This window comes from Bradyrhizobium sp. UFLA05-112, from assembly GCF_053572325.1.
In genome coordinates, this window is the sequence record NZ_JBANBK010000002.1 from 168,534 (window position 1) to 222,639 (window position 54,106).

General features: G+C 64.3%; 60 protein-coding genes (2 of these 60 only partly in view). 36 read left to right on the forward strand and 24 right to left on the reverse strand.

Going from position 1 to position 54,106, the window contains the following annotated elements:
- Positions 1–1,349, reverse strand: the 5' portion of a protein-coding gene (locus SO180_RS02040) for an efflux RND transporter periplasmic adaptor subunit (RefSeq protein ID WP_449377172.1). It extends 82 nt beyond the left edge of the window; 1,349 of the gene's 1,431 nt are visible here — the first part of the coding sequence; its start codon is at positions 1,347–1,349; the stop codon falls past the left edge of the window.
- A gap of 659 nt (positions 1,350–2,008) precedes the next feature.
- Between SO180_RS02040 and SO180_RS02045 the strand changes: the two genes are divergently transcribed.
- From SO180_RS02045 to SO180_RS02070, 6 genes are all read left to right on the forward strand, one after another.
- Positions 2,009–2,710 carry a response regulator transcription factor gene (locus SO180_RS02045; RefSeq protein WP_449377173.1) on the forward strand — a complete coding sequence of 234 codons (702 nt, stop codon included), beginning with the start codon at positions 2,009–2,011 and terminating at the stop codon, positions 2,708–2,710.
- Positions 2,711–2,820: 110 nt separating this feature from the next.
- On the forward strand, positions 2,821–3,204 hold the full coding sequence (locus SO180_RS02050; protein WP_449377174.1) for a curlin subunit CsgB: 384 nt from the start codon (positions 2,821–2,823) through the stop codon (positions 3,202–3,204).
- Between the two features lie 123 nt (positions 3,205–3,327).
- Positions 3,328–3,720: a curlin gene (locus SO180_RS02055; RefSeq protein WP_449377175.1), complete on the forward strand. Its 393-nt coding sequence runs from the start codon at positions 3,328–3,330 to the stop codon at positions 3,718–3,720.
- A 45-nt stretch (positions 3,721–3,765) separates the two neighbouring features.
- Positions 3,766–4,176, forward strand: a complete 411-nt coding sequence (locus SO180_RS02060; RefSeq protein WP_449377176.1) for a curlin — start codon at positions 3,766–3,768, stop codon at positions 4,174–4,176.
- A gap of 132 nt (positions 4,177–4,308) precedes the next feature.
- Positions 4,309–4,668 carry a curlin gene (locus tag SO180_RS02065; RefSeq protein WP_449377177.1) on the forward strand — a complete coding sequence of 120 codons (360 nt, stop codon included), beginning with the start codon at positions 4,309–4,311 and terminating at the stop codon, positions 4,666–4,668.
- A gap of 17 nt (positions 4,669–4,685) precedes the next feature.
- Complete coding sequence (locus tag SO180_RS02070) at positions 4,686–4,985, forward strand: hypothetical protein (protein WP_449377178.1); 300 nt, start codon at positions 4,686–4,688, stop codon at positions 4,983–4,985.
- 16 nt (positions 4,986–5,001) lie between these two features.
- On the opposite strand, the gene SO180_RS02075 is transcribed toward SO180_RS02070, so the two are convergent.
- Positions 5,002–5,160, reverse strand: coding sequence for a SecDF P1 head subdomain-containing protein (locus SO180_RS02075; RefSeq protein ID WP_449377179.1), 159 nt, complete (start codon positions 5,158–5,160; stop codon positions 5,002–5,004).
- 349 nt (positions 5,161–5,509) lie between these two features.
- On the opposite strand from SO180_RS02075, the gene SO180_RS02080 reads away from it, so the two are divergent.
- Together SO180_RS02080 and SO180_RS02085 are read left to right on the forward strand one after the other, a co-directional pair.
- Entirely contained in the window at positions 5,510–7,417 is a 1,908-nt protein-coding gene (locus SO180_RS02080; protein WP_449377180.1) for an acyl-CoA synthetase, read from the forward strand.
- A gap of 175 nt (positions 7,418–7,592) precedes the next feature.
- Positions 7,593–8,090 carry a YcxB family protein gene (locus SO180_RS02085; RefSeq protein WP_449377181.1) on the forward strand — a complete coding sequence of 166 codons (498 nt, stop codon included), beginning with the start codon at positions 7,593–7,595 and terminating at the stop codon, positions 8,088–8,090.
- A gap of 14 nt (positions 8,091–8,104) precedes the next feature.
- Here the strand turns inward: SO180_RS02085 and SO180_RS02090 are convergent, their stop codons facing one another.
- Together SO180_RS02090 and purB are read right to left on the reverse strand one after the other, a co-directional pair.
- A complete protein-coding gene (locus SO180_RS02090; protein WP_449377182.1) occupies positions 8,105–9,277 on the reverse strand; it encodes a M20 aminoacylase family protein in 1,173 nt (390 codons plus the stop codon).
- 171 nt (positions 9,278–9,448) lie between these two features.
- Positions 9,449–10,756: an adenylosuccinate lyase gene (purB, locus tag SO180_RS02095; protein WP_449377183.1), complete on the reverse strand. Its 1,308-nt coding sequence runs from the start codon at positions 10,754–10,756 to the stop codon at positions 9,449–9,451.
- Positions 10,757–11,277: 521 nt separating this feature from the next.
- On the opposite strand from purB, the gene SO180_RS02100 reads away from it, so the two are divergent.
- Positions 11,278–11,862 carry a TetR/AcrR family transcriptional regulator gene (locus tag SO180_RS02100; protein ID WP_449377184.1) on the forward strand — a complete coding sequence of 195 codons (585 nt, stop codon included), beginning with the start codon at positions 11,278–11,280 and terminating at the stop codon, positions 11,860–11,862.
- A gap of 47 nt (positions 11,863–11,909) precedes the next feature.
- On the opposite strand, the gene SO180_RS02105 is transcribed toward SO180_RS02100, so the two are convergent.
- The 3 genes from SO180_RS02105 to SO180_RS02115 all read right to left on the reverse strand — a co-directional run bounded on the left by SO180_RS02105 (position 11,910) and on the right by SO180_RS02115 (position 14,346).
- Positions 11,910–12,215: a hypothetical protein gene (locus tag SO180_RS02105; RefSeq protein ID WP_449377185.1), complete on the reverse strand. Its 306-nt coding sequence runs from the start codon at positions 12,213–12,215 to the stop codon at positions 11,910–11,912.
- A 93-nt stretch (positions 12,216–12,308) separates the two neighbouring features.
- Positions 12,309–12,962, reverse strand: coding sequence for a response regulator (locus SO180_RS02110; protein WP_449377186.1), 654 nt, complete (start codon positions 12,960–12,962; stop codon positions 12,309–12,311).
- A 7-nt stretch (positions 12,963–12,969) separates the two neighbouring features.
- Positions 12,970–14,346 (reverse strand): sensor histidine kinase, encoded by a 1,377-nt coding sequence (locus SO180_RS02115; protein WP_449377187.1) that lies wholly within the window; start codon positions 14,344–14,346, stop codon positions 12,970–12,972.
- A gap of 188 nt (positions 14,347–14,534) precedes the next feature.
- Between SO180_RS02115 and SO180_RS02120 the strand changes: the two genes are divergently transcribed.
- The 5 genes from SO180_RS02120 (at position 14,535) to SO180_RS02140 (ending at position 18,872) form a co-directional block, all read left to right on the forward strand.
- Complete coding sequence (locus tag SO180_RS02120) at positions 14,535–15,311, forward strand: MotA/TolQ/ExbB proton channel family protein (protein WP_449377188.1); 777 nt, start codon at positions 14,535–14,537, stop codon at positions 15,309–15,311.
- Positions 15,301–15,972, forward strand: a complete 672-nt coding sequence (locus SO180_RS02125) for a hypothetical protein (protein WP_449377189.1) — start codon at positions 15,301–15,303, stop codon at positions 15,970–15,972. The genes SO180_RS02120 and SO180_RS02125 overlap by 11 nt, the downstream gene beginning before the upstream one ends.
- Positions 15,965–16,573, forward strand: a complete 609-nt coding sequence (locus SO180_RS02130) for a hypothetical protein (protein WP_449377190.1) — start codon at positions 15,965–15,967, stop codon at positions 16,571–16,573. Before SO180_RS02125 ends, SO180_RS02130 begins: the two co-directional genes overlap by 8 nt.
- A gap of 115 nt (positions 16,574–16,688) precedes the next feature.
- Complete coding sequence (locus SO180_RS02135; RefSeq protein ID WP_449377191.1) at positions 16,689–17,429, forward strand: metallophosphoesterase family protein; 741 nt, start codon at positions 16,689–16,691, stop codon at positions 17,427–17,429.
- Positions 17,430–17,432: 3 nt separating this feature from the next.
- Complete coding sequence (locus SO180_RS02140; RefSeq protein WP_449377192.1) at positions 17,433–18,872, forward strand: serine/threonine protein kinase; 1,440 nt, start codon at positions 17,433–17,435, stop codon at positions 18,870–18,872.
- A gap of 100 nt (positions 18,873–18,972) precedes the next feature.
- Here the strand turns inward: SO180_RS02140 and SO180_RS02145 are convergent, their stop codons facing one another.
- The 3 genes from SO180_RS02145 to rpe all read right to left on the reverse strand — a co-directional run bounded on the left by SO180_RS02145 (position 18,973) and on the right by rpe (position 20,364).
- On the reverse strand, positions 18,973–19,164 hold the full coding sequence (locus SO180_RS02145) for a hypothetical protein (RefSeq protein ID WP_449377193.1): 192 nt from the start codon (positions 19,162–19,164) through the stop codon (positions 18,973–18,975).
- A 203-nt stretch (positions 19,165–19,367) separates the two neighbouring features.
- On the reverse strand, positions 19,368–19,514 hold the full coding sequence (locus SO180_RS02150) for a hypothetical protein (RefSeq protein WP_449377194.1): 147 nt from the start codon (positions 19,512–19,514) through the stop codon (positions 19,368–19,370).
- A 148-nt stretch (positions 19,515–19,662) separates the two neighbouring features.
- Positions 19,663–20,364: a ribulose-phosphate 3-epimerase gene (gene rpe, locus SO180_RS02155; protein WP_449377195.1), complete on the reverse strand. Its 702-nt coding sequence runs from the start codon at positions 20,362–20,364 to the stop codon at positions 19,663–19,665.
- A 256-nt stretch (positions 20,365–20,620) separates the two neighbouring features.
- Here rpe and SO180_RS02160 point away from each other — a divergent pair, with 256 nt between their 5' ends.
- Entirely contained in the window at positions 20,621–21,463 is an 843-nt protein-coding gene (locus SO180_RS02160; RefSeq protein WP_449377196.1) for an EF-hand domain-containing protein, read from the forward strand.
- A gap of 146 nt (positions 21,464–21,609) precedes the next feature.
- On the opposite strand, the gene SO180_RS02165 is transcribed toward SO180_RS02160, so the two are convergent.
- Both SO180_RS02165 and SO180_RS02170 read right to left on the reverse strand, forming a co-directional pair.
- Positions 21,610–22,605, reverse strand: coding sequence for a P1 family peptidase (locus SO180_RS02165; RefSeq protein WP_449377197.1), 996 nt, complete (start codon positions 22,603–22,605; stop codon positions 21,610–21,612).
- Positions 22,606–22,667: 62 nt separating this feature from the next.
- Positions 22,668–25,502, reverse strand: a complete 2,835-nt coding sequence (locus SO180_RS02170) for a PAS domain S-box protein (RefSeq protein ID WP_449377198.1) — start codon at positions 25,500–25,502, stop codon at positions 22,668–22,670.
- Between the two features lie 237 nt (positions 25,503–25,739).
- On the opposite strand from SO180_RS02170, the gene SO180_RS02175 reads away from it, so the two are divergent.
- Positions 25,740–26,117 carry a response regulator gene (locus SO180_RS02175; protein WP_449377199.1) on the forward strand — a complete coding sequence of 126 codons (378 nt, stop codon included), beginning with the start codon at positions 25,740–25,742 and terminating at the stop codon, positions 26,115–26,117.
- A 78-nt stretch (positions 26,118–26,195) separates the two neighbouring features.
- On the opposite strand, the gene SO180_RS02180 is transcribed toward SO180_RS02175, so the two are convergent.
- The 5 genes from SO180_RS02180 to SO180_RS02200 form a co-directional block, all read right to left on the reverse strand.
- The gene (locus SO180_RS02180; RefSeq protein ID WP_449377200.1) at positions 26,196–27,314 is read right to left on the reverse strand and encodes a branched-chain amino acid ABC transporter substrate-binding protein; all 1,119 of its coding nucleotides are present in this window, start codon (positions 27,312–27,314) and stop codon (positions 26,196–26,198) included.
- Positions 27,315–27,466: 152 nt separating this feature from the next.
- A complete protein-coding gene (locus SO180_RS02185) occupies positions 27,467–28,207 on the reverse strand; it encodes an ABC transporter ATP-binding protein (protein WP_027525334.1) in 741 nt (246 codons plus the stop codon).
- Positions 28,204–29,037 carry an ABC transporter ATP-binding protein gene (locus SO180_RS02190; RefSeq protein ID WP_449377201.1) on the reverse strand — a complete coding sequence of 278 codons (834 nt, stop codon included), beginning with the start codon at positions 29,035–29,037 and terminating at the stop codon, positions 28,204–28,206. The genes SO180_RS02185 and SO180_RS02190 overlap by 4 nt, the downstream gene beginning before the upstream one ends.
- Positions 29,034–30,362 carry a high-affinity branched-chain amino acid ABC transporter permease LivM gene (gene livM, locus SO180_RS02195; protein WP_449377202.1) on the reverse strand — a complete coding sequence of 443 codons (1,329 nt, stop codon included), beginning with the start codon at positions 30,360–30,362 and terminating at the stop codon, positions 29,034–29,036. The genes SO180_RS02190 and livM overlap by 4 nt, the downstream gene beginning before the upstream one ends.
- A 12-nt stretch (positions 30,363–30,374) precedes the next feature.
- Positions 30,375–31,292: an ABC transporter permease subunit gene (locus SO180_RS02200; RefSeq protein WP_449377203.1), complete on the reverse strand. Its 918-nt coding sequence runs from the start codon at positions 31,290–31,292 to the stop codon at positions 30,375–30,377.
- Positions 31,293–31,557: 265 nt separating this feature from the next.
- Here SO180_RS02200 and SO180_RS02205 point away from each other — a divergent pair, with 265 nt between their 5' ends.
- Both SO180_RS02205 and SO180_RS02210 read left to right on the forward strand, forming a co-directional pair.
- The gene (locus SO180_RS02205; protein WP_254111720.1) at positions 31,558–31,719 is read left to right on the forward strand and encodes a hypothetical protein; all 162 of its coding nucleotides are present in this window, start codon (positions 31,558–31,560) and stop codon (positions 31,717–31,719) included.
- 226 nt (positions 31,720–31,945) lie between these two features.
- Positions 31,946–32,464 (forward strand): hypothetical protein, encoded by a 519-nt coding sequence (locus tag SO180_RS02210; RefSeq protein WP_449377204.1) that lies wholly within the window; start codon positions 31,946–31,948, stop codon positions 32,462–32,464.
- Here SO180_RS02210 and SO180_RS02215 read toward each other — a convergent pair.
- The 3 genes from SO180_RS02215 to SO180_RS02225 form a co-directional block, all read right to left on the reverse strand.
- Positions 32,426–32,818, reverse strand: a complete 393-nt coding sequence (locus tag SO180_RS02215; RefSeq protein WP_449377205.1) for a carboxymuconolactone decarboxylase family protein — start codon at positions 32,816–32,818, stop codon at positions 32,426–32,428. The two genes, SO180_RS02210 and SO180_RS02215, sit on opposite strands and share 39 nt — an antisense overlap.
- A gap of 164 nt (positions 32,819–32,982) precedes the next feature.
- Positions 32,983–33,765: a 3-oxoadipate enol-lactonase gene (gene pcaD, locus SO180_RS02220; RefSeq protein WP_449377206.1), complete on the reverse strand. Its 783-nt coding sequence runs from the start codon at positions 33,763–33,765 to the stop codon at positions 32,983–32,985.
- Between the two features lie 75 nt (positions 33,766–33,840).
- Positions 33,841–35,196 (reverse strand): 3-carboxy-cis,cis-muconate cycloisomerase, encoded by a 1,356-nt coding sequence (locus SO180_RS02225; RefSeq protein ID WP_449377207.1) that lies wholly within the window; start codon positions 35,194–35,196, stop codon positions 33,841–33,843.
- 169 nt (positions 35,197–35,365) lie between these two features.
- On the opposite strand from SO180_RS02225, the gene SO180_RS02230 reads away from it, so the two are divergent.
- The 9 genes from SO180_RS02230 to SO180_RS02270 all read left to right on the forward strand — a co-directional run bounded on the left by SO180_RS02230 (position 35,366) and on the right by SO180_RS02270 (position 42,835).
- Positions 35,366–35,812 carry an SRPBCC family protein gene (locus tag SO180_RS02230; protein ID WP_449377208.1) on the forward strand — a complete coding sequence of 149 codons (447 nt, stop codon included), beginning with the start codon at positions 35,366–35,368 and terminating at the stop codon, positions 35,810–35,812.
- Positions 35,813–35,945: 133 nt separating this feature from the next.
- Positions 35,946–36,431, forward strand: a complete 486-nt coding sequence (locus tag SO180_RS02235) for a (2Fe-2S)-binding protein (RefSeq protein ID WP_449377209.1) — start codon at positions 35,946–35,948, stop codon at positions 36,429–36,431.
- A gap of 39 nt (positions 36,432–36,470) precedes the next feature.
- On the forward strand, positions 36,471–37,277 hold the full coding sequence (locus SO180_RS02240) for an FAD binding domain-containing protein (protein WP_449377210.1): 807 nt from the start codon (positions 36,471–36,473) through the stop codon (positions 37,275–37,277).
- A 92-nt stretch (positions 37,278–37,369) separates the two neighbouring features.
- Positions 37,370–38,278 (forward strand): AAA family ATPase, encoded by a 909-nt coding sequence (locus SO180_RS02245; protein WP_449377211.1) that lies wholly within the window; start codon positions 37,370–37,372, stop codon positions 38,276–38,278.
- A gap of 112 nt (positions 38,279–38,390) precedes the next feature.
- A complete protein-coding gene (locus SO180_RS02250; protein WP_449377212.1) occupies positions 38,391–39,593 on the forward strand; it encodes a vWA domain-containing protein in 1,203 nt (400 codons plus the stop codon).
- Positions 39,594–39,603: 10 nt separating this feature from the next.
- Positions 39,604–39,927, forward strand: coding sequence for an XdhC family protein (locus SO180_RS02255; protein ID WP_027525321.1), 324 nt, complete (start codon positions 39,604–39,606; stop codon positions 39,925–39,927).
- A 2-nt stretch (positions 39,928–39,929) separates the two neighbouring features.
- Positions 39,930–40,631, forward strand: coding sequence for an XdhC family protein (locus SO180_RS02260; RefSeq protein WP_449377213.1), 702 nt, complete (start codon positions 39,930–39,932; stop codon positions 40,629–40,631).
- Positions 40,628–42,232 carry an NTP transferase domain-containing protein gene (locus SO180_RS02265; protein ID WP_449377214.1) on the forward strand — a complete coding sequence of 535 codons (1,605 nt, stop codon included), beginning with the start codon at positions 40,628–40,630 and terminating at the stop codon, positions 42,230–42,232. Before SO180_RS02260 ends, SO180_RS02265 begins: the two co-directional genes overlap by 4 nt.
- A gap of 213 nt (positions 42,233–42,445) precedes the next feature.
- On the forward strand, positions 42,446–42,835 hold the full coding sequence (locus SO180_RS02270; RefSeq protein ID WP_449377215.1) for a DUF4189 domain-containing protein: 390 nt from the start codon (positions 42,446–42,448) through the stop codon (positions 42,833–42,835).
- A 36-nt stretch (positions 42,836–42,871) separates the two neighbouring features.
- Here SO180_RS02270 and SO180_RS02275 read toward each other — a convergent pair whose 3' ends face one another.
- Complete coding sequence (locus tag SO180_RS02275; protein ID WP_449377216.1) at positions 42,872–44,668, reverse strand: CYTH and CHAD domain-containing protein; 1,797 nt, start codon at positions 44,666–44,668, stop codon at positions 42,872–42,874.
- 215 nt (positions 44,669–44,883) lie between these two features.
- Here SO180_RS02275 and SO180_RS02280 point away from each other — a divergent pair, with 215 nt between their 5' ends.
- Complete coding sequence (locus SO180_RS02280) at positions 44,884–45,294, forward strand: DUF2000 family protein (protein WP_449377217.1); 411 nt, start codon at positions 44,884–44,886, stop codon at positions 45,292–45,294.
- A 180-nt stretch (positions 45,295–45,474) separates the two neighbouring features.
- Positions 45,475–46,500, forward strand: a complete 1,026-nt coding sequence (adhP, locus tag SO180_RS02285; protein ID WP_449377218.1) for an alcohol dehydrogenase AdhP — start codon at positions 45,475–45,477, stop codon at positions 46,498–46,500.
- A 20-nt stretch (positions 46,501–46,520) separates the two neighbouring features.
- Here adhP and SO180_RS02290 read toward each other — a convergent pair whose 3' ends face one another.
- Genes SO180_RS02290 through SO180_RS02300 form a run of 3 tightly spaced genes read right to left on the reverse strand, consistent with a single transcriptional unit; the run spans position 46,521 to position 47,755 of the window.
- Positions 46,521–46,934 (reverse strand): GFA family protein, encoded by a 414-nt coding sequence (locus SO180_RS02290; RefSeq protein WP_449377219.1) that lies wholly within the window; start codon positions 46,932–46,934, stop codon positions 46,521–46,523.
- Positions 46,935–46,949: 15 nt separating this feature from the next.
- Entirely contained in the window at positions 46,950–47,423 is a 474-nt protein-coding gene (locus tag SO180_RS02295) for an SRPBCC family protein (RefSeq protein WP_449377220.1), read from the reverse strand.
- Positions 47,420–47,755, reverse strand: a complete 336-nt coding sequence (locus SO180_RS02300; RefSeq protein ID WP_449377221.1) for an ArsR/SmtB family transcription factor — start codon at positions 47,753–47,755, stop codon at positions 47,420–47,422. Before SO180_RS02300 ends, SO180_RS02295 begins: the two co-directional genes overlap by 4 nt.
- Before the next feature lie 110 nt (positions 47,756–47,865).
- Between SO180_RS02300 and SO180_RS02305 the strand changes: the two genes are divergently transcribed.
- From SO180_RS02305 to SO180_RS02335, 7 genes are all read left to right on the forward strand, one after another.
- On the forward strand, positions 47,866–48,558 hold the full coding sequence (locus SO180_RS02305; protein ID WP_449377222.1) for a TetR/AcrR family transcriptional regulator: 693 nt from the start codon (positions 47,866–47,868) through the stop codon (positions 48,556–48,558).
- The gene (locus tag SO180_RS02310) at positions 48,555–49,505 is read left to right on the forward strand and encodes an HlyD family secretion protein (protein ID WP_449377223.1); all 951 of its coding nucleotides are present in this window, start codon (positions 48,555–48,557) and stop codon (positions 49,503–49,505) included. The genes SO180_RS02305 and SO180_RS02310 overlap by 4 nt, the downstream gene beginning before the upstream one ends.
- Positions 49,502–50,440, forward strand: coding sequence for an ABC transporter ATP-binding protein (locus SO180_RS02315; RefSeq protein ID WP_449377224.1), 939 nt, complete (start codon positions 49,502–49,504; stop codon positions 50,438–50,440). The genes SO180_RS02310 and SO180_RS02315 overlap by 4 nt, the downstream gene beginning before the upstream one ends.
- Before the next feature lie 12 nt (positions 50,441–50,452).
- Complete coding sequence (locus SO180_RS02320; RefSeq protein WP_449377225.1) at positions 50,453–51,616, forward strand: ABC transporter permease; 1,164 nt, start codon at positions 50,453–50,455, stop codon at positions 51,614–51,616.
- A 31-nt stretch (positions 51,617–51,647) separates the two neighbouring features.
- Positions 51,648–52,955: an adenylate/guanylate cyclase domain-containing protein gene (locus SO180_RS02325; protein WP_449377226.1), complete on the forward strand. Its 1,308-nt coding sequence runs from the start codon at positions 51,648–51,650 to the stop codon at positions 52,953–52,955.
- A gap of 170 nt (positions 52,956–53,125) precedes the next feature.
- Positions 53,126–53,857 carry a GntR family transcriptional regulator gene (locus SO180_RS02330; protein ID WP_449377227.1) on the forward strand — a complete coding sequence of 244 codons (732 nt, stop codon included), beginning with the start codon at positions 53,126–53,128 and terminating at the stop codon, positions 53,855–53,857.
- Positions 53,858–53,907: 50 nt separating this feature from the next.
- Positions 53,908–54,106: the start of an MFS transporter gene (locus tag SO180_RS02335; RefSeq protein ID WP_449377228.1), read on the forward strand. The gene runs 1,049 nt beyond the window's last position; 199 of the gene's 1,248 nt are visible here — the first part of the coding sequence; it begins with the start codon at positions 53,908–53,910; its stop codon lies beyond the right edge, outside the window.

The window sequence follows — 54,106 nt, forward strand, 5'->3', positions numbered from 1 at the left end:
AGGTCGCCACTCTTGAGCGCGACCTGCTCGGCACCGTCGGTGCCGACCGTGACCGAGATGCGCTTGAGCGAGCCCGATGGCGTGCGCAACCATACGCCGTCCCGGCTTTGGGAAGTGGATGGCTGCGTGCCGCCCGGCTGGAACCGCAGCGCGGCGACCGGTATCTTCAGGACGTCGTCCTGGCGGTCGACCACGATCTTGACGAGCGCGGTCATGCCGGGAAGCAGCGCGCCGTCGAGGTTGGAGGTCGACAGCACGACGGTATAGGTGACCACGTGCTGCTGCGTCTGCGGCGCCTTGCGGACCTGCCGCACGATCGCTTCGAAGCGCCGGTCGGGATAGGAATCGACCGTGAAGTGCGCCCGTTGGCCGGCGGCGATGCGTCCGATATCCGCCTCATCGACCTGGGCGTGGATCTCCATGTCCTCGAGCCGGTGCGCGACCAGAAAGGCGGTTCGCGCCTCGAGGCCGACCGCGAGCGTCTGGCCCTCGTTGATGAACCGGCCGACGACCACGCCGTCGATCGGAGAGCGGATGATGGTGCGGTCGAGATCGGCCTCGGCAGCGCGGAGGATGGCCTCCTTCTCCGGCACCGCCGTCCTCGCCTGCTGGAGCTCGGCCTCGATCCGGCGCACGTCGGCGGTAGCGCCTTCGACGGCGTAGGCGTTCAGCGTCACGAGGACCTCCGCCTCGCGCTCCTGTGCGAGGCGCGCGGTGAAATCGGTCTGCGCATCCTCGACCGTCGTGGTCGCCACCACGTTCTGCGACTGCAACGCCAATTTGCGCTGGAGTGTCCGCTGTGCTGAGGCCTTGACGGCCTGCGCGCTGTCGAGCTTGGCCGCCAGGACCGCCCTCGTGCCCTTGGCGTTCTCCAGGTCGATCTTGCCGCGGTCGAGCTTGGCCTGCTCCAGCTCGATATTGGCGCGCGCCATCTCGATCGCCGCCTTGGCCTCGTCGACCTTGGCCGCAAAGCTCCGCGGGTCGATCTGTGCCAGCGGCTGATCCTTCCGCACATTGTCGTTGAAGTCGACGTAGACCTTTGAGATCTGCCCCGACAGTTGCGAGCCCACCTCGATCGTCTTCACCGGTTGAAGCGCGCCGGTCACGGTGATCGTCTGCTCGATGCTGCCGCGCTGGATCGAGGCGTAGCGGAACATCGGCGCGTCGGAGCCGAAGGTCGGGGTTTCGCGTATGGTGGGCAGGATGGACCGCGTCGTTGAGTGATAGGCGCGTCCGGCTTCGTTTGCGATCCAGCCGGCGGAAGAGCGCAGGTCGGCGGGATCGATGGCAAAAGCCGCCGCAAATGCGGAGGCGCCACCCAACACAGCGAGGATTGGCACAAAACGCATATTGAAACCCCGGCCTCATTAAAAAGAAGACCGTCAGGCACAATTCGCACCCTCACGCACAGGTAGCAATTCCCGCGCTCTCGCTTGACGGTCCAGCAATATGTCGTCGGTTCTAGGTCCCTGGACGTGTGTGCTCCATGAAACAAACGTCAAGTTGTGAGGCGCCGATCCGCCACTTTTGAGATGATGGATATACTTCGGGATTCGACACGACCTTGGAATCGATCTTTTTCAATCACTAATTGCAAGATGTGCTATAGTGCGGTTGGGGCTTGCGCCGGTAGGGCGCACTGATTTCTGCTCGTGTACGAGAACCCACCATGGGTACATGTGCGACACGGCAGCGGCTTCAGCACATTCGTCGCACGGAAGCTCGGCCTTCCGCATCAGCAGCGCTGCGTCGTGTCAGCGACGATGCTGTGATCTCACGTAAAATCGAAAACAATAATCGCCGTCGAATGCGACGCACGTTTCGGCGCCTGCAGATGCGGCGCGTTGTCATCGATCTGTCGCATCGAAGGGAAGGAGCGCAGGAAGTGTGAACTGGCCCACAGCAATGTCACGCCGCTGCACTAGGATGATTTGCTGATTGCCTGCGAGGGAACCCGGCGCTGATCGGTTCTCACGACAAAAGTTATTGGACGAGGAGACTTTGAGTCATGGCAACGAGTCCTGCAACGATTTATGTGATCGACGACGATGAGCAAATAAGGATCTTGCTTGGAGATCTCTGCCATGATGCCGGACTTGATGTGAAGCTGTTCGGCTCGACCGACGAATTCCTGGCGGAGCAGCTCTCCGATGGTCCGTCGTGCCTGGTGCTCGACGTTCGCTTTCCCGGCACCTCGCCGACCGGGCTCGATCTGCAGCGAACGCTGGCCGACTCCGGAGTCCTGGTTCCGATCGTATTCATCAGCGGCCATCCTGATGTCCGAGTCTCTGTGGAAGCGATGAAGCGCGGCGCGGTGGAATTCCTGCCCAAACCGTTTCGTGAGCAGGAGTTTCTCGACGCGGTGCGGCTCGGCGTCGAGCGCGATCGCAGGCGGCTGGAGCACGACCTCGTCGTGCGCGAGGCCCGACGGCGCTTCGAGGAGCTGACGGTGCGCGAGCGCGACATATTGCTGCTGATGGCGGAGGGGCTGGTCGCCAAGCAGATCGCGGGCAGGCTGAATGTCAGCGAGGTGACGGTGAAGGTGCACCGCGCGCGCATGATGCGGAAGCTGCAGCTGCGCTCACCCATCGAGGTGGTGAGGCTCGTCGACAGCATCAGGCCGAACGTTGCGACGGCACGCCGAGGCGCCGTCGTATTGAATGGAGTGGAAGTCGCACGCGTCGCATCTAGTCCGTCCGGACTAGCATGAACCTCAGTCTATCAAGCCCCGCATCGACGGTTCACAGTATCCCGCATGATGTCGCAGAGTTTTGCATACGACATCGCTCACCGCTAACCTTGGCACGAAAGGGATACTCCATGCGCAAGTTGATTCTTGCCTCCGCCGCACTGCTCGCCCTCACCGCCGGCGCCCGCGCCGACAATACCGCGATCACCGCGCAGGTCGGTCTCGTGAACGGCTCCTCTGTGGACCAGCAGGGTCACGTGAACGACAGCTCGACGACCGTTCAGATCGGCATCCTGAATGGTGCGAGCACCATGCAGGGCACGGCCACGCCGGGTGGGTCGCTCAACAACTCCAGCGGCGTGCTCCAGATCGGCGCCGCCAACGCAGCCGTCACCGGACAAGTTGCCACCCACAATAACACCAGCGGCATCTTCCAGTTCTCCGGCGGTCACAACTTCGCCGCCGTTGGGCAGCTCTCTGGCGGCGTCAACCTCAGCACCATCGTGCAGCACTAAGCCAGCCCCGTACCTCCCTGGGCGCGCCACAGCGCGGGCGCGCCCAGGTCTTGCTCGAAGTTATTGCGATCAGCTCGTTGATGAAACAGCGGATCGATCAGTTGATACTGACGGAGGAGTCACATGCGGATCAACTATCTAGTCGCGACGGTCGTCATGCTCGGTGCGTTGACCTCTGTCGAAGCCAAAGCCGACAACACGGCCAGCGTGTTGCAGTTCGGAACGACGAATGTCTCGTCGACAACGCAGACCGGCCCGGTGAACAATACCGCGACCACGCTGCAATTCGGTGCGAACAACCAGGCGACGAGCGTACAGCTGGGATCACTGACCTCGGTCAATTCGGCGACGATTGGACAGGGCGGCACGACGCCCACCGCGACCAACAATGCCGCAGTCGGTCAGTTCGGCGGCTCCAACACGAGCCTGATCGGTCAGATCGGCTTGAACAACACGGCCGTCGTAGGCCAACTCGGAATCCTGAACGGCTCCACCGTCCTGCAGGCAGCTCCGTGATGAGAGGTCGTGCCGAGATCTCGGCCACAAATGTGGAGGCATGTGATGAACAAGCATCTTCTGGTCGCTGCGATGGCAGCTCTCGTCTCCTGTTGCGCAGTGAACGGCCCGGCACGGGCGCAAAGCGCCGATATCAAGACGATCGTCTCGGTCAACGGGCCGCCTGTCGTCTTGAACCAGAGCAGCCAGACCAACTTGGCCGGCATATTCATGGTTGGTGGCACGACTAGCGCGACCGTCACTCAGAACGGAACCAACAACGCTACGGGCATCCTGCAATTTGGCGGAACGAACTCCGCGTCGGTCGGTCAGACCGGTGCGAACAACCTGGCCTTCGTCGGACAGTCGGGTCAGTCTGCCAGCAGCGCGATCTCGCAACTGGGCAACATGAATTCTGGTGTCGTTGCCCAGTTCGGTGGAATCAACACCTCGAACGTCACCCAAACCAGTCCGTGAGATCCGAGCCTCGTTCGGACGTGTCGGGAGAAAGATTTCATGAGATGGCGAAGTCACATTTGGGCGGCGACCGCGGTCGCCGCCACAGTCGCGGCGAGTAGCGCAGCGTCCGCCGGCACGATCAAGGCCGGTGTGTCCAACGACAAGATCAGCATCGAGACGGTCTTCGGGTTCGGCAATGATCAGACGCCGGTGGTGGTCGAGGAAAACAGCAGCAAGCTCAACTTCGTGCGGGTGATCGAACTGGGCGGTGCGAGTCAGGTCGGTGCAACGATTGTCCAAACCGGTGCGACCAACTATGCTAACGTCATGCAGGCCGGCGGAACGACGAGCGCCGCGATCGGTCAATTCGGCGCGAGCAACACGGCGAACGTCATGCAGATGGGCAATGTTACCAATACGCTGCTCGTGCAGGTTGGGGACATGAACACCGGCGCCGTCAGTCAGGTCGGTCGCTTCAATTGGGCCGCCATCTTCCAATTCGGGCGGTGATCGCAAGAGGCACGCGCATGAAGCTCGTTCTGTTTGCAGCAGGAGTGGTGATGATGGTGTCGGGCGGAACGGGGCCGGCGTCGGCAGGCAACGACGGGGACGGTCATACGACGATCGTGGACGACGCCAACGGCCGGACGGTGATCACCCAAAGCGGAGATCCCGCGCAGGCCGAAGTGCGGGTCGAGAAAGAGCCCGGGCGCACGACTGTCTATCGCAAGAGCGGCGGAAACACCACGGTCGTGACCCAGAGCACGAATCCGGCGGACCTTCCGCCCAATCTGCGTGAATGGTTGCGAAGTCTCTCCGGGCAATGAAGATCGAGGCGTCGCTTTAGAGCATGATGGCAAATGGCTTGCCGACATTCTCCTCGGTGACATGGGCGAAGCGCCGCTGGCCTCGGGCGTTGAAGCGGACGTTCACGATCGGGTCGTGAGTCCTGGAATCGTAGCCCAGTGCGGCGTCGCCGAGGGCGTCACCTTCGATGCTCATGCGTCCTCTCTTCCGGCAGACGGTGCCTGCCACCAAATCTCAGTCACGACCCCAGTCCCTTGGTCCCCCTGTCGGTTGAGGGGGTTCAATCGCCAAATCACCCCTAGCCCCGAGGCGCAGGCCGCCATTCCATTGATGCCGACCGCCCAACAAAACCGGTCAGATGCATCTCTCTAGGGGCCAGCGGATCGAACAACTGGCGGTGGCGCTGGCCGTTCGGAGGGCATGGACGGCGGCCAAATCATCGATCATTCTGTCAGCTCTTGATCCGCGCGGGCGGATCGAGCCCCGCCTGAAAGCAAACTCAAACAAGGCAGGCGGGCACCAGACATGAGGGAGGACGGACGGAATGGCGGGCATTCACGCGCTCGATCGGATCATCGGCGAGGACTATCCGGAATTGGCCACGGACGAGCAGGTCCGTGCCCTCGAGCGGGTGCCTTACGCGGAACGCATCGCGGCCGAAAGCACCTATGATGCGATCAGGCTCGGGGCGGCCCGGAATCCCGATGCGCCGGCGATCCAGTTCCTGTCCAATGCCGATCCCGCCGATACGCCGCTGGTCATCTCGCACCGGGATTTCGTCGCGCGCGTCACGCAAGCCGCCAACATGTTTCACGCGCTGGGCGCGGGCAAAGACGATGTCATCAGCTTCATGCTGCCGCTCCTGCCTGACGCTTTCGTGACGCTGTTCGGCGCGGAGGCCACCGGGATTGCCAATCCCGTCAATCCGCTGCTGGAGCCGCATCAGATCGCGGAGATCCTGGAGGCCGCCAACACCACGATCCTGGTCGCGCTCGGACCGATGCCCGGCACCGACATCTGGCACAAGGTCGAGCAGATCCGCCCGTCCTTGAAGCGCCTCAAGGCGATCGTGCAGGTCGGCGGCGGCGGCGATCCCGCGAACGGCATCTTCGCCTTCAACGATCTTATCAAGCAGCAGCCAGCGGACCGGCTCGTCAGCGGCCGCGAGATTTCCGGCAGCGACATCGCCGCCTATTTCCATACCGGCGGCACCACCGGCACGCCAAAGCTCGTGCGCCACACCCACACTAACCAGGTTTATCAGGCCTGGGGGCTCAACCTGCTCCTGAAGTCGAAGCCGGGTGGCAATCTGCTGTTCGGCATGCCGCTGTTTCACGTCGGGGGATCGCTGACGCAGGTGCTGACGACGCTTGCGGGCGGCGGCTGCCTCGTGGTGCTATCGCCGTCCGGCTGGCGCAATCCCAATGCGGTGCAGAACATCTGGCAACTCGTCGAACGCTTCAAGCCGGAGGCGCTGTCGAGCGTGCCGACCGTGCTTGCGGCGACGCTCGGCGTGCCGCCTGATGGTGCCGACATTTCGAGCCTGAAATTTACCGCCGGCGGCGGCTCGGCGATTCCGGTCGCGGTCGGCTCCGCGATCCAGGACAAGCTGAAGCTCCCGGTGGTCGAGGTCTACGGCATGACCGAGACCTCGAGCGTGCATACCATGGCCTATCCGGACCGCCCCATCCGCCTCGGCTCGGTCGGCCTGCCGATGCCTTACGCTCGCGTGCGCATCGTCAAGCTCGACGCCGAGGGACGGCTCGAGCGCGACTGCGTCGTGGACGAGATCGGTGCGGTGATCATGGCCGGGCCCGGCGTGTTCGGCGGCTATCTCAATGATGCCCACAACATTGGCGCGTTCGTCGACGAGGTCTGGGTCAATTCCGGCGATCTCGGCCGGCTTGATGCGGACGGACATCTCTGGATTACCGGCCGCGCCAAGGACCTCGTGATCCGCGGCGGCCACAACATCGATCCCGCGCCGATCGAGGAGATCATGTTCCAGCATCCGGCCGTCGGCTTTGCCGCCGTGGTCGGCCAGCCCGACGCCTATGCCGGCGAGCTCCCCGTCGGTTACGTGCAGTTGAAGCCCGGTGTCAAGGTCGAGCCGGGCGAGCTGGAGAGCTGGGTACGCGAGCGCACGCCCGAGCGCGCCGCCGTGCCCGTGCAGATCATTGCGATCGATCCGATGCCCGTCACCGGCGTCGGCAAGGTGTTCAAGCCGCAACTGCGCTGGGACGCGGCCCAGCGCGTGTTTGCCAAGGTGCTCACCCCGCTCACGGAGACGGGCATCGATTGCAGGGTGAAGGTCGGCGCGCATGGCAGCCACGGCTCGATTGCGACGGTGACGATTGCGAATGTGCCGGAAGCCAGGCGCGAAGAGGTTGCAGGCGAGGTCCACAAGCTGCTTGACCCGTTCGTGATACGGCATGAGGTGGTGCACGCGTAGGCTTCATCTCGCCAGGAAGGCCGCCTCAATGAGCTGAGGTCCCGGGGGCTTACGAGCTCCACAATAGACGCGACTATCCGAACCTTGGGAAGAGATCGGGCGACGAAACCTTTGTCGGGCAATGGTGTCCTGGCACCCCGCCTTGCGGGCAACGGTTTCTTTCAGGGATCAACGGATGTCGCCGCTGAAATACCATCGCGATCTGACGCACTGGACCGAATTCGTGCGTCTTGCGCAGGGGCGCGTTTATGGAAAGTGGATGCGACTCGCGCTCCTTGCGGCCGGCGCCTTGCCGATGCTGCTTGGCATCGCCGCCTCGGCGCTGTGGCCGGGATCGGTCGACACGACCTCCGTGCTGTTCGGCATCCTGAGCACACTCGTGGTCATCGGCATGCTGTCGCGGCTGGGACTTCGCCACCACGTCAAGGACGCCGGCTGGGTTCTCGGCAATCGCGAGATCACCGTAACCGAGCAGGGCTTCGTCGACGCCGGCAACGGCACCGTGCTCAGCGTGGACTGGCCGGCGATCGAAGGCGTGAGCGTCGCCAGAAACATCATCGTTCTCTGGATGGACCGCGCCGCGGGGGTCTTCATCCCCCGCATCGCCTTCCACTCCGACGACGAAGAGCGCAGCTTCGTCGAGTTTGCCGGCAAGCGGGCCGGAGCTGCGTGACGGGCTGGAGCGGTTTAGCCCGCGGGCATCGTCTTCTCGATCAGGCGCACCCAATAGGACGCGCCGTGGCCGAGAATGTTGTCGTTGAAGACGTAAGCAGGATGGTGGCACTCGTTGCCGTCGCCCATGCCGACGAGGATCATCGCGCCGGGGCGCGCTTCCAGCATGAAGGAGAAGTCCTCGGCGCCCATCATCGGAATGAATTTCTCGTTGACGCGATCGGCACCGGCAATCTCGCGGGCGACCTCGGCGGCAACGCCGGCTTCGCGCGCGTGGTTCATCGTCACCGGATACATGCGGGAGTATTTTGTCTCGGCCGATCCGCCATAGGCGCGCGCCACGCTGTCGGCGACCTCGCCGATGCGGCGCTCGACGAGATCGCGCACTTCGGGATCGAGCGTGCGCACGGTGCCGCTGAGCTCGGCGACCTCCGGGATGATGTTGAACGCCGTGCCGGCGTGAAATTGCGTGATCGAGACGACGGCGGATTTCAGCGGGTCGACGTTGCGCGCGACGATCGATTGCAGCGCGTTGACGATCTGCGATCCGATCAGGACGCTGTCGATCGACTTGTGCGGGCCGGCGCCGGCATGGCCGCCCTTGCCGTGAACGGTGATCTGGATGTTGTCGGAGGAGGCGAGCATCGCGCCCGGCGTCGTTGCGAAATGGCCCTCCGGCAGGCCCGGCATGTTGTGCATGCCGTAGACCTCCTGGATGTTCCAGCGGGTCATCAGGCCATCGTCGACCATCGCCTTGCCGCCGCCGCCACCTTCTTCCGCGGGCTGGAAGATCACAACCGCGGTGCCGTCGAAATTGCGCGTCTCGGCGAGATACTTTGCCGCACCCAGCAGCATCGCAGTGTGCCCGTCATGGCCGCAGGCGTGCATCTTGCCGGGGACTTTCGAGGCATAAGGCACACCCGACGTTTCCATGATCGGCAGCGCGTCCATGTCGGCGCGCAGGCCGATCGTCCTTCCCGATCCGCTCTTGCGGCCACGGATCACGCCGACCACGCCGGTGCGGCCGATGCCGGTCGCCACCTCGTCGCAGCCGAACGCGCGCAGCTTGTCGGCAACGATGCCGGCGGTGCGGTGCACCTCGTAGAGCAGCTCCGGGTTCTCATGGAAGTCATGGCGCCAGGCGGCCATTTCGTCGGAGAGTGCGGCGACGCGGTTGATGACGGGCATGGGGGCTCCGTTTCTTGTTAGGTTGCCGAGGATATCGTCATTCCGGGGCGATGCGAAGCATCGAACCCGGAATCTGGAGATTGTGGTGCGAGATTCCGGGTTCACGCGGAGCCTGTCATCGGGCCGGGCTTCGCCCGGATCCGGTGGCGTGCCCCGGAATGACGGGAGAGTTCAGCTCTCCCCGAACACGCGCCTGAAGATCGTGTCGACGTGCTTGAGGTGATAACCGAGGTCGAACTGCTCCTCGATCTCGGCGTCACTGAGATATTTCTTCACCTCGGCGTCCTTCTTTAGCAGCTGCAAAAAGTCGCCTTCGCCGCGCCAGACCGGCATCGCGTTGCGCTGCACGAGCTTGTAGGCATCCTCGCGGCTCGCGCCCTTCTGCGTAAGTGCCAGCAGCACGCGCTGCGAATGCACGAGGCCGCCGAGGCGGTCGAGGTTCTTCTGCATGTTCGCGGGATAGACAAGGAGCTTGTCGACCAGGCCGGCCAGGCGCACCAGCGCGAAGTCGAGGGTGACCGTCGCATCAGGGCCCATCATGCGCTCGGCGGAGGAGTGCGAGATGTCGCGCTCGTGCCAGAGCACGACGTTTTCCAGCGCCGGCGTCACATAGGCGCGCACCATGCGCGACAGGCCGGTGAGGTTCTCCGACAGCACCGGGTTGCGCTTGTGCGGCATCGCGGAGGAACCCTTCTGGCCTTCCGAGAAGAACTCCTCGGCTTCCAGCACTTCGGTGCGCTGAAGGTGGCGGATTTCCACCGCGAGACGCTCCACGGAGGAGGCGATCACGCCAAGGGTCGCAAAATACATCGCGTGGCGATCGCGCGGGATCACTTGCGTCGAGATCGGCTCCGGCGTCAGCCCCATGGCCTTCGCAACGTGCTCTTCGACGCGCGGATCGATCTGGGCGAAGGTGCCGACGGCGCCCGAGATGGCGCAGGTCGCGACTTCCTTTCGCGCCGCGATCAGGCGTTCCTTGGCGCGCGAGAACTCGGCATAGGCAAAGGCGAGCTTGAGGCCGAACGTCACTGGCTCGGCATGGATGCCGTGGGAGCGGCCGATGGTCGGCGTCATCTTGTGCTCGAAGGCGCGCTTTTTCAACGCGGCCAGCACCTTGTCGAGATCGGCGAGCAGGAGATCGGCGGCGCGGGTGAGCTGGACGTTGAGGCAGGTGTCGAGCACGTCGGAAGAGGTCATCCCCTGGTGCACGAACCGCGCTTCGGGGCCGACGATCTCGGCGAGGTGGGTGAGGAAGGCGATGACGTCGTGCTTGGTTTCGCGCTCGATCTCGTCGATGCGGGCGACGTCGAAGGTGGCGTTGCGAGCCTTGTCCCAGACCGTCTTGGCGGCCTGCTTCGGGATCGTGCCGAGCTCGGCGAGCGCATCCGCCGCATGCGCCTCGATCTCGAACCAGATCTTGAACCGCGTCTGCGGCTCCCAGATCGAGGCCATTTCCGGGCGGGTGTAACGGGGGATCATCGCTAGACTCCAGGTGGGGCGGGGCGCGCCCGAGGGCGCGGACTCCGGCCAAAATGTCTTTTACGCCGCGATTTAGCAGAGCGGGGGGAGCGAAACAAACGGCTCGGCTCCTCAAAGGGGGGATTTGCCAGGCGTTTTCGTGGACCTGTCAATCACGAAAAACTGAATGACAGATATTGAAATCTGTCAGCAAGACATGTATATCGGTGTTCGGACGCTCCGATTGGGCGTCCCGCGGCTCCGCCCCCGGGGCCCGGGTCCGAAACAAACGGACCCATGGGCCGTAACCAAGAGGGTGGGTCGCGGACGAAGTGGAGACTTACGACAATGACGACCGAAATCATCAATATCGCCGGGCAGATTGGGCACTGGCTCAATGTGCTGGTGGCGCGCCAGATCGCGGCGCAGGCTGCAAAACTGCCGCATTAAGGCAAGAGCTTTCCGAACGACCGGCACGGCCGCTTCGGAATGCGGCCTGATCGCCGGGTGAATGGCCCCTCTCACGGGAACATGGTGCTGGCATGAACGAAGCCGTTGTCTTGACGCCGGAGCGCATTCTCGAAGTCACAGAGGACGTGCTCAGGCGCTATGGGCTTGCCAAGGCCACCGTGGTCGACGTTGCCCGCGCGCTCGATGTGAGCCATGGCAGCGTCTATCGCCATTTTCCGAGCAAGGCCTCGCTGCGCGAGGCCGTCGCCAAGCGCTGGCTCGAGCGCATGGATGCGCCGCTGCGCAAGATCGCGCAGGATACGGGGCCCGCGCCGGCGCGGCTCGAGGCCTGGCTGCGGACGTTGTTCGCCGCCAAGCGCGAGCGCGTGTGCGACGATCCCGAGATGTTCCAGACCTATCTGACGCTCGCGCGCGAAGCCTGCGCGGCGGTGAAATGCCACAAGGACGGCCTCGTCGAGCAGATGTCGGCGATCCTGTCCGACGGCGTGAAGCAAGGCCTGTTCGACGTTGCCGACACCAATGTCACCGCGCGCGCAATCTTCGATGCGACCAGCCGCTATCACCATCCCGCCCACGCCGACGAGTGGAAGGACGCCGATCTGCCAGCCCGCGTCGATGCGACGCTGACCCTGTTGCTGCGCGGGTTGAAGGCGTAAGGACGCCCCTTCACCCTCTCATTCTGACGTACAAGAGCCGTGGCTTCTCACCCTCTGGCCTTGTGCGCGAGGGGGCCGTCGCGAAGCAAAAGCGGATGAGGGGCCTTTTTCCGCGGGTGGATGGTGGCGTCGGCCGACGGCACAACCGGCGGGCTCTCCGGATATGGATTGATCTCGATTTCGACGACGTCCCTTGACCGCTTTCGAAGGCGGTAGAAGGTAAGCTCCTGTTCGAGCATGGGGCAGCGAAAGCCGACCGCAGCCGTATCCGGCAGGCGGCAGAGCTCGTCGATAAGTTCGCCTACGGTGATGATCGGGGGATGGGCGCTTCTCTTATGATTAGCCTTACTCATGGCGTTACTCCTCCACTGCATTACTAACCGGAGCTGAGTGCTCTCAGTTCCGCTGGAGCGACGCTCAACGATCTCCATGCGTCAGCATTGCTGCTAGATCCGCATCAGCCCGCAATTCGCCGCAAGCCGCACGAGCTGCGCATCCGTACGCGCGCCCGTCTTGGTTTTGATCAGATAATGGTAGTTCTGCACGGTCTTCACACTGAGATTGAGATGCGCCGCGATCTGCTCGGTGGTAACGCCGCTGACGAGCTGACGCAAAATCTCGATTTCGCGCTCACCCAGCTGATCGAGCGCCGAGCCAGTCGGTGACAGGCTCTCCTCGGCCAGAACATGGGCGATGTCGTCGCTCATGGCACGCTCGCCGCGGGCAACCGCGCGGACGGCTGCAACGACTGCGGCGGGCTCGCTGCTCTTGGTGACGAAACCGCATGCGCCGGCGCCAAAGGCAGCTTTCACCAGCACGGCCTCGTTGTGCATGGTGAAAACGAGAATGCGCGCGCGGGGATTGCGCGCGCGGATGTTGCGGATGGCTTCAAGGCCGCTCGCGCCGGGCATTGAGATGTCGAGCACGATGACGTCGGGATCATGCGTCTTGAAGGCGCCGTATGCGTCCGCGGCATTGTCGGCTTCGGCGACGACATGCAGATCGCCCTGGCTTTCCAGGACGCGGCGATAGCCTTGCCGGACGATCGGATGATCGTCGACCAGCAACACCGAGACGCCCTTTGCCGCCACCTCCGTCATGTCAGCCTCATGCGGCCAGCGGAATGGTCGCCGCCACGCTCAGCCCGCGATTGGCGCGCGCGATCGACAGCGAACCGCCGGCGGCCGCGACGCGCTCGCGGATGCCGGTCAGCCCGAAGCCGGCCGACTGTGACACCCGATCTGCATCGCCGCCCCCGTCATCCTCGACGCGGATCAGCAGCGCGTCGTCGTCGCCGGCGCGCCGCTCGATCCGCAGGTTGATCTCACGCGCCGCGCTGTGGCGCAGCGCATTGGTCAGGCATTCCTGGGCGACGCGGTAGGCGGTGGTTGCCGCCGTGCCGCTGACGTCCGCAAGGTTGCCCTTGAGGTCGAGCTGAATCGTCGGCTGTATTGCGATCTGCGAGCGCCAGCTATCGACGAGATTGACGAGGCTCGCCTCGAGCCCCAGCTCCTCCGGTAACGGATTGCGCAGCCGCTTCAGAGTGTCGCGGAGCGATGCCATGATGCGATGCGTAGCCTGCGAGATCATGCGTGCATCCTGCGCGATCCCGCTCGCATTCGTCTCCTTCGCGCTCGCCGTCCCAGTCTCAATGGTGCTGGCGAAAGCGAGGATGGCGGACAGATTTTGCCCGAACTCGTCATGCAGCTCGCGGGCGAGCGCGCGCCGCTCGTCGTCGCGGATCTCGAGCAGGCGCCGGGTCAGCGTCGCGCGTTGCTCGGTCGCTTCCTCGAGCCGGCCGCCGAGCTCGCCGACGGCCTTGCCGATCATCGCAAGCTCCATGGAGCGGAAGCGCGGCAGCGACGTGCGGTACTGCCCGCGCGCCATCCTTTGCAAGGCGGTCACGATCGAGCGGGCAGGTGCAAGCGTATGTGCGATCGCGAGCGAGGCCAGCAGCGCAATCGCTGCCGACATCAAGAGCGCGACGTCGATCACGTTGAGAATGTACTCCCAGGCGAGTGAGATCGCCGCAGCCTGATCAGGCGTCGCCACGACCGTGCCGGCAGCGGCCGCGCGCGGGCTCACCGGCCGCACCACCTCGGCATGACTGCCGAGGAGGGTCGGGACCAGGGATGCGAACCAGCGCGGCGGGGTCCGGCCGATCCCCTGGCTCTGGCCGCACAGCGGCTTCTCGAATGCGGCCGCGGGCTGGAACTGCACGCAGACGCCCGGCGCAATCAGCTTCATCGTCTCGAGCGTGCGCCAGTCCGGAACCGGTACGAGATGCTCGCGCATCCTGTTGCTGCGCAGCAAGAACTCGCGCCAGTACAGCGCCTCCAGCGCTTGCGCAACGCGCTGGGCGGAGGCGGCAGTGGCGCGATCGACGCTGCGATAGGCATCAAAAGTCGCCCAGACCGTCGCGGCGGTCAGGCACAGCGCAACGATGACAAGCAAACGGGCGACGAGCTGAAGCACGAGGCGCATGCGATCACCCCCAACGTTTGGTAGGGTCACGATAACAACGCCGTCGCACCTTGCCAATCGCGGCCGACATCGGGCGATGCTGCTCGGGAAAATTTCCCAAGCCGATTTGGGCATGGCTCTTTGGACTGCGCCGGGCGGCTTTGATCTAATCGGGGGCGGGTCGCCAACAGACCGGGGAGCGAGACAGCATGAGTTCGATCACCATCGGCAAGAGCGCGCCACCTGCGGCCGACCCGTCGGAGCGGAGCGCGCTCCTGCTCTGGATGATCTTCACGGGCCTCTCGATTTTCGCCGTCGTGCTGCTGTGGCGCTTCGGCCTGATCCATCTGATGGTGGTCTCCGACCGCACCTACATTTCGAGCGTGATCGCGGTTCTCTATGTCGTCACCTGCGGTCATTGCTTCTGGCGGACCCGCGCGATCGCGCGGGAAGGGGCGGCGGCGCGGCGCTGCCGTGCGATGCTGTCAACCAAGGACGGCAGCAAGGCGCTCGATGCCGCCGCCACATCGCTGCCACATGGCCTCGTCAGGGATCACATCGAGAGCCTGGTGACGAAGGCCGCGGCGCAGGACTATCGGCCGGTCGACCAGACGCTGCTGCTGCGGACGCTCGCCGACCGCCTGCGCGGCTCCAACGGGTTCGGCGCCTTCGTTTCGGATACGCTGATGAAGCTCGGCCTGCTCGGCACCATCATCGGCTTCATCATCATGCTGGCACCGATTGCTGGACTGGACGCGGCCGACAAGGTTGCGATGCGGTCCTCGATGGGGTTGATGAGCGACGGCATGGCGGTTGCGATGTACACGACGCTTGCGGGCCTCGTCGGCTCGATCCTGGTCCGTATCCAATACTACATGCTCGACGCCGCGACCCAGCGGGTGTTCTCCGACGCCGTCGTGTTGACCGAGACCTACGTCACGCCGGCTCTGGAACGCAAGCGTCCGGGAACGCGCCATGATGGATGATTTCGGGCTCTATCCGCGCGAGGAGCCGTTCGATCCGCTCGGCGTGATGCTGTTCAAGGCGCTCCAGGTGATCGCATTCCTGTTCTTCCTCGCGCTTCTCGCCGTCTCGCCGGACGCTAAAGACGGCAAGATCGACTCCAAGGCCGAGTTCATGATCACGCTGGACTGGCCGGACAATCATCCTGATGATCTCGACCTGTTCGTGCAGGATCCCGCCGGCAACATCGCCTGGTACCGGCATCGCGAGGCCGGCTTTCTCACCCTCGACCGCGACGACCGCGGCGGGGCCAACGACTTCATCGTGGTCAACGGCAAGAAGATCGCATCCCCCATCCGCGAGGAGATCGTCACCGTGCGCGGCATCGTCGCCGGCGAATACACCGTTAACGTCTCGCATTTCCAGGCGACCACCGGCGAGCCGGTCTCGGCGAACGTGAAGGTGCAGAAGCTCAACCCGACCGCCCAGGTGATCTTCGACAACAAGCTGACGGTCAACCATACCGGTGACGAAAAGACCGCGGTGCGGTTCCGGCTCGATTCCGAAGGCAAGGTGGTCAATGTCGACCAGCGGCCGAAATCGCTGCTGGAAACGTTCCGCAGCAGTTGGCGCAACGGCGCGGACATCGATCCCAAGACTGGCGTGAGGATGCGTCGTGACTAGCCTGCAACTCGTCATACTCACGATTTCGGTCGCTTACGCCGTGATTGGCGCACTGCTCCTGGTCGTCCTGGTCTATGGACGCCTGCACTGGTCGCTGAAGGCCATGGCCGTCATTGTGACCAGCGTCTTCTACCTCGTCAGCTTCGGCGCCATGCGCGGGCTGCTCGGCTGGGCCAGCACGGACCGGCTGCCTGGATCATTCAAGCTGTTGGCGGCGCGCATCGTCGAGCCGCATTCGCTGGAGGGTGACCCCGGCTCGATCTATCTGTGGGTCGAGGAGCTCGACGATGACCACCGGCCGAGCGGCATCCCGAGGGCATTCCGCGTTCCCTACAATGATACGCTGGCCGAGAAGACCCATGGAGCGGAGAACGAGATCGCGGCAGGACGCCCGCAGGGCGGGCGCGCCGCGGATTTCGGCGGAGGTGACGGCACCATCATCGACATGGTCCGGGAATATGTGACGCCCAAGGCCGTGATCGAGACGGCCGGCGGCGATTCATCGACTGGAGAATTCAGGGCCCCGCCGGCCGGTAGCGAGCAGGGCGCAGTGTTCACTCCGCTGCCGCCGCCCAGAATGCCCCCCAAGGACGAGCAATAGGCTCCACCCGCCTGGGCGGCAACGGCTGGTCAACAGCCGTGCGCTGGCGCATCTTGTTGACGTCCCTCAAATTGGCTTTATCGGCATACGAACAGGGTTTGAGGGTGGAGGACGCGTGCGACTGGCCGTCTTTTCGGATATCCATGGCAACCGGCAGGCTTTTGACGTGTGCCTGAAGGCGGCGCGCGAGCGCGGTGCGGAGCGCTTCATCCTGCTTGGCGATTTCGTCGGCTATGGCGCCGATCCGGAATGGGTTGTCGATACCGCGATGGAACTGGTGGCTCACGGCGCCGTCGCTGTCCGCGGCAATCACGACCAGGCGGTCCAATCGTCGGCCGAGACCATGAACGCCGAGGCGCAGATCGCGATCGAATGGACTCGCGGCCGGCTCGATGCCGCGCAGCGGCGCTTCCTCGCGGAGCTGCCGATGTTCGTCGAGGATGACGACCGCCTCTATGTGCATTCGGAAGCCTCGCACCCGACGCGATGGCACTATGTCCGCTCGACGACGGACGCCGCAAAAAGCCTGATCGCGACGCCGTGCCACGTCACTTTCTGCGGCCACGTCCATCGCCCGGCGCTTTATTCGATGTCGGTGACCGCGAAGATGACGAGCTTCGTACCCAAGACCGACGTTCCCGTGCAGCTCTTGCGCGGCCGGCAATGGCTCGCGGTGATGGGCTCGGTCGGCCAGCCGCGCGACGCCGATCCCTCCGCCTGCTTTACGCTGTTCGACACCGAGAGCTGTCAGATCACCTATTGCCGGGCACCCTATGACATCGAGGTGGCGGCGAGCCGGATCCGAGAGAACGGCCTGCCGCATTGGCTGGCCGACCGGTTGTCGCAGGGACGCTGAGCGATGCCAAAATCCCTGGTCAAGGTCGGAGCTGAGATCGACGGCTTCACCGTCGGTGAATGCGTGCATGCCGGCGGCATGGCGACGCTGTGGGCGGTCACCCATCCCGGCATCGACGCGCCGCTTCTGATGAAAGTTCCGCGGGTGTCCGAGGGCGAGGACCCGGCCGCCATCGTCTCCTTCGAGATGGAGCAGATGATCCTGCCGCGGCTCTCCGGCCCGCACGTGCCACACTGCTTCGGCACCGGCGATTTCGCGCGCCAGGCCTATGTCGTGATCGAGCAGCTTCCCGGCACCACGCTCTATCCGCGGCTGCCCGACCTGCCGTTGCCGTATGAGGAGGCGCGCGTGCTGGTCGCAAAGATCGCGACCGCGCTGGCCGATCTGCACCGGCAGAACGTGATCCACCACGACATCAAGCCGAGCAGCATCATGTTCCGGGCAAGCGGCGAGGCGGTGCTGATCGACTTTGGGCTGTCGCATCACGACCATCTGCCGGACTTGTTGCAGGAGGAGTTCCGGCTGCCCTACGGCACCGCGCCGTATATGGCACCGGAGCGGCTGTTGGGCCTGCGCGACGATCCGCGCAGCGATCTGTTTTCGCTGGGCGTGCTGCTCTATTTCTTCACTACGGGCGAGCGTCCCTTCGGCGAGGGCGAGACACTGCGCGCAATGCGACGCCGGCTGTGGCGCGATCCGCATCCGCCGCGCAACTTGCGTCCCGATTATCCGCCCTGGCTTCAGGAAATCGTGCTTCGATGCCTGGAGATCGAGCCGGTCCGGCGCTATCCGACCGCCTCGCAGCTCGCCTTCGATCTCACCCATCCCGACAAGGTCAGGCTTACCGCGCGCTCGGAGCGACTGAAGCGCGATCCGCTCTCGGTCGCCTGGCGGCGGCGCTTCAATCAGGAGGTGACGCAGCCGCGGCCGAAATCGGATGTGGCGGCGCAGATTGCCTCGAGCCCGATCCTTGCAATCGCGCTCGACACCGCCGAGGGCGCGCCCGAATTGAACGAGGCGCTGCTCGTCACGACCGAACGGATCCTGGCTACGCTACCCTCGGCGCGGCTCGCCTGCGTCAACGTGCTGAAGCTGAACCGTCTCGTGATCGACCGGACGCTCGACGAAGACGGATCCAACAAGCATATCGACCGGATGGTCGCGCTCAGGCATTGGGCAACGCCGCTCAAGCTCGACGAGAGCCGGCTCACGGTTCATGTGCTGGAGGCGATCGATCCGGCCGCCGCGATCCTGGAATTCGCCGAGATCAACCAGGTCGACCACGTCATCATCGGCGCGCGGCAGAGCTCGTTCAGGCGCACGCTGCTCGGCAGCGTTTCATCGAAGGTCGCCTCCGAAGCAACCTGCACCGTCACCGTGGTGCGGCCGCCGAGGATGGCCGCGGATTCAGAAGAGGTGAGGGCGGACGAAGCCGCGGGCTAGCTGCGCATGATCCGGAAAAGTGTGTAGCGGTTTTCCGGCGCGACAAACGCGGAATGCGTTTACGCGGAGATCATGCGCAGACAAAAAGGTAGTGCGCAGTTCAGAGGGCGTGGGCAGCGTGACCATCGCGCTTGCGGCGGACGGGCAGCCAGAAGTCCGGGCCGGCGTTGCTGCGGTCGGGACCGACGCCGAAGAACTGGATGATCTCGCGGCAGGGTTCACAATTGAACAGATTGCCGGAGGAGGCTGCCTTCGACATCTCGTTCAGGCAGTTGGGGCAAAGCGGTTTCATCAGGCAATTCCAAAAAAAAATCAGTGCTGACGCGGTGACCCGAACTGGTCCAGGTCCACGATCTCGGACCCGGTGTCATCGTTGGCTTCGCACGCTGTACGCTCGTAGCGACCGAAGAAATAATCGAGGTCCGGATGCGGGCGCCGCGGGATGCGGCACCTGCGCTTCGGTTGACGTTTCGCGATCGCGACCTTCACGGGCGTTCAGCCCCGGTGGCGATTGAGGTGGATGATGCGGGCGGAACGAGATGCGACCTTCACCGGGGGCGCTACATGGACGCGGCGCGCCGCAGTCACGGCATTCAAGCCGAGCCACAACGCCACGCCAATCCAGACCAGGGTCGCCGTCATGAGGTACTCCCGTCGAAAAGGGGAGCGCTCTTGTGCATTGATTTGTACGAATCAGGGAAGCTGGGATGACTACGGGGTTTAAGGCAATCTTAAGTTTGTCGCGGTGCAACACCCGTAGAAACCCGCGAGGTATTTCGTCCGCGCGGGTTCAGATCGCTTCACCGCGCGCGTTTGCGGCCGCATCGCGGATCGCGGCGATGTTGGTCTTATAGGCCTCTTGCGTGCCGCCGCGGAACACCGCAGTGCCGGCGACGAATGCGTTCGCACCGGCCGCAGCAAGGGCACCCGCGACGTCGGGCCCGACGCCGCCATCGACCTCGATGTCGATCGGCCTGCCTGCGGTCATCGCGCGGATGTCGCGGATCTTGCCGAGCGCGGAGGGAATGAAGGCCTGGCCGCCGAAGCCGGGATTGACCGACATCACCAGCACGAGATCGATCAGGTCGACGACGTATTCAATCGCGCTGATCGGCGTGCCCGGGTTGAGTGAGACCCCGGCCTTCTTGCCGAGCGCGCGGATCGCCTGGAGCGAGCGGTGCAGGTGAGGACCTGCCTCCGCATGCACAGTGATGTGGTCGCAGCCGGCCTTGGCGAAGGCCTCCAGGTAGGGATCGCAGGGCGCGATCATCAGATGCGCATCGAAGATCTTCTTGGTGTGCGGACGCATCGCCATGATGACGTCGGGGCCATACGAGATGTTCGGAACAAAATGCCCGTCCATGACGTCGAGATGCATCCAGTCGGCGCCGGCGGCATCGACCGCGCGCACCTCTTCGCCGAGCCTGGAAAAATCCGACGCCAGGATCGACGGCGCGATCACCAGGGGGCGGAGTGCGAGGGCTTGGGTCATGGGCACAGTTTCCCGAAAAGTGTTGGGCCGTGTGACGATGGGCCTCGCCTAACATGGGCGATGCGGGGGGGCAATGCAGGGGGAGGCGCTTCCTGTGGGCGGAAAATTCTGCCGTAACCGGCACGAATTGCCGGTGTTCCCTGGCGGCCCAAGGCGCGGCAAAGCCGGATTTGATTGAGGTTTTTGCGCTGGCACGACGCTTGCTGACTGGACTGGAGCATTGGCCGCGGCTTGCCGCATCGTCCGGAGTTGTCGAATGTTGTTCGCCCTTGGTGCCGTGTCGGGTGCGCTCGACGCGTTGCAGTCGTTGACGTCCTCGAAGACGTCCTCGACGCAGCAGACAGGCTCCACGCAAGGGGCGACCAACCCGTTCTCGATCGACAGCGGCAGCAGCACGACGAGTGGCGCGAGCTCGTCGGTCAACTCCGGCAACTGTCCGCAGATCTCGCCTGAGACGATGAGCGCGCTGATTGCGGCGCAAAGCCAGTCGTCGGTGAGCACGAGCAGCTCCTCCAGCTCGACCTCGTCGAGCTCCTCAACGAGCTCATCGTCGACGTCGATGAGTCCGCAGGACGCGCTGAAGGATCTGTTCTCGCAGATCGATGCTGATGGCGACGGCAGTATCACCAAATCGGAATTCGAAAACGCGCTGGGCGCGGGCGGCACCAATGTGGCGCAGGCCGACGACGTCTTCTCCAAGCTCGACACCAATGGCGACGGCAGCGTCAGCCTCGACGAGATGTCGAAGGCGCTGCAGGGTGGGCATCACGGTCACCACCATGCCGAAAGCGCCGGCAGCTCCAGCGGCTCCGGAGACGCCAGCTCCAGCGGCTCGGACGGCGGCTCCGATCCGTTGACCGGGGCGACCTCGACGTCCGTGACCAATAGCGACGGCTCGACCACGACCACCGTCACCTATGCCGACGGCTCGAAGGTCTCGATGACGACGCCGGCTGCATCGAGCTCATCGAGCTCCGGCTCCAACTCCAGCGGCTCGAACGCGGCGACCTCGTCCTACAACTGGATCGAGCAGATGATCCAGCGCGAGGCGCAGCAATTGTCGGCCACCGCGGCCTCGTCGCTGTCGGTGAGCGTCTGACGAGAGAGCGGACTGCTCCGGCCGAATTTCGGGTGTCGTGCCCCGGCTTGACCGGGGCACCCAGTACGCCGCGGCCTCTCCGTGTGCGTCATTGTCTCTGGAATACTGGACCGCCCGGTCGAGCCCGGGCGGTGACGAGTGTTGGACTAACCGAACCGATCCCTCCACGAAGGTAGCGCAGCGGCGAACGGCAACGCCGTGGCGCTGTACACGCCACGCGCAATCGCGCGCGCCACGACGTTGGCTGCGACCATGCCGACCTCGGTGAGGTCGACGATCGGATCGATCGCCTTCTCGCAGGTCGCTGCGGCAAACAGCACGTCGCCGTCGGTGGGTGCATGCACCGGATAGATCGCACGGGCAAAGCCGGTCTGCCCGATCATGGCGAGGCGCTTGGCTTGCGCCTTGGTCAGCGTTGCGTCGGTGACCACGAGACCGATCGTCGTGTTCTCGCGCGCACTGGCGGCCGGCCCGCCCTTGATGCGCATCTTGAGCATGTCATCCGTGAAGCTATCCGGCAGGCCGCGTCCGCCGAACTCGCCGCCCACCTCGAACGGCGCGGCCCAGAACCAGGGGCCGTCGCCCACGGTGACGCTGCCGACTGCGTTGACGGCGGCGATTGCCGCGACCTTGATGCCGTTGCTGGTCACGGCGGACGCCGAGCCGAGCCCGCCCTTGAAATTCGCCGTGGTGGCGCCGAGGCCCGCGCCGACGTTGCCGAGCGCGAAGTCCACGCCGGCCGAGGCTGCCGCGGCGTAGCCGAGGTCGCGGTAGGGCGGGAAGCGTCCCCAGGCCTTGTCGCCGCCATTGAGAAGATCGAACAGGATCGCGCCCGGTACGATCGGGATCAGCGCCTCGCGGACCCGGAATCCGCGGCCCTGCTCGGCGAGCCAGGCCTGTACGCCGCCGCCAGTCTCGAGCCCGAAGGCGGAGCCGCCCGACAGCGCGATCGCATCGACGCGCTCGACCGTGTTGGCAAGATCGAGCAGAGCGTCCTCGCGCGTGCCGGGCCCGCCGCCGCGCACGTCGATCGCCGCCACCGCCGGCTGGTCGAAGACGATTGCGGTCGCGCCCGAGGCGAGCTTTTCGTCATGGGCGTGCCCGACGCGGACACCGGCGATGTCGGTGAGGAGGTTTTTCAAGGCGGCACTCCCGGCGCTGCAAGCGGCAGTGCCTTCAGCGATAGCGTAGGCGGAGGCTGCGCTCAACTGGCGAGCGCGATGCGGAGCATTCTGGCGAGCTCGGACTTGCGGTAGGGTTTTGCGAGCAGCAGCACGCCGGTATCGAGCCGGCCGTGATGGACGATGGCGTTTTCGGTATAGCCTGACGTGAACAGTGTCTTCAGCGCCGGGCGACGCCTCGCCGCTTCGTCGGCGAGCTGGCGGCCGTTCATGGCGCCGGGCATGATCACGTCGGTGAAGAGCAGGTCGATGTCGGCATTGCCGTCGATGAGCGTCAGCGCTTCCGCCGCATTCGCCGCTTCCAGCGCGTTGTAGCCGAGGCTCCTGATCTGGGTCACGACATATTGGCGTACCAGCGCGTCGTCCTCGACGATCAGGATCTTTTCGTCGCCGCCCTCGATCGGAACGTTCCGCATCGCCTCGAGCGGGGTCTCCTGCACGCCGGTCGAGCGCGGCAAATAGATCTTCACGCTCGTGCCGTGACCTTCCTCGCTGTAGATCTTGACGTGCCCGCCGGACTGCTTGACGAAGCCGAACACCATGCTCAGCCCAAGTCCGGTGCCCTTGCCGACCTCTTTCGTCGTGAAGAAGGGGTCGAACACCCGCTCGATCAGCTCAGCCGGAATGCCGGTGCCGGTGTCGCTCACCGCGATCATCACGTAGTTGCCGGCGATGATGTCGACGTTCATGCTCGCATAGCCCTCGTCGAGGAAGACGTTGCGGGTCTCCAGGACCAGCGTGCCGCCGTCGGGCATGGCGTCGCGCGCGTTCAAGGCGAGGTTCAGGATCGCGGTGGTGAGCTGGCTCGGATCGACCAGTGCCGGCCAGGCGTCCTCGGTCAGTTGCGGCGAGATGGTGACCTGCTCGCCGAGCGTCGGATGCAGCAGCTTGGCGGCTTCCACGACCAGCGCGTTGGGATCGACCTCGCGCGGCTGCAGCGGCTGCTTGCGGGCAAAGGCGAGGAGGTGCCTGGTCAATTGCGCGCCGCGTTCAGCCGCATCATCGATCAGCCTGGTGATCGCCGCCAGATCGGGCCGGTCGCCGACGGCGTCTGACAGGATCCCGATCGTGCCCGTGATGACCGTGAGCACATTGTTGAAATCATGGGCGACGCCGCCGGTGAGCTGGCCGATGGCGTCCATCTTCTGCGCCTGCCTGAACTGGGCCTCGGCCGCTTTCTTTTCGGTGAGGTCGCGTCCGATGAAGAAATGGCGCTTCACCGGGTCGGACCAGGTGCCCATCCAGTTCAACGTGACGTCATGCCCGTCCCTGTGGGGGTAGCGCGCCTCGAAGCTGCGCTTGGTCAGGCCGCGCCGCGCGGCGCGCATTTCCTCGCGCGTTCCCTCGAGATCATCGGGATGGATGAACTCCGTCGCGTTGTGTCCGATCATGTCCTCCGGGCTGAAACCGAGGATATCCTTCACGCTCGGGCTGACCTGAACGAAATTGCCGTAACCGTCGGTGACCAGGATCAGGTCCTGCGACGTCTCGAAGATGCGCTGGCGCTCCTCGACCTCGCGATTGAGCGCGGCCTGCGTTCGCTTCCGCTCGGTGATGTCGCGGGCGATCTTGGAGGCGCCGATGATCTTGCCGTCCGACGACCACAGCGGGAACTGGCTGAGCACGACGTCGAGCGGCTGCCCGCTCTTGTGCACGCGCACGGTTTCGTGCTGCTCGATGACCTCGCCATTTCGGGTGCGGGCGAGGATGTCCTCCAACTCCTCCCGGCGGCCCTCCGGCATGATGATGTCGATCGGTTTGCCGACGGCTTCCGTCGCGGAGAAGCCGAACAAGCGCTCGGCGGCGCGATTCCAAGCGGTGATGGTGCCATCGAGCGTCTTGGTGATGATGGCATCGTTGGAGGATTCCACAACCGAGCTGAACAGCCGCTCGCGCTCGCCGTGATGGTCGCGCTCCGAGGCCGATTGCCGTCGCAGCATGCCGAGCAAATCGATGGTCTGCGCCTGCAGGCGGACATTCTCGATCAACAGCACCGCGAGCACGAAGCTCGCGGCTAGTAGACCATAGATCCGCCCCGCGTAAAAACCGAGATCGAAGCGAGCGCCATTGAGGATTCCCGACAGGGCGATATCGAATAGCCAGGCGCACATGACAACCATGAGCCAGACGTCGATCACCGAATGCGGCCGCCGAAACCACAGCGTGACCAGGGCGGCGGCGCTCAAGGACCATACGAACGAGATCACACCGATCTGCGTTGGCGTAAAGTGGCCGTCGCGCAAAAGGTCCGGCAGCAGGTCGTGCTTGGCCGTGACGATCCAGACAAAGGCGATGACCGCCGCGGCCGGTCCCAGTATGCTGCAGAGGATCGCAGGGCGCACCGCCCCCCTTATTTTGACGCCACCGCCGGCGTCCTTCAGCCAGGCATAGGCGAGCACGAACAGCGGAAAGCCGCCGTGCCAGATCATATAGAGCCAGGCGGTGGTCTGTGGACCCGCGCCCAAAAGTCCTGTTGGCGCGAACAACTCGGGGAAGGTCAGGGCGTGGGCAATTGCTGCCGCCGCGGTGAAAAGGTAGCCGGTCGAGAGCATCAACAGCGCGCGGGTCCGCAGGACCGCAAATTGCGACAACAGGAGCACCGCAGTGACGATGTCGATGATCGCAAGCGCGGACTGGTAACTCGCGACGAAGGCCGGAACGCGCGCAAGCGGCACTCGGGCGAACGGAACAGCCAAAGCGAACAGAATCGACGAGACGCCAACGATCGCCAATGCTGCAGTGCGATCGCTCCGAGCGGCCGGCAAGGTCGATAGAAAGGTGCTTCGGTCGTTCGGTGCCAGCACGTTCACCTCTCTTACGGACCGCCATTGACGGCTTCCAGACACTCCTTGGAGCATATCCTAGCCCGCTACCGCTCTGCGCGGTAGCGGGGTCTGGGCACGCGCTCTGATGGGAAGATACGCGACTCAACCGAAGGTTAGAGCTTACTTAATTTTTCCCAGAACGAGCAGCCGAGACCGGGTAAGCTGGTCTTTACCGACTGGGGAAATAATACCTCTACCGCTGTGGCGGGATCCCGTTCCGGGAGGCAGATTTCTTGACCGACACCATTTCGTGACGACGGGAGTTGTTCCATGCCCCGGATCCTCGTGATCGACGACCAGAAGGAGGTCCGGGCGATGGTATCCATCGTGCTCCGGGTCAATCGTTTCGAGGTCGTGGAGGCGGAGAGCGGCGCGGCCGGCCTCAAGGCATTTGGCGAAGTGGCGTTCGATGCGGCGATCGTGGACATTTTCCTGGCCGACGCCAGCGGCCTCGAGGTCATGACGGCGATCCGCGAGAGCTCCCCAAACTTCCCGATCGTCGCCGTCTCCGGCATGACGGCCCTCGACTTCATGGAGGAGGCACCGGGCCTTGCCAACGTCGTCTGCCTGCAGAAGCCGTTCCGGCCCAATGATCTCCTCCAGGCGCTCAAGACGGCGCAGTCGGGCAAGCTCCAGGCCGCGGTCTGACTGCCGGATGCGAAAACGCCCCGGCGAGCCGGGGCGTTTGGAAGGATGGCCTCAACGCCGAGGCGTTGCGAACTCTCGTTACGAGCCCTTGGCGCCGAGTTCGGCGTAGTTGCCCTTGGCGTCCCACTTGTAGACGACGTAGTCGATCTGCTTGAGGTCGCCCTTGGCGTCAATTTCGATCGGGCCGAGCACCGTATCCCACTTGCCGGCCTTGATGGTCTCCATGACCTTCTTCGGATCGGTTGTGCCGGCCTTCTTCACCGCCTGCGACCAGACCTGCAGCGCGGCGTAGGTGTAGAGGGTGTAGCCTTCCGGATCGATGCCCTTCGCCTTGAAAGCTTCGACGATCTTCTTCGCGCTCGGCTTGTTGCGCGGATCGGGTCCGAAGGTGAACAGCGTGCCTTCACCCGCCGGGCCGGTGATGGAGGCGTACTCCTTGTCGGCCAGCGCGTCGCCCGACATCAGCACCGTCTTCAGGCCCTGGTCGCGCATCTGACGCAGGATCAGACCGGCTTCCTGATGGTAGCCGCCGATATAGACGAGGTCGATGTTGTCCTTCTTCAGGCGCGAAACAATCGCGTTGAAGTCCTTGTCGCCCTTGTTATAGGATTCGTAGAGCTTCTCGGTGATGCCGGCCTTGTTGAGGGCCTTCTTCGTCTCGTCCGCAAGACCCTTGCCGTAGGTGGTCTTGTCGTTGAGGATCGCGATGTTCTTGCCCTTGAAGTTCTTGCCGATGTACTGCGCGGCGATCAGGCCCTGCTGGTCGTCGCGGCCGCAGGTGCGCGCCACGTTCCACAGCTTGCGCTCGGTGAAGAGCGGGTTGGTGGAGGCAGGCGTGATCTGGAGCACGTTGCCGTCGGCATAGGCTTCCGAAGCCGGGATCGAGGACGACGAGCAGAAATGCCCGGCGACGAACGGGATCTTGGCGCCGGCGATCTTTTCCGCCACCGAGCGGGCCTGCTTGGGATCGCAGGCGTCGTCTTCGGCGTCGAGCGCGAGCTTCTTGCCGTTGACGCCGCCGGCGGCGTTGATGTCGGCCACCGCCAGGTCGGCGCCGTTCTTCATCTGCCGGCCGAAGGCGGACTCGGTACCGGTCAACGGGCCCGCGACTGCGATGGTGATATCCTGCGCGAACGCTGCCGTCGACAGCGCTACGGACGCGCCAAATGCCAGACCGATGAGCTTCAGTGATTTCATGAGATACCTCGCGGGTGGTCGTTTGTTGGGAGTTGCCGGGTTGGTCCGGTTCAAACCGGCGCCATTCTTGAATGAATTTACGGAGAAGTCACCGGCAAAATACGGGCATTAGCAAAGATATCTAGCCGCTTTCTCGCGCAGGGCGGGCCTGGTCAGGCGTGCCGGCCACCTTCCAGATAGGCGGCGCGGATTTCGGGGCGCTGCAGCAATTCGGCGCCGCTGCCCGCGAGCGTGATCAGGCCGTTGACCATGACGTAGCCGCGATGCGCGAGCTTCAGGGCATGATTGGCGTTCTGCTCGACGATCAGCACGGTCAGGCCATCCTGCCGGTTCAGGGTGCGGATCGCGTCGAAAATCTGTCGCGCAATGAGCGGTGCGAGCCCCAGCGAGGGTTCGTCGAGCATAAGCAGGCGAGGGCGGCTCATCAAGGCGCGGCCGATCGCCAGCATCTGTTGCTCGCCGCCGGACAGGGTTCCACCGCGTTGGGCAAATCGTTCCTTCAGGCGGGGAAACAGCGCGAACACGCGCTCGAGCGTGCTCTCCCGTTCCGCCGGCGTGCTGTCGGTGACATCAGCCCCCATCTGGAGGTTCTCGGCGACACTCATCCGCGGGAAGATGCGGCGGCCTTCCGGCGACTGCGCGATGCGCAAATGCGCGATCTCGTGGGTCGGGACGGCGGTGATGTCCTTGCCCTCGTACAGGATCTGCCCGGCGCGGGCGCGCGGCTTGCCGAAGATCGTCATCATCAGCGTCGACTTGCCGGCGCCGTTGGCGCCGATCAGCGCGACGATCTCGCCGGAATTGATCTCGACGTCGACGCCCTTCAGCGCCTCGATCTTGCCGTAGGCCGCGCGCAGGCCCCGGATCGCGAGCAGGGGGGATGCCGCCGTCACGACCCGCTCTCCATGACCGCCATCGCCTCTTCCTCGTCGGCGCCGAGATAGGCGGCGATCACCTTGGGATCGTCGCGCACCTCGCGCGGCGTGCCTTGCGCGATCTTCACGCCGTGGTCCATCACCACGATGTGGTCGGAGATCTCCATCACCACCGACATGTCGTGCTCGATCAGGAGGATCGACGTTCCGAGGTCGTTGCGGATCGAAAGCAAGAGCTCGCTCAAGGCGGCGCTCTCGCGCGCGTTGAGGCCGGCAGCCGGCTCGTCGAGGCACAGGAGTGCAGGCTCGGTGCACATCGCGCGCGCGATCTCGAGGCGGCGCTGGTCGCCATAGGCGAGGTTGCCGGCCGCATCGTCGGCGCGATCCAGGAGGCTAACTCGCTTCAGCCAGTCGGTGGCGAGAGCGATCGCCTGCGCCTCCGCACTGCGGTAGTTCGGCGCACCGATCAGGCCGAGGAAGGTGAAACCGGAGGCGCGCATCAACATGTTGTGCTGCGCCACCATCAGGTTTTCCAGCACGGTCATCCCGGGAAACAGGCGGATGTTCTGGAAGGTGCGCGCGACCTTGGCCTGCTTGGCGATGCGGAAGTCGTTGAGTTGCTCGAGCGCGATTTCCTTGCCGTCATCGTGGGTGAGGCGGATGGTGCCGCCGGTCGGCTTATAGAAGCCGGTGATGCAGTTGAACACCGTCGTCTTGCCGGCGCCGTTCGGTCCGATCAGCGCCGTGATCTTGCGCCGGTCCGCCGCGAACGACAGGTCTTGCACGGCGACGATGCCGCCGAAGCGCATGGTGAGCTGATCGACGCTGAGGATACGCTCGCCGCTCATCCGTGGCCTTCCTTGACGAGGTCGGAGGAGATGGCCTGCGCCTTCTTCAGATACACGGTCGGCGCGCGATGGCCGATCAGGCCGCGCGGTCGCCAGATCATGATCAGCACCATCGCCCAGCCGAAAACCAGCATGCGGTAGATCTCAAGCCCGCGGAACAGCTCGAAGCCGCCGATCATGGCGAGAGCGGCGAGCGCCACGCCAAGCTGCGAGCCCATTCCGCCGAGCACCACGATGGCAAGCACCAGCGCGGATTCCTGGAAGGTGAAGGATTCCGGGCTGATGAAACCCTGGCGCGTTGCGAAGAAGGCGCCGGCGAAGCCGCCGAACAGCGCACCCGTCGCGAATGCCGTCAGTTTCGTGGTAGTGGTGTTGATGCCGAGCGCACGGCAGGCGACCTCGTCCTCGCGCAACGCTTCCCAGGCGCGGCCGATCGGCAGGCGCCGCAACCGGATCGTCACCCAGTTGGTGAGCAGCGCCAACGCCAGGATCAGGTAGAACAGGAAGACGATGCGGTGGGTCGGCGAATATTCGATGCCGAGCTTTGCGGCGAGCCCATCGTCGCTGTTGTCGAGCGGGATGCCGAACAGGGTGGGGCGCGGAATGCCGGTGACGCCGTTCGGGCCGCCGGTCAGGCTCTGCCAATTGATGATGACGAGCCGGATGATCTCGCCGAAAGCGAGCGTGACGATCGCGAGATAGTCGCCGCGCAGTCGTAACACCGGGAAGCCGAGCATAACGCCCCACATGGCTGCGAGGATTCCGGCGAGCGGTAGGCAGATCCAGAACGACAGGCCGAAATTGGTGGCGAGCAGCGCATAGGAATAGGCCCCCACCGCATAGAAAGCGACGTAGCCGAGATCGAGCAGGCCGGCGAGCCCGACCACCACGTTGAGGCCCCAGCCCAGCATCACATAGGTGAGCACAAGGATCGCGAGGTCGAGGATGTAGCGTTGGTTGTAAAAGATCGCCGGCACGAGGAGGGTGAAGATCAGAAGCGCCGGCGCCAGGTACCGGCCAAGGATCGACATGCCGCGATGCACGGCGGGCGGCACCAGCTTCTCGGCGCCGACAGGGCCGATCCATTGCCGCAGCAACTCGATGAGGATCGATCCTCCGAATACGATGCCGACGATGGAGGCGAGTTCGCCGAACCTCGTCCAGTAGGTCAGTTGCCCATCGGGACCGGCCTCGGTGCGGATGCCGATCATCAGCGAAAACAGCACCAGCGCGACGAGGGCGCTCAGGAAAGCCTTTTTCAGGATGAAGGGGATACCCGCTGCGGTGCGGGTTGCGGATACCGTTTCTTGCGAAAGAGCTGTCACGCGGGCGACCCGTCAGACTTTTTCGACTTCGGGACGGCCGAGAAGGCCGGTCGGCATGAAGATTAGCACGATGATCAGGATCGAGAACGCGGCGACGTCCTTGTACTCGACCGAAAAATAGGCCGACCAGAAGGTCTCGATCAGGCCGATCGCAAGCCCGCCCAGCACCGCGCCCGGCAGCGAGCCGATGCCGCCGAGCACGGCCGCCGTGAACGCCTTGATGCCGGCGACGAAGCCCATGTTGAAATCGACCTGGCCATAGTAGAGCAGGTACATCAGGCCCGCCACTGCCGCGAGCGCCGCGCCGATCACGAAGGTCATGGAGATGGTGCGGTCGACATTGACGCCGAGCAGCGCCGCCATGGTCTGGTCCTGCTCGCAGGCGCGCATGTCGCGCCCAAGCCGCGTGCGCAATACGAGCCGGTTGAAGATCAACAGCAGCACGATCGTGGTGACGACCACCACGATCTGGATGTTGGAGAGCTGGATCACGAAACCGTCCGCGCTCTCGTGCAACGTGTAGCCGCCGGTGATCAACGGCGGGATCGGCTTGACCCGGGCGCCCTGCGCCACCTGCGAGTAGTTCGTCAGAACGAAGGACATGCCGATCGCCGACAGCATCGGGGCGAGGCGGAAGGAGTGGCGCAGCGGCCGGTAGGCGATGCGCTCGACGGTCCAGCCATAGAGCGCGGTGATTGCCATCGAGACCAGGAGCACGACGAGCAGGATGATCGGGACCGCGGTCAGGCCGAACGAAACCAGGATCAGGAAGGTGATCAGGGCGATGAAGCCGCCGATCATGAAGATGTCGCCATGGGCGAAATTGATCATGCCGACGATGCCGTAGACCATCGTGTAGCCGATGGCGATCAGGCCATAGATCGAACCGAGGACGAGACCGTTGATGAGCTGCTGGGTGAAATAGTCCATGGGCTGCCGTTATCTGAACTTGGTGCGGCTCAAAGGGAGCTCTTGAGAGAGAGTTCTTGGGGCCCCGGCAGCCCTTGAGCATCCCTTTTGTTGTAACAGGAGGGAACTGGCCGCCGCAACTGGGCTTGGCCTTGGCATAAAGGCTTGTACAGAGTTCATTTCGCGTCCCGGGTTCCACCTCCGGAGAGGGAACCCGGTTCCCCGGCAACCAAAATAGACACCGGCCGTTATGCTCTTCTGGCGTCCAACAAGGGAGTTTCCCGCGATGACGAAGCAGCAAAATCAGAATCCGGGCCAGCAGAATCAGAAGCCCGGCCAGCGCCCCGATCAGCAGCAGCAGGGTGGTGGCCAGAAACCCGGACAGCAGCAACAGGATCCGATGCGCCAGGGCGACAAGCCGGGCCAGCATGGTCAGGACCAGCGTTGATCCCGAAGCACCTTGGAGTTGTGCAAGCGCCTTGGAGTTGCAAGCACTTTGGAGTTGTAAGAGTCCCGCCGAAAGGCGGGACTTTTTCCATTTGCCCGGCTGAGGCTTGTCCACGGCAGTTAAGGTAAACAAAGGGTTTAAATTGCCGCCTCAAGTCGAGGGGAGTTAGCTGCCGCAAAAGGCCCCGACCGGCTCGGGCCCAACGGAAATCATGCGGGAAGCGGCAATGCTGAAGAACTGGCGGATCAGCTCAATCAATGGCGTGGTGTTGGCCGCCTATTTCATCCCGGCCTGGACGTTGATTGCCTTTAATATCATGGTCGCCCCCGTGCACGGCCTCTACGAGCGGCCGAGCGTCGCGGTGGCGCTGTTCATCAGCGACCAGCTTCAGATGTCGGGCATGAGCACGGTCCGCGCGGCGTGGCTGCTGGCGCTCGGCCGCCTCACCGTGGTGGCCTTCTTTGCCATTTTCCTGGCGCTGCTCTCGCTCCCCAGGGTCCGCAAGGCCGGCGGCTCCGACGAGGCGCTCGCCATTGCACTTGTCATCGGCAGCCTGATGTCGTTTGCGAGCATGGTGATGGCCTCGAAGGTCGGCGAGATGGCTGCCCTCAGGCTGCACGCGACCGAGCTCTTGCTGCTGCTCGGCGCGACAATCGTGCTGGTGATCGAGCGGCCGGCCCAGCCGCGCGTCGAATCGACAGCGTCGCTAGGGCTTGAGCAGGCCGAGCTCCTGCACAATCGCTGAGGCTTCCTTGACCGCGTGGTTGGCCGCCGGCACGCCGCAATAGATCGCCTGCTGCAGAAGGATTTCCTTGATATCGTCGGGGGTGAAGCCGCCCTCGGCGAGCGCTGCGCGCACGTGCAGGCGAAATTCGTCCCATTGCCCGAGCGCGACCATGGTGCCGATGACGAGCACGCGACGGGTCCGCTCGTCGAAATGCGGCCGCGTCCAGATCTCGCCCCAGGCGTAGCGGGTGATCAGGTCCTGGAAATCGGTGTTGAACGCATTGCGGTTGGCGATCGACTTGTCGACCCAGGCGTTGCCGAGCACCTTGCGGCGCACCTTCATGCCGGCATCGCGGCGCTTCTCGTCGTCCATGGACTTCTCCTCTTGGGCGGTTCTTCACCTCGCCCCATCGGGGAGAGGTCGATTTGCGCAGCAAATCGGGTGAGGGCGCTCAGGTGCTCATGAGGGACCATAACCCCTCACCCGGCGCTTTGCGCCGACCTCTCCCGATGGGAGAGGTGTTCGAACGTGCGGCACTATCGTTGCGTCAAGAAGCCGACCACCGCGTCAGTGAAGGCGTGCGGCTGCTCGACATTTGAGATGTGGGCGGCATCGATGATGGTCATGCTGGCGCCGGGAATTTGGCTGCGGATCAATTCGCCCGCCGAAATTGGGGTTGCCATGTCGTGGCGGCCGGCGATCACCAGCGTCGGGCTCTTGATCTTCGGCAGCAGCGCGCGCTGGTCGAGCGTCGACAGCGCCTCGCAGCAAGCGAGATAGCCCTCGACCGGGGAGGCCACCAGCATCGCCTTCATCTTCGCGGTAATCTGCGGCTCGCGCTCGCGGAAGTCGGCCGTCAGCCAGCCGGCGATCACGGTATCGGCGACAGCGGCGATGCCGCCTTCCTTGACCGCCTTGATCCGGTTCAGCCAGTTGGTCGGATCGGGGTAGTAGCAGCTCGTGTTGGCGAGGATGATCTTGCCAAACCGCTCCGGCGCGTGGGCGCCCAGCCATTGCCCGACCATGCCGCCCATCGACAGGCCGCACCAATGCACCTTCTCGATGTTGAGGTCGTCAAGGATCGCCAGCACGTCGCGGCCGAAGCGCTCCATCGAATAGGGACCGGGGGCCACGGTGGACTTGCCATGGCCGCGGCGGTCGTAGCGGATGACGCGGAACACCTGCGTCAGCGCCTTCATCTGCGGCTCCCACATCTGCAGCGTGCAGCCGAGCGAGTTGGAGAGCATCAGGGTTGGCCCGCCGTCGCGGCCCTCGACGGAGACGTTGAGCAGGCACCCGTCGGCATCGATCATGGGCATATGGCGGGGTCTCCGTTTTGGAGCATGATCCGGAAAAGTGCGCAGCGGTTTTCCGAAAGGATCATGCTCAAACCATTAATCTTGGTCGAGGCTGTCGAGCAGCCGGTCGATCAGGGCCTGGGAAGCGCCTTGATAGGCCATCGGCTCGAACAATGCCGCAATTTTCTCCGGCGCAAGATGCGCGGTGACGTTCGAATCAGCCGTGAGCACGTCGCGCAAATGCTTCTTCTCGGCGACCGCCTTCTTGCTGGCGGACTCGATCAGGTGATGCGCCTCGCTCTTGCCGATTGTTTCGGCGAGCGCGAAGGTGACGGCTTCCGCCATGATCAGGCCATGCGTCACGTCGAGATTGGCGCGCATGCGCGCGACGTCGACGTCGAGTCCTTCGGCGATATCGACGATGGCAGCAAGCGCGCCGGAAGCGACCAGCATCAACTGCGGCAGCGTCGGCCATTCCGCGTGCCACGGGCCGGCGCTGCGCTCGTGATCCTGGACCTGGGCCGCGAAGATCGTCGCGGCCAATTGCGGCGCCATCGTAGCAGCCCCAAGCGCGCTTGCCGCTGCGACCGGATTGCGCTTGTGCGGCATGGTCGAGGAGCCGCCGCGGCCTTCGCCGGCGGGCTCAAAAGCTTCGGCGACGTCGGTCTGCATCATCAGCGAGACGTCGCGGGCGATCTTGCCGCAACTGCCGGCAAGAATCGCAAGGCTTGATGCCGCCTCGGCGATTCGGTCGCGATGGGTATGCCAGGGCGCTTCGGGCAATTGCAGGTTCAACTCCTGCGCAAGCCGCTCGGCGACGACAAGCCCCTTGTCGCCAAGCGCTGCGAGCGTGCCGGCGGCGCCGCCGAATTGCAGCGCGAGGCCTTCGCGGCGGAGCCGCCGCAGCCGGCAGCGTGCGCGGGCAAGGCTTGCGGCATATTCGGCAGCCTTCAATCCGAACGGCTTCGGCAGCGCGTGCTGGAGCCAGGTGCGCGCGACCATGGCGGTGTTGCGGTAGGTGCGCGCCAGTGCAGCGAGCCCTTTGATGGCGCGGCTGAGGTCGGCGTCCAGCGCGTCGATCCCGGCGCGAAGCATCAGCATGGTCGCAGTGTCGATGACGTCCTGGCTGGTCGCGCCCCAGTGCACGTAGCGCGCCGCCTCTGCATCGGCCCTGGCGACGCCGGCGGTCAGCGCCTTGACGAGGGGGATCGCCAGATTGCCCGACCTGGTCGCGGCTTCGGCGAGCGCGGCAAGGTCGTACGCGGCCGCCTTGCAGGCGGCTTCGATCGGGCCGACCGCGCTTGCGGGAATCACGCCGGTGGCAGCTTCAGCCCGGGCCAGCGCTGCCTCAAATTCGAGCATGTTTTGCAGATAAGCCCGATCATCGCAGATCGCGCGCATGGCGGCGCTCGACAGCATCGGCGCAAGCAGGGGGGAGAGGGATGTGCTCATGTTGCGCGGGACCTAACCACCATGGGCCGCGTCTGCCAATCCCCAACCGTTCACGCAAGCTTTTTGCAGTTGCGAATATGCATTGCATGTGATCGTCGGTCGCCCTTTCCTTTGCGGCTGCCCTGCGTTACTTGAGCAGCGTTACGTCAGTGATCACGGGAGGCAGCCTATGGCCATGACAATGAACGGCGAAGTTCAGCTTGCGGCGTCGCGCGAATCCGTATGGACCAAGCTCAACGATCCCGAGGTGCTGAAGGCCTGCATCCCCGGCTGCGAGGAACTGGAGAAGACCGAAGACGGCGGTTTTCGCGCGGTCGCCAAGATGAAGGTCGGCCCGGTGTCGGCGCGCTTCAAGGGCAAGGTCATGCTCAGCGATCTCGACCCGCCGAACGGCTACAAGATAACAGGCGAAGGCGAGGGCGGTGTGGCCGGCTTTGCCAAGGGCGGCGCGGCGGTGAAGCTGTCTGAGAAGGATGGCGGCACGCTGCTCTCCTATGATGTCGAGGCGCAGATCGGCGGCAAGTTGGCGCAGCTCGGCCAGCGCCTGATCAACGGCGCTGCCAAAAAGCTGGCCGACGAATTTTTTGCGAATTTCGCCAAGGCGGTACAGGGTTAGCTCTGCGCCTAAAGGCATAACTGCCTGCATTTCGGGCGATGTTGCCCGAAGGTGCAATGGCCCATATGATGGGTTGGAATAACTATAAGAACCGCTTCGCCTGACAGGGCGGGGTGCTGACCAGAGAGTCCTGATGGCCAAAATCTCCCTTATCGTGAATGGCAATCCCGTCAATGCCAATATCGACCCCCGCACCCTGCTGGTGCAGTTCCTGCGCGAGCATCTGCGGTTGACCGGGACCCATGTCGGCTGCGACACCTCGCAGTGCGGCGCCTGCGTCGTGCATCTCGACGGCAAGGCCGTGAAATCCTGCACCACGCTCGCGGTGATGGCCGACGGCCACGAGGTCAAGACCATCGAGGGGCTGGCCGCCGACGGCGCGCCGCTGCATCCGATGCAGGAGGCCTTCCGCGAGCATCACGGCTTGCAGTGCGGCTTCTGCACGCCCGGCATGATCATGACCGCGATCGACATCGTGCATCGCAAGGGGCACGAGCTCGACGACCACACGATTCGCGAAGAGCTCGAAGGCAATCTCTGCCGCTGCACCGGCTACCAGAACATCGTCGCCTCGATCGCCGCCGGCGCGAAGGCGATGGCGAAATCCGATCTCGCGTAAACCGACATTCGCGCGCATCTCGCGATCAGGAAGTCCATTATGTACGAATTCAAGTATCATCGCCCTGGGACCGTGCGGCAGGCGGCCAATCTCCTGGTGAAGAACGAGGACGCCAAGGTGATCGCCGGCGGCCATACGCTGATCCCCGTGATGAAGCAGCGCCTCGCAAGCCCGCCGCATCTCGTCGATCTCTCGCATATCGAAGGTCTCGACACGATCGAGATGAAGGGCCGTTCGCTGGTGATCGGCGCCACGGCGAAGCACGCCGATGTCGCGACGTCGGCCATCGTGGGTGAAGCGATCCCGGCGCTCGCGAGCCTTGCCGGCGGAATCGGCGATCCGGCGGTCCGTCACAAGGGCACGATCGGCGGCTCGCTCGCCAACAACGACCCGACCGCGGACTATCCGGCGGCGGTGCTGGCGCTCGGCGCCACCATCGTCACCAACAAGCGCCGTCTGAAGGCGGAAGAGTATTTCCAGGGCCTGTTCACGACCGCGCTCGAGGCGGATGAGATCATCACGAAGGTGATGTTCCCGCTGCCGAAGAAGGCGGCCTACGTCAAATTCCGCAACCAGGCCTCGCGCTATGCGCTGGTTGGCGTGTTCGTGGCGCGGCGTCCGTCGGATGTGCGCGTCGCCATCACCGGCGCCGGCTCGGACGGCGTGTTCCGCGTCACTGCGTTCGAGGAAGCCTTGAAGAAGCGCTTCTCCTCGAAGGTGTTCGACGGCATCGACGTGCCGGCCGAAGGCCTCAACAGCGATATCCACGGCAGCGCGGAGTATCGTGCGCACCTGATCGGGGTGCTGACGCGGCGCGCCGTCGACGCTGCCAACGCCAAAGAGTAGCGCACGATCCGGAAAAGTGTGCAGCGGTTTTCCGACAAGATCATGCGCAAATAAAAGTTGCCCGGACCGGGCGTAGCGAGACTGGCTCTTTCATGACTGCAGCGGCACTGCCGGCATCGGTCGATGCGATGCTCGAACTCCTCACTTCGCGCGGCTATCTTGCGGAGCGGTCGCTGGCGACGGTGACGTATCTGTCGCTGCGCATGGGGCGCCCGCTGTTTCTGGAAGGCGAGGCTGGCGTCGGCAAGACCGAGATCGCAAAAGTGCTGTCGACCGCGCTGGGACGGAAGCTGATCCGCCTGCAATGCTATGAGGGCCTCGACGTCTCTTCCGCGGTCTATGAGTGGAACAGCGCCGCACAGATGATCGCGATCCGGATGGCGGAGGCCGCCGGCGACACCGATCGCGAGCAGCTCTCGTCCGACATCTTCGCCGATCGTTATCTGATCAAGCGGCCGCTGCTCCAGGCGCTGGAGCCGGACGTTGCCGGCCCGCCGGTGCTGCTGATCGACGAGCTCGATCGCGCCGATGAGGCGTTCGAGGCGTATCTGCTCGAAATCCTCAGTGACTTCCAGGTGACCATCCCCGAATTCGGCACCGTGAAGGCGCCGCATCCGCCGATCGTCATCATTACCTCCAACCGCACCCGTGAGATCCACGACGCGCTGAAGCGGCGCTGTCTCTATCACTGGGTTGACTATCCCTCCGCCGAGCGCGAGCTCGCGATCATCAAGACGCGCGTGCCTGGCATCTCGGCAAAGCTGTCGCAGCAGGTGGTGCGTTTCGTGCAGGCGCTGCGCAACCAGGATTTCTACAAGTCCCCGGGCGTCGCCGAGACCATCGATTGGGCGACGGCACTCTCCGAACTCGACGCCCGCTCGCTGACGGCGCAGGTCGTCGGCGACACGCTGGGCGCGCTGCTCAAGTATCAGGACGACATCGTCCGCATGCAGGGCGATGCCTTGCAAAAGGTGCTGAAGGACGCGACGAGCGAGTCGTAAGGTTTCGTCATTCGGGGCGCGGCAAAGCGCGAAACCGGAATCTCGCGCTGCAACCTCTGGATTTCGGGTTCACGCTTCGCGTGCCCCGGAATGACGGAGGAGGGGATAGACCATGGCCATCAATCACCTTGCGCCTGACAAGACCGAGCAGTTCGCCGACAACATCGTCGGTTTCGCCCGCGCGCTTCGTGCTGCCGGTCTTCCCGTCGGCCCCGGCGCGGTGATCGATGCCGTCAACGCGCTCCAGGTGATCGACATCGGCAGCCGCGCCGACGTCTTCACCACGCTAGAGGCGATCTTCGTCAAGCGCCACGAGCATGCGCTGATCTTCAGGCAGGCCTTCAATCTGTTCTTCAGGCCTTCCGAAGAGTGGAAGCACATGCTGGATTCGGTGCCGCTGCCTGATCATGCCAAGAAGAAGCCGCCGCCGGCCTCCCGCCGCGTCCAGGAGGCGCTGTCGCAGCCGCAGATGACGGAGACGCCGCAGCACCAGGAGCAGGATCTGCGCCTGTCGGTCTCCGACAAGGAAATCCTTCAGAAGAAAGACTTCGCGCAGATGAGCGCGGCGGAGATCAGCGAAGCGCTGCGCGCAATCGAGAAGATGAAGCTGCCGCAGGCCGAGCTCCTGACGCGCCGGCATCGGCCCGATCGGCGCGGGTTGCGCCTCGACCTGCGCCGAACCTTACGGGCCTCGCTGCACACCGGCGGCGACATCATCGACATCCACCGCCTCGGGCGGATCGAGAAGCCGGCGCCGATCGTGGCGCTCTTGGATATCTCGGGCTCGATGAGCGAATACACCCGCCTGTTCCTGCATTTCCTCCATGCCATCACCGACGCGCGCAAGCGCGTCTCCGTCTTCCTGTTCGGCACCCGCCTCACCAACGTCACCCGTGCGCTCCGCCAGCGCGATCCGGACGAGGCGCTGGCAAGCTGCTCGGCGGCGGTGGAGGACTGGGCCGGCGGCACGCGGATTGCGACCTCGCTGCACAACTTCAACAAATTGTGGGCGCGGCGCGTGCTGAGCCAGGGCGCCATCGTGCTCCTGATCTCCGACGGGCTGGAGCGCGAGGCGGACTCCAAGCTCGCCTTCGAGATGGACCGGCTGCACCGCTCCTGCCGCCGGCTGATCTGGCTGAACCCGCTGCTCAGGTTTGGCGGCTTCGAGGCCAAGGCCCAGGGCATCAAAATGATGCTGCCCCACGTTGACGAATTCCGCCCGGTGCATAATTTGAGTTCGATCCAGGAGCTGATCAAGACGCTCTCCCAGCCGCTGCCGCCGCATCACCGCAGCCTGATCCGTTCCGCAGCTTGAGAGGTAGGCCATGCTCGATCGCGACGAGGATATCCTGAAGGCGGCGGAGGACTGGCAGAAGGCCGGCCATGGCGTAGCGCTTGCAACGGTGGTCGAGACCTGGGGCTCGGCACCGCGGCCGGCGGGCTCGAGCCTCGTGATCAACGACGACGGCACGTTTTTGGGCTCGGTGTCCGGCGGCTGCGTCGAAGGCGCCGTGGTCACCGAGGCCATGGACGTGATCGAGACGGGCAAGCCGAAAATGCTGGAGTTCGGCGTGGCCGACGAGACCGCCTGGAACGTCGGGTTGTCCTGCGGCGGTACCATCCGTGTCTTCGTCGAGAAGGTTGGCTAGCCGTGAAGCTCGAAACCCTGCACGAACTCAATGCCGAGCGCGCCGCGCGGCGGCCGGTCATCCTTGTCACCGACACCGAGAGCGGCGAGCAGCGGCTGGTGAAGGCCAAGGACTTTGCCAAGGATCCCCTGCGTGTCGAGCTGGAGAAGCAGCTCCGCACGGGTAAGAGCGGCAATGTCGAGGCCGGCGACAAGAAGCTGTTTCTCAACGTCTATGCGCCGACCGCGAAGATGGTGATCGTCGGGGCCGTCCATATCAGCCAGGCGCTGGCGCCGATGGCGCGCTCGCTCGGCTATGACGTCACGGTCGTCGATCCCCGCACGGCCTTTGCGAGCGCCGAGCGATTCCCGGACGTGCCGCTGATCGCGGAATGGCCCGACGTCGCGCTGCCGCCGCTCAACATCGACCACTACACCGCCTTCGTGGCGCTGACCCACGATCCCAAGATCGACGATCCCGCGCTGCTGCATGCCTTCGAGCGCGACTGCTTCTATATCGGCGCGCTCGGCTCGCGGAAGACGCATGCCAAGCGCGGCGACCGGTTGCGGGCGCAGGGTGCGAAGGATAGCGACATCGCGCGCATCCATGCGCCGATCGGCCTTGCGATCGGTGCGGTCTCGCCGTCCGAGATCGCTGTGTCGATCATGGCCGAGATCACGGCGCAACTCCGCCTGCCTCCGAAAGAAAAAGAAGTAGCGGCATGAAATTCGGCCCGGCGAGTCCGAAGGATGCGATTGGAGGGGTGACGGTCCACACCCTGCGCCAGGGTCCGCTGGTGCTGAAGAAGGGCACGACGATCGGCCCTGGCGAGGTCGAGGCGCTGACACGCGCCGGCATCAAGGACATCGTCGTGGTACGCATGGAGCAGGGCGACGTCTCCGAGGACGTCGCGGCCGCCAGCATTGCCGATGCTGTTGGCGGCGAGGGCATCCATGTCGAGCGCGCTTTCACCGGCCGCGCCAATCTGTTCGCGGCGCGCCCCGGCGTGCTGGTGATCGACCGCGCGGCGGTCGATCGTATCAACAATGTCGATGAAGCCATTACCTTTGCGACGCTCTCCGCCTTCAAGCCGGTGGTCGAGGGCGAGATGGTCGGCACCGTGAAGATCATCCCGTTCGGCGTCGAGGGCGGTTTGCGTGATGCCGCGGTGAAGGCCGCTGGCCGCGACGTGCTGCGCGTTGCGCCTTACGTGATCAAGCGTGTCGGCGTGGTCTCGACGCTGCTGCCGGGCCTGTCCTCCAAGGTCGTCGACAAGACGCTGCGCGTCACTGCCGAGCGGCTGGCGCCTGCGGGGGCTAACATCATCGCCGAGCGGCGGGTGCCGCATGAGGAGACGGCGCTATCGGCGGCGATCAAGGAGCTGCTCGGACTTGGCGCCGAGCTCGTCATCGTGTTCGGCGCCTCCGCGATCGCCGATCGCCGCGACGTGATCCCGGCGGCTATCACCGAGATCGGCGGCGCGATCGAGCATTTCGGCATGCCGGTCGATCCCGGCAATCTGCTGCTGATCGGCCGCGCCGGCCAGGTGCCCGTGCTGGGCGCGCCGGGCTGTGCGCGCTCGCCGGTGGAAAACGGCTTTGACTGGGTGCTAATGCGGCTCCTCGCCGGCATCAAGGTGACGCGCGCCGAGCTGATGGGTATGGGTGTCGGCGGCCTGTTGATGGAGATCGTCACGCGGCCGCAGCCGCGCGCAAAACCCGAGACCGAAGGCAACAGCCACGTCGCTGCGATCGTGCTCGCCGCCGGGCGGTCGACCCGGATGGGCGGGCCAAACAAGCTGCTCGCCGAGCTCGAGGGCAAGAAGCTGGTGCGGATCGCGACCGAGCAGGTGCTGGCCTCAAAGGCGTCCGAGGTGATCGTCGTCACCGGCCATCAGGCCGAGCTGGTCGAGCAGGCGCTTAGGGGCTTGAAGGTGAAGTTCGTTCGCAATCCGGATTTTGCCGGCGGCATCGCAAGTTCGGTCAAGGCCGGCATCGCGGCCGTGCCGGAGACCTGCGATGGCGCGCTGGTCTGCCTTGGCGATATGCCGCTGATCGATGCCGGGCTGGTCGACCGCCTGATCGACAGTTTTGCACCCGACCGCGGCAATCTGATTGCCGTGCCCGTCAGCGAGGGCCGCCGCGGCAATCCTGTGCTGTGGTCGCGCCGCTTCTTCAGCGAATTGATGACGCTCGACGGCGACATCGGCGCGCGCCATCTGATCGCCAAGCATGCGGAAGTCGTGGCCGAAGTCCCCGTCGATGGCGAGAGCGCCTTCCTCGACATCGATACGCCGCAAGCGCTGGAAGCCGCGAGACGCGGATAGAGATGCCGTAGGGTGGGCAAAGCGAAGCGTGCCCACCACTTCTCCCGCCAATCGACGAAAGATGGTGGGCACGGCGCAAGAGCGCCTTTGCCTACCCTACAAATCGGGTCTGCTTGCCGCCTCCCAATCTCCCGATTTCAACCACTCGTTCACCATCTGGAAACGACCGGCCGATAAGGTCTCCTCCGCCTGCCTCGGGGGAGGGGAATTTCCATGGCTTCGAACGTCGTCGCGCGCCGTTGCGCGATGTTTTTCTTTGGGCTGAGCGTTGCTGTGGCAGGGGCCCGCTACGTCACGGATGCACACGCCGCCGGCGCCTTCGCGGTCGGCAAGTGCGGCGCCTATGGTCATGCCTATGACTTCCCCGGCGAAGCTGCGGCGCGCGCCGCCGCACAAAAGCAGTGCAAGGGCGAGTGCACGACCGTGACCATGAAGCGCGCCTGCGCCGCGATGTCAGTCGATCTCGCCAATCCCTGCGGCGCTTATGGCTACGCCGTGAAGCCGAAGATCTCGACGACGCTCAACGCCGCCACGCGCGAATGCTACAAATATGGCGGCAAGGAATGCGTCATCCGTGCCTGGGCCTGCGACGCGAAGGGTTGAAGCCCCGCACGCGGTCGTTGGTGATGGCTCGGCCGATCAGGCCTCTGTCTCGATCGACCAGGGGACCTTCGCTTTTACGAAATCCGACCACGCCTTCCTGAGACGCGGTTCGGTACCGACCATCGCGTGTGCCTGCCAGCCGGCGATCGCGGCTGCCGCAGTGCTGCCGTTTGCGGACTCCGTGCCGATATCCGCGAGCAGCGAAGCCGTTGTCGCCATGTCGTTATAGATGCCGAGCTCGTGCTGCAAATCGGCCAGTCTGTCCGAGAAGCGTTTTGCAGACTTGCGCTGCCCATAGAGCGGCAACAGGAAATCAGCGACATAGCGCAGCTTCTTCACGGCGAGCCTCACGCAGTGCAGCTCATCAGGGGTGAGCGACTTGAAGCGGCGGCCGCGCTTGAGCACCTTCGCATGCTGGGCCGACAGAATACGCCGTGCGAAATTCATGGCGAGCTCGGCCAGTTGGCCCAAACGTTCCGCAGCGACTTCGCTGCGCCAGCCGCGCGTTTCGATCCAGCCGCCAAGCCCGATCACGAACGACGCAGCCCGGCGGTCGCCCAGCACCAGGCGCGCCTTGTCGTAGGAGGACGTCCGGCGTTGTTCTACGGCTTGATCCAGTGCGTCGAAGCCGGCGATCGAGGGGCAGCCTTGCGCGACGGTGCGCAGCGTGTCGTTCTGGAAGACGTCCCACTCGCGCGCGGCGGAGAGATTTTGTCCCAGCCACCTGGCCTCTGCGCGCAGCAGGTCGAGCTTGCTCTCCGATAGGACCGATTGCATCAGGTGCATGGCGGATCGCAGGCGGCGCAGGGCGACGCGAAGCTGATGAATCCCTTCGGGATCGCGGCCGTCCTCGGCGGCGGGAAGCGACTGGAGAAGATGAAGGAGACAGGCGCGCAGGATCGCGGCAAAGGTCTCATCGAGGGAGGCCGATGGATCGAGGCGCAGCTTGCGCGGCCTTCTTGCCGCCGGCGGGGTGTCGGCGGCAAGGTCAAATCCGCGCGCCGATTTGCTGCGGATGGATGGTTTCACCGGTCCATGCTCGGCGAGCCGCAGCGCAAGCTCGTAGACTGCGGACACGCTACCGGACTTGAGCTCGAGCTCGATCTCGCTGACCGGCATCGATCGATCGCCGGATTTCAGGAAGCCCTGGTCGAAAGCGACCTCGACGGTGCCGGATGGCAGGTCAACGATGCGCTGATGCCGGTGGATGTCGGTGGTGAAGACCGCCTCGAGCGGACGACGATCGAGATCCGTGCGCAGCTTCTCCGGGATGAACGGCAGCGCCAGCGCGACATCGGCAGCAGCGGAGGGTACGCTTGCCTCCCATTCGCCACGCCTGAGCGGATCGTTCTCGGAGTCGGCCTTCACGGTCTGTGTGAACCGAGCGCCGCTCTGGCGCACCCTGAAGCTCAATCCATGACGACGAAGCGCACGCTTGGGCGTGTCGTAGTAGATGGCCTTGAGGTGCTTTCGTGTGCCCTTGTTGCGCGCGTTCGCCGTGATGATCGGTGCATTGTTGAAATCCGCCAGGCGATCAGCGTCCACAAGCAGCTTGAGTTCGAGTTCGGCGGCGCGTGGAGCAACGTCACCGGACGGGGAGACATCCTGTGCAGGCGTCTCACCACCAGACGGCCTGGCGTCAGCGCCAAGGCCTTCGGCGTCCGAGACGTCGCCGTGCGCGAGCGCATCGTCAATGCGAGGCTCTTGTTCCGTGCGGGACGCGACAGAGTTCTTGGTTTTCTTCCTGTCTTCTGTGCTTCTCGTCCTGTCCTCCGGGACGTGATGGCCGTTGGACCGAGGTACATTACGCACGGTTTCGAAGGCCGGCTTCATGGCGCCAGATTCGGACATAGGATTTGTGTGACAGTTTGATGACAGTGCCGTGATGTATAGCCGACTCGACTCGCGTGGGGAAGCGGTCCCCGGTTGCATCGAGTTTGAAATTTTCCCGCTGTGAACAAATAGGTCAACCTGAGTTACATTCATCCTCAGATAGCACTCACTCGAGGAATTTTATTTCTCGATGCGTGGCAAGCGTGGGGAAAATCATGCAATTCGACACCAAGATCGCCGTCGTGATCCGCACCGATCTCCAAGCGTGGCAGAAGCTCAACGTGGCCTCGTTCCTCACCAGTGGAATCGCCGCCAACTTTCCCGAATGCATAGGCGAGCCTTACGAGGACGCGTCCGGGACCAAGTATCTTTCCTTGATCGGTCAACCGATCCTGATCTACGGCGCCGATGGTCCTGCACTGTCCCGCGCGCTCGATCGCGCGCTGACGCGCAATGTCACGCCCGCGGTCTATACGGAGGACATGTTCTCGACCACGCATGATGCTGCCAATCGCGAGGCGGTGAGGGCGGTCAGCCGCGCCGATCTCAATCTCGTTGGCATCGCGATGCGCGCCGAGCGCAAGGTGATCGATAAAATTTGCGATGGTTTGAAGTTCCATCACTGACATGTTCGCTCGCGCGTAAACCACTGTCACCGGATGTGTCTTCGCATCGTGTGCGCAAACATTGTGCTGTTTGACGTCAATCAAGGGCGCGCCGCTCGCGGCCATTAGTCTGCTTCCCGCAAATGCAATGGACTTTGCACAAATGCAAAGGACTTTGCACGAATGCAAAGGAGCAGACCGATGCCGACCATGAAAGCTGCCGTCGTCACCAGTTTTGGCAAGCCGCTCGAGATCAAGGATGTACCACTGCCGCAGCCTGGTCCTGGCGAGGTCCTGGTCAAGGTGAAGGCTTGCGGGGTCTGCCACACTGATTTGCACGCAGCGTCCGGCGATTGGCCGGTTAAACCGGTTCCGCCCTTCATTCCGGGGCACGAGGTCGCCGGCTCCGTCGCTGCGTTGGGACCCGGCGTCACCGACCTCAGGGTGGGCGACGCTGTCGGCGTCGCGTGGCTGCACGATTCGTGCATGGCTTGCGAATATTGCGAGACCGGCTGGGAGACGCTGTGCGAGCATCAGCACAACACCGGCTACAGCGTGAATGGTGGCTTTGCCGAATACGTCATCGCCGCTGCCGCGTTCGCGGCGAAGCTGCCGGCCAATATCGATTTCGCCGGCGTCGCACCGATCCTCTGCGCCGGCGTGACGACCTACAAGGGATTGAAGGAGACCGAGGCACGGCCCGGCGAATGGGTAGTGATCTCGGGCGTCGGCGGTCTCGGCCATGTCGCGATCCAATATGCCAAGGCGATGGGGCTCAAGGTCGCCGCCATCGACATCGCCGAAGACAAGCTGGCGCTGGCGCGCACGACGGGCGCCGATCTCGCAGTCAACGCGCTGAATGCAGATGCCGTCGACAAGGTGCTGGCCGCGACCGGGGGAGGGGCGCATGGCGTGCTGGTGACCGCCGTCTCAACGGCTGCCTTCGCGCAGGCGCTGAAGATGGCGCGCCGGAAGGGCACCGTCAGTCTCGTCGGTCTGCCGCCCGGCGAATTCCCGACCCCGATCTTCGATGTCGTGCTGAAGCGCATCACCGTGCGCGGCTCAATCGTCGGCACGCGCAGGGATCTCGATGAGGCCATCGCTTTTGCGGCCGACGGGAAGGTGCATGCTGAGGTCACCAAGGTCCCGCTCGCCGAGATCAACACGGTGTTCGAAAAGATGAAGGCCGGCAAGATCGACGGCCGCATGGTGCTCGATTTTGCCTAGATTAATTTAGCGCCGGCGTCTCACGCCGGCGGCATGGTGTCGAACTTGGGCAGGCTCGGATCGAGGCGATCCCAGTCATGACCGCGCGCTGCATAAGTTATCACCTGCGGCTTGTAGCGGGCCGGCTCGTCGAGGCTCGCGGCGCGGACGGTGAAGATGTCGGGCTGTGCTGCGAAGGTCATGTAGACCGGCAAACCGCACACGGAGCAGAAGGCGCGCGTCTTCACGTTGCCGCTGTCGCCGACCATGTCCCATTGCTTGGCCTCGCCCGTCACCGTGACGCCAGGGCGCGCGAAGGTAAGGTACGAGCCGTGGCCGGTGCCGCTTTCACGTTGACAGTCCCGGCACTGGCAGTGGTTGGCGAAGAGGGGCTCACTGGCAATCGAATAGCGGATCGCGCCGCAGGCGCAGCCGCCGGTATAGGGCTTGTTCATCGCGGGATCTCCCACTCACTGTTCGCCGCTGATCTCGTCGAGCTGCCGGACGACCTTCTTCCAGCCTCCGCTCATGACCGCGTAGGCGGAGTCGTTTCTGGGCATGACGAAGCCCGCATGAACCAGACGGATCCGCGTTCCGGCGTCGACTGGGGTGAGGGACCAGGTCACGATCGTGTCGAGCGGCGCGCCGTAGCCGGTGTTGCGCTCGTCGCCGCCCTTCCAGGCATAGACGAGACGCTGGTTCGGGATGACCTCCAGAACCCGGCAATGAATCACTCCATCCCAGGCGCCTCCCGGCGTGGTTTGGAAGGTGAAGGTGTTGCCTTCGATCGCCTCGAAGCCGGTCGGCGGCATCAGCCAGCGCGCGATCAACTGCGCGCTGGTCAGCGCCTTCCAGACTGTCGCGGGTGTGTGAGGGAAGACCTCTTCAATGGCGATGTCCCGGATATTCGCTTGGGTCTCGGCTTTCAACTCGGCTGCACTCACGGATCGATCTCCTTCAAGAGGTCACGCAGGTTCTGGAAGCGCTCGCGCCAGAAGACGCCATAATGATCCATCCACTCGACCAGAGGCTCGAGTCCCTGCGGCGCGGCGCGGTAGTAGACGTTGCGCCCCTCGGCGCGTTCGGCGACGAGGCCCGCCTGTTTCAGCGACTTCAGGTGTTGCGAGATCGCGCCCTGGGTCACGCCGCTGCCGCGCGTCAGCTCCGCGACGCAGATCTCCTTGCTCTGGAAAACACGCTCGAACACGGCGCGGCGGGTTGGATCGGCGAGAGCGCGCATGACGGTGGTGACGGAGTTTGGAGCGGCTTCGAGCATGCCATTAAATTAGCGTACGCTAATGAATTAGTCAAGGCTAATTTGTCCGAGGTGGATGTTTTCAGGCGAATCCAATTGACGATGACTGACCAGTCAGTCATAAATTACAGATGTCAAAGAAGCCGACCAAACCCGTCATGTCATCCGCAGTCCGCGCCAAGAGCGATGCGCACGAAGCCGGCGAAGCTGCCGCTCCCGGATCAAACCGCGCCACGCGCGCGGCGGAGCGGCGTGCGGCGATCGTGGAGGCGGCTCTGGAAGAGTTCATCGCGCGCGGCTTTGCGGCGACGCGGCTCGACGACATCGCCAAGCGCGCGGGCGTGGCGAAGGGCACGATCTACCTGCACTTCAAGGACAAGGAATCCATGTTCGAGGAGCTGGTGCGCATCGTCATCGTGCCAGTGGTCGAGCGGCTCACCACGCTGCCGCCGCCGACCGGCTCGGTGCGCGATCTCGTCGAGGCCTTTGCGACCAATTTCCTGAAGGAGGTTGCGAACACCAGGCGCGGCGATCTCGTGCGCCTGATCGTGGCGGAGGGGCCGCGCTTTCCGGCCGTGGCCGACTTTTACTATCGCGAGGTGGTGTCGCGCGGGATGGCCGGCATGCGCGCGCTGATCGAACTCGGGATCGCCCGCGGTGAGATTCAGCAAAAGAACCTCGCGCGCTTTCCCCAGATCCTGGTCGCGCCGGCGCTGATCGCGGTGATCTGGCAGAGCCTGTTTGCGCGGCATTTCCCCCTCGACGCGCAGGAGATGCTGCGCGTCCATCTCGATTTGATTTTTGGCGAACGGAGGACGACATGAGGTCGTCGCAAACCATTTCTCACCTCATCCTGAGGAGCGCGGAACGCGCGTCTCGAAGGATGAAGGCCCGGTTGTTGCCCCTCGCCCTTCGAGACGCCGCTTCGCGGCTCCTCAGGGTGAGGGTTCGACAGAGGCATCTGCCGCCCCAGGCGATTCAGTTTTCGGTGCCTCTCGCGCGACTCTGTGCGATCGCGGCCCTGGTGCTTGCAACCGGGCTTGCCGCCTGCAAGGAGAGCCGCGATCCCGGCTTCCAGGGCTGGGTCGAGGCCGACATGATCTTCGTCAGCCCCGATGAGGCCGGCCGCGTCACCAAGCTCAACGTCCGCGAAGGCGACGAGGTGAAGGTCGGCGACGCCCTTTACTCGGTCGACGACGATCTCCAGCTTGCCGATCTCAATCAGACCAAGGCGACGCTGGCGAACGCGCAGCAGACCCATGATCGTGCGGAGTCGCTTAGAAAGACCGGCTCCGGTACGCAGGTGACGCTCGATTCTGCCGTCTCGGACCTGCGGGTCGCTGAGGCGCGCGTGGTGACCTCGGAGACGCGGCTGGCGCGGCGCAAGGGTTTTGCGCCGGTTGCCGGCACCATCCAGCAGATCTATTTCCGCGAGGGCGAGATGGTGGCGGCGCAGCGGCCAGTGCTGTCGATCATGCCGCCGGGCAACATGAAGCTGCGCTTCTTCGTGCCGGAGACCGAGCTGCCCAAGCTTGCGATCGGCGATCAGGTGCGGGTCGCCTGCGACAATTGTGCGGCCGATCTCACCGCGAAGATCTATTTCATCGCGACCACGGCCGAATACACCCCGCCGGTGATCTACAGCCTCGATGAGCGCAACAAGCTCGTGTACTTGATCCAGGCGCGGCCGTCGCGGCCCGATGCGCTGCGCGTGGGCCAGCCGATCAGCGTGTATCTCAATCCCAAAACTCCGGTAGCGGACAAGCGATGAGCGGGACAGCCGGCAACGGTATCGCGATCGACGTCAAAGGACTGACAAAGTCCTTTGGCGGCCGCGAGGTCGTGCACGATCTGTCGATGCAGGTGAAGCGCGGCTCGATCTACGGCTTTCTCGGTCCCAACGGAAGTGGCAAGACCACGACCATTCGCATGCTCTGCGGGCTTCTGACGCCCGACAGCGGCGAGGGCACCTGTCTCGGCTACGACATCAGGCGCGATGCCGATCGCATCAAGCGCCAGGTCGGCTACATGACCCAGCGCTTCAGCCTGTATCAGGACCTCTCGGTGCGCGAGAACCTGGAGTTCGTTGCGCGGCTCTACGGCATGCGCGATGCGCGCGGCGCGGCAGGCGAGATGATCAAGCGGCTCGGTCTGTCGGGCCGCGAGGAGCAGCTTGCGGGCGAGCTCTCCGGCGGCTGGAAGCAACGGCTGGCGCTGGGCGCTTGCACGCTGCCCAATCCGCAACTCCTGCTGCTGGACGAGCCGACCGCCGGCGTCGATCCCAAGGCGCGGCGCGACTTCTGGAACGAGATCCATGCGCTCGCCGCCGAAGGCCTCACCGTGCTGGTGTCAACTCATTACATGGACGAGGCCGAGCGCTGCCACGAGATCGCTTACATCGCCTACGGCCATCTCCTCACCCATGGCACGGTCGACGAGGTGATCGCGAAATCCGCGCTCACCACCTACACCGTCACTGGCGATGATTTGAACGGGCTCGCCGCCGAGCTCACCGGCAAGCCCGGCGTCGACATGGTGGCGCCGTTCGGCACCTCGCTGCACGTCTCGGGCCGCGACGTCGCGGCGCTGGAAGCCAGTATCGCGCCCTTGCGCGACCGGGATGGCATGCACTGGCAGAAATCGCATCCCTCGCTCGAAGACGTCTTCATCGAACTCATGAACCGCTCCAGGGACAATTTCCAATAAGGACAATTTCCAATGAGCGTTACAGACATATCGGATCACGGTCACGACATCCGCGAGCGCTTCGGCTTCTGGCGGCGCTCCTATGCGATGGTGGTGAAGGAGTTCATCCAGCTCCGCCGCGACCGCGTCTCCTTCGCCATGATCGTGATCATCCCGGTGATGCAGCTTCTGCTGTTCGGCTATGCCATCAACACCACGCCGCACAATCTGCCGAGCGCCGTCCTGCTCCAGGAGGATAGCGATCTCGCGCGCTCCGTGCTGAAGGCGCTGGAGAACACCGCCTATTTCCGTTTCACCCGCGAGGTGCACGACGTCGACGAGTTCGACAACCTGCTGAAGTCCGGTAAGGTGCTGTTCGGCGTCGAGATCCCGCGCGGCTTCGAGCGCGCGGTGCGGCGCGGCGACAAGCCGGCGCTGCTGGTCGCCGCCGATGCGACCGATCCGGTCGCGGCAAGCGCAGCGCTCGGCTCGCTCGGCATGATCGTGCAGACCGCGCTCCAGCACGATCTCTACATCGGCGATCCCCCGGAGATGCCGTTCGAGATCCGTGCGCACGCCCGCTACAATCCGGCCGCGTCCTCGCGGCTGAACATCGTGCCGGGCCTCGTCGGCACCATCCTGACCATGACCATGCTGATCTTCACCGCGCTGTCCGTCACGCGCGAGGTCGAGCGCGGCACCATGGAAAGCCTGCTCTCGATGCCGATACGGCCGGTCGAGGTGATGTTCGGGAAGATCATCCCTTACGTGCTGGTCGGCTTCATTCAGGCCTTCCTGATCCTCTCGATCGGCGTGTTGCTGTTCGGCGTGCCCGTGCTCGGCAGCCTCACCTTGCTGGCGCTGCTTTCGACGCTGTTCATCACCACCAATCTCGCAATCGGCTACACGTTCTCGACCATCGTGCAGAACCAGCTCCAGGCCATGCAGATGTCGATGATGTTCTTCCTGCCGAGCATCTTGCTGTCCGGCTTCATGTTCCCGTTCGCTGGCATGCCGGTCTGGGCACAATATCTCGGCGAGGGCCTGCCGCTGACGCATTATGTGCGTATCGTCCGCGCCATCATGCTCAAAGGCGCAACCGTCCAGAACCTGCAATATGACACTTTGGCGCTGGCAGCCCTCATGCTGGTCGCCATGGTCATCGCCGTGACGCGCTTCCGCCGCACGCTCGATTGAGGCAAAATGCCCCGCAACGACGAGGGGCGAGATGGTCAGTTTTGCGAGCAGGACCGGCGGGCAGAAGGCCGCGATATCGGCGGATTTCGAGCACGAGCTGGCGCGCGAGGTACTGCGGACCGAGCTGTTGCGCGTGAAGGCGCTGATCGTGACGGGATGCGTCATGATCCTGTTCATCACTGCGATGTACCTGATCGCCCCGAGCGTCGTGGACCGGGTCTGGCACGGGACGTCCGGGCTGATCCAGGTCTATAGCCTGCTGATCGGATTTGTCCTGTTCGAGGTCTGGGTTCAGTCCCAGATCAGGCGAAATCTCAGGCTCGATCGGGACGTGCCGGTGGTCAGGCGGTACATCGGGACGCTGATCGAGACCTCGCTGCCGACGGTCATCCTGGTCCTGGAGATCCGCAGTATGGGGGCAATCCCTGCACTCGGTTTTGCCGTGCCCCTGGTCTATTTCATCTTCATCATTCTCTCGACGCTGCGCCTCGATTTCTGGTTGTCGGCCTTCACCGGATTCGTGGCGGCTGCCCAGCTCCTCGCCGTCGCACTCTATTTCGATCCCGTCAGCGGCGCCGGCGAGCCTCAGGCCTATTTCCATGCGGTGCGCAGCTGCATCATCCTGGTCTGCGGCGTGCTCGCAGGCGCCGTCGGCGCGCAGCTTCGCCGCCAGTTCGCGGCAAGCATCACGGCAGCTACCGCGCGCGACCGCGTCACAAACCTGTTCGGCCAGCACGTCTCGCCGCAGGTCGTCGAGCGGCTGATGGCGGAGGGGACCAGCGCGGGCGGCGACATCAGGCGTGTCGCGGTGATGTTCGTCGACTTCCGCGGCTTCACCGCCGGCGCACGCTCGCGCTCGCCGCAGGACGTGGTCGATCGGCTCGACGGCGCCTTCGCCGTGCTGGTCGACATCCTCGATCGCCATGGCGGCATCGTGAACAAGTTCTTGGGCGACGGTTTTCTCGCACTGTTTGGGGCACCGCTCGCCGCATCCGACGCCGCGCACCGGGCCGTCGCTGCCGGCCGCGAGATGCTCAGCGCGATGGACCACATCAACGCGCAATCGAGCTGGCCGCTGCGGATCGGCATCGGCATCCATTTCGGCGAGGTCGTCGCCGGCAATATCGGCTCACCCCGGCGCAAGGAGTATACGGTGATCGGCGACACCGTGAACTTTGCCTCAAGGCTGGAGGCGCTGAACAAGGATTTCGGCTCGCAGCTCCTGATTTCGTCCGCGGTGCGCGATGTCCTCGGTGACGATGGCGACGATGCCGTCGCGCTCGGAGAGGTCGAGGTGCGCGGCTACGAGCGGCCGATGGCGGTTTTTCAGTTGGGGTAGTGGACTCCGATGCCCGTCATTCCGGGGCGCCCTAAGGGCGAACCCGGAATCTCGAGATTCCGGGTTCGGCTCTTCGAGCTGCCCCGGAATGACGACCACCAGGCTTTAGGAGGGTGAAGGTATTTCAGTAGTTCTTGACTCATTTCTCATCTAGTCATCTATATGACTATATGAATTCAGCCCCGCTCGACGACCGCCTGCCACGCTACCAGCGCCTGCGCGACGATCTCGCCGCGCGGATCAACCGCAATGAATGGAGGCCGGGCGAGCCGATTCCGTCCGAAGCCGAGCTCGCCGCGCATTACGGCGTCGCGATCGGCACCGTGCGGAAGGCGATCGATCAGCTCGTCAGCGACACCGTGCTTGAGCGCCAGCAGGGCCGCGGCACCTTCGTCCGCCGCGCGCGCTTCAACTCCTCGCTGTTCCGCTTCTTCCGCTTCCAGTCCGAGAGCGGCGAGCGCCGCGTGCCGCAAAGCCGCATCCTCAGGCGGAAATGCGTGCCGGCAACCTCTGCCGTCGCATCCGCGCTGCGTATCTCCGTCGGCGAGCCCGTGATCAGTCTGTCGCGCCTGCGCCTGATTGACGACGTGCCGCTGCTTGCCGAAGAGATCTGGCTGCAAAAGTCGCGCTTCGCGGCGATCCTCGACATCGACCCGTCCGAGTTCGGCGACCTGCTTTATCCGCTCTACGAGGAGCGCTGCGGCGAGGTCGTGGTGTCGGCGGAGGAAATCCTGACCGTCGAGACTGCGAGCGAGATGCAGGCTCGCCTGTTGCGGCTCGAGGCCCGCGCGCCGCTGATCGTCATCGAGCGTCTCGCGCTCGATCTCGAGCGGCGCCCGATCGAATGGCGCCGCTCGCGCGGGCCGGCCAACCGCTTCCGCTACCACGCCGAGATCCGGTGAGCGCGAGCGAAAACGACATCAAGCAATAACCAATTTTCAGGGAAGAGACGATGGCAAACTGGTACAGCGAAAGCTCGCCGCTCGAGCGGCGCACCTTCTGGGCAAGCTTCGGCGGATGGGCGCTGGATGCGCTCGACGTCCAGATGTTCGGCCTTGCGATCCCCGCGCTGATCGCGGCCTTTGGCATCAGCAAGGCCGATGCCGGCCTGCTTGGCTCGGTCACCCTGTTCTTCGGCGCTTTCGGCGGCT

What these genes read in the sequence shown, in the direction of transcription:
- SO180_RS02225 (WP_449377207.1), bottom strand. Translation starts at nt 35,196, where the DNA reads ATGAGCACATCCCTCTCCCCCCTGCTTGCGCCGATGCTGTCGAGCGCC.
- SO180_RS02305 (WP_449377222.1), top strand. Translation starts at nt 47,866, where the DNA reads ATGTCAAAGAAGCCGACCAAACCCGTCATGTCATCCGCAGTCCGCGCC.
- SO180_RS02325 (WP_449377226.1), top strand. Translation starts at nt 51,648, where the DNA reads ATGGTCAGTTTTGCGAGCAGGACCGGCGGGCAGAAGGCCGCGATATCG.
- SO180_RS02275 (WP_449377216.1), bottom strand. Translation starts at nt 44,668, where the DNA reads ATGAAGCCGGCCTTCGAAACCGTGCGTAATGTACCTCGGTCCAACGGC.
- SO180_RS02270 (WP_449377215.1), top strand. Translation starts at nt 42,446, where the DNA reads ATGGCTTCGAACGTCGTCGCGCGCCGTTGCGCGATGTTTTTCTTTGGG.
- SO180_RS02125 (WP_449377189.1), top strand. Translation starts at nt 15,301, where the DNA reads ATGATGGATGATTTCGGGCTCTATCCGCGCGAGGAGCCGTTCGATCCG.
- SO180_RS02070 (WP_449377178.1), top strand. Translation starts at nt 4,686, where the DNA reads ATGAAGCTCGTTCTGTTTGCAGCAGGAGTGGTGATGATGGTGTCGGGC.
- SO180_RS02060 (WP_449377176.1), top strand. Translation starts at nt 3,766, where the DNA reads ATGAACAAGCATCTTCTGGTCGCTGCGATGGCAGCTCTCGTCTCCTGT.
- SO180_RS02105 (WP_449377185.1), bottom strand. Translation starts at nt 12,215, where the DNA reads ATGAGTAAGGCTAATCATAAGAGAAGCGCCCATCCCCCGATCATCACC.
- SO180_RS02090 (WP_449377182.1), bottom strand. Translation starts at nt 9,277, where the DNA reads ATGCCCGTCATCAACCGCGTCGCCGCACTCTCCGACGAAATGGCCGCC.
- purB (WP_449377183.1), bottom strand. Translation starts at nt 10,756, where the DNA reads ATGATCCCCCGTTACACCCGCCCGGAAATGGCCTCGATCTGGGAGCCG.
- SO180_RS02160 (WP_449377196.1), top strand. Translation starts at nt 20,621, where the DNA reads ATGTTGTTCGCCCTTGGTGCCGTGTCGGGTGCGCTCGACGCGTTGCAG.
- SO180_RS02050 (WP_449377174.1), top strand. Translation starts at nt 2,821, where the DNA reads ATGCGCAAGTTGATTCTTGCCTCCGCCGCACTGCTCGCCCTCACCGCC.
- SO180_RS02280 (WP_449377217.1), top strand. Translation starts at nt 44,884, where the DNA reads ATGCAATTCGACACCAAGATCGCCGTCGTGATCCGCACCGATCTCCAA.
- SO180_RS02250 (WP_449377212.1), top strand. Translation starts at nt 38,391, where the DNA reads ATGGCCATCAATCACCTTGCGCCTGACAAGACCGAGCAGTTCGCCGAC.
- SO180_RS02080 (WP_449377180.1), top strand. Translation starts at nt 5,510, where the DNA reads ATGGCGGGCATTCACGCGCTCGATCGGATCATCGGCGAGGACTATCCG.
- SO180_RS02170 (WP_449377198.1), bottom strand. Translation starts at nt 25,502, where the DNA reads ATGCTCCAAGGAGTGTCTGGAAGCCGTCAATGGCGGTCCGTAAGAGAG.
- SO180_RS02205 (WP_254111720.1), top strand. Translation starts at nt 31,558, where the DNA reads ATGACGAAGCAGCAAAATCAGAATCCGGGCCAGCAGAATCAGAAGCCC.
- SO180_RS02330 (WP_449377227.1), top strand. Translation starts at nt 53,126, where the DNA reads ATGAATTCAGCCCCGCTCGACGACCGCCTGCCACGCTACCAGCGCCTG.
- SO180_RS02315 (WP_449377224.1), top strand. Translation starts at nt 49,502, where the DNA reads ATGAGCGGGACAGCCGGCAACGGTATCGCGATCGACGTCAAAGGACTG.
- SO180_RS02045 (WP_449377173.1), top strand. Translation starts at nt 2,009, where the DNA reads ATGGCAACGAGTCCTGCAACGATTTATGTGATCGACGACGATGAGCAA.
- SO180_RS02235 (WP_449377209.1), top strand. Translation starts at nt 35,946, where the DNA reads ATGGCCAAAATCTCCCTTATCGTGAATGGCAATCCCGTCAATGCCAAT.
- SO180_RS02215 (WP_449377205.1), bottom strand. Translation starts at nt 32,818, where the DNA reads ATGGACGACGAGAAGCGCCGCGATGCCGGCATGAAGGTGCGCCGCAAG.
- SO180_RS02055 (WP_449377175.1), top strand. Translation starts at nt 3,328, where the DNA reads ATGCGGATCAACTATCTAGTCGCGACGGTCGTCATGCTCGGTGCGTTG.
- SO180_RS02120 (WP_449377188.1), top strand. Translation starts at nt 14,535, where the DNA reads ATGAGTTCGATCACCATCGGCAAGAGCGCGCCACCTGCGGCCGACCCG.
- SO180_RS02145 (WP_449377193.1), bottom strand. Translation starts at nt 19,164, where the DNA reads ATGAAACCGCTTTGCCCCAACTGCCTGAACGAGATGTCGAAGGCAGCC.
- SO180_RS02100 (WP_449377184.1), top strand. Translation starts at nt 11,278, where the DNA reads ATGAACGAAGCCGTTGTCTTGACGCCGGAGCGCATTCTCGAAGTCACA.
- SO180_RS02110 (WP_449377186.1), bottom strand. Translation starts at nt 12,962, where the DNA reads ATGACGGAGGTGGCGGCAAAGGGCGTCTCGGTGTTGCTGGTCGACGAT.
- SO180_RS02265 (WP_449377214.1), top strand. Translation starts at nt 40,628, where the DNA reads ATGAAATTCGGCCCGGCGAGTCCGAAGGATGCGATTGGAGGGGTGACG.
- SO180_RS02300 (WP_449377221.1), bottom strand. Translation starts at nt 47,755, where the DNA reads ATGCTCGAAGCCGCTCCAAACTCCGTCACCACCGTCATGCGCGCTCTC.
- SO180_RS02240 (WP_449377210.1), top strand. Translation starts at nt 36,471, where the DNA reads ATGTACGAATTCAAGTATCATCGCCCTGGGACCGTGCGGCAGGCGGCC.
- SO180_RS02290 (WP_449377219.1), bottom strand. Translation starts at nt 46,934, where the DNA reads ATGAACAAGCCCTATACCGGCGGCTGCGCCTGCGGCGCGATCCGCTAT.
- SO180_RS02180 (WP_449377200.1), bottom strand. Translation starts at nt 27,314, where the DNA reads ATGAAATCACTGAAGCTCATCGGTCTGGCATTTGGCGCGTCCGTAGCG.
- SO180_RS02190 (WP_449377201.1), bottom strand. Translation starts at nt 29,037, where the DNA reads ATGAGCGGCGAGCGTATCCTCAGCGTCGATCAGCTCACCATGCGCTTC.
- rpe (WP_449377195.1), bottom strand. Translation starts at nt 20,364, where the DNA reads ATGACCCAAGCCCTCGCACTCCGCCCCCTGGTGATCGCGCCGTCGATC.
- SO180_RS02200 (WP_449377203.1), bottom strand. Translation starts at nt 31,292, where the DNA reads ATGGACTATTTCACCCAGCAGCTCATCAACGGTCTCGTCCTCGGTTCG.
- SO180_RS02075 (WP_449377179.1), bottom strand. Translation starts at nt 5,160, where the DNA reads ATGAGCATCGAAGGTGACGCCCTCGGCGACGCCGCACTGGGCTACGAT.
- SO180_RS02085 (WP_449377181.1), top strand. Translation starts at nt 7,593, where the DNA reads ATGTCGCCGCTGAAATACCATCGCGATCTGACGCACTGGACCGAATTC.
- SO180_RS02245 (WP_449377211.1), top strand. Translation starts at nt 37,370, where the DNA reads ATGACTGCAGCGGCACTGCCGGCATCGGTCGATGCGATGCTCGAACTC.
- SO180_RS02320 (WP_449377225.1), top strand. Translation starts at nt 50,453, where the DNA reads ATGAGCGTTACAGACATATCGGATCACGGTCACGACATCCGCGAGCGC.
- adhP (WP_449377218.1), top strand. Translation starts at nt 45,475, where the DNA reads ATGCCGACCATGAAAGCTGCCGTCGTCACCAGTTTTGGCAAGCCGCTC.
- SO180_RS02175 (WP_449377199.1), top strand. Translation starts at nt 25,740, where the DNA reads ATGCCCCGGATCCTCGTGATCGACGACCAGAAGGAGGTCCGGGCGATG.
- pcaD (WP_449377206.1), bottom strand. Translation starts at nt 33,765, where the DNA reads ATGCCCATGATCGATGCCGACGGGTGCCTGCTCAACGTCTCCGTCGAG.
- SO180_RS02210 (WP_449377204.1), top strand. Translation starts at nt 31,946, where the DNA reads ATGCTGAAGAACTGGCGGATCAGCTCAATCAATGGCGTGGTGTTGGCC.
- SO180_RS02115 (WP_449377187.1), bottom strand. Translation starts at nt 14,346, where the DNA reads ATGCGCCTCGTGCTTCAGCTCGTCGCCCGTTTGCTTGTCATCGTTGCG.
- SO180_RS02255 (WP_027525321.1), top strand. Translation starts at nt 39,604, where the DNA reads ATGCTCGATCGCGACGAGGATATCCTGAAGGCGGCGGAGGACTGGCAG.
- SO180_RS02140 (WP_449377192.1), top strand. Translation starts at nt 17,433, where the DNA reads ATGCCAAAATCCCTGGTCAAGGTCGGAGCTGAGATCGACGGCTTCACC.
- SO180_RS02230 (WP_449377208.1), top strand. Translation starts at nt 35,366, where the DNA reads ATGGCCATGACAATGAACGGCGAAGTTCAGCTTGCGGCGTCGCGCGAA.
- SO180_RS02150 (WP_449377194.1), bottom strand. Translation starts at nt 19,514, where the DNA reads ATGACGGCGACCCTGGTCTGGATTGGCGTGGCGTTGTGGCTCGGCTTG.
- SO180_RS02310 (WP_449377223.1), top strand. Translation starts at nt 48,555, where the DNA reads ATGAGGTCGTCGCAAACCATTTCTCACCTCATCCTGAGGAGCGCGGAA.